At 74.5% G+C, this 56024-nt stretch carries 52 protein-coding genes (1 of these 52 running past the window's edge); 17 read left to right on the top strand and 35 right to left on the bottom strand.

The features are described 5' to 3' along the window. On the top strand, window positions 1-575 hold the 3' portion of the coding sequence (gene hemE, locus IH54_RS0104020) for a uroporphyrinogen decarboxylase (RefSeq protein WP_031512871.1). The gene continues 484 nt to the left of window position 1, outside the view; the window shows 575 of its 1059 coding nt (coding positions 485-1059); its start codon lies off the left edge, out of view; the stop codon is at window positions 573-575. A gap of 19 nt (window positions 576-594) precedes the next feature. On the opposite strand, the gene IH54_RS0104015 is transcribed toward hemE, so the two are convergent. After that, window positions 595-1860, bottom strand: coding sequence for a DUF4349 domain-containing protein (locus IH54_RS0104015; protein ID WP_107060093.1), 1266 nt, complete (start codon window positions 1858-1860; stop codon window positions 595-597). Between the two features lie 135 nt (window positions 1861-1995). On the opposite strand from IH54_RS0104015, the gene hemG reads away from it, so the two are divergent. Both hemG and hemQ read left to right on the top strand, forming a co-directional pair. Then, window positions 1996-3483: a protoporphyrinogen oxidase gene (gene hemG / locus IH54_RS0104010; protein WP_078861922.1), complete on the top strand. Its 1488-nt coding sequence runs from the start codon at window positions 1996-1998 to the stop codon at window positions 3481-3483. A 4-nt stretch (window positions 3484-3487) separates the two neighbouring features. Continuing rightward, complete coding sequence (gene hemQ, locus IH54_RS0104005; protein WP_031512868.1) at window positions 3488-4261, top strand: hydrogen peroxide-dependent heme synthase; 774 nt, start codon at window positions 3488-3490, stop codon at window positions 4259-4261. A gap of 137 nt (window positions 4262-4398) precedes the next feature. On the opposite strand, the gene IH54_RS0104000 is transcribed toward hemQ, so the two are convergent. Beyond that, a complete protein-coding gene (locus IH54_RS0104000; RefSeq protein WP_031512867.1) occupies window positions 4399-5106 on the bottom strand; it encodes a peptidyl-tRNA hydrolase in 708 nt (235 codons plus the stop codon). Window positions 5107-5163: 57 nt separating this feature from the next. On the opposite strand from IH54_RS0104000, the gene IH54_RS47870 reads away from it, so the two are divergent. After that, window positions 5164-6852, top strand: coding sequence for an ABC transporter ATP-binding protein (locus IH54_RS47870; protein WP_063762193.1), 1689 nt, complete (start codon window positions 5164-5166; stop codon window positions 6850-6852). A 505-nt stretch (window positions 6853-7357) separates the two neighbouring features. Beyond that, window positions 7358-8488 (top strand): glycoside hydrolase family 11 protein, encoded by a 1131-nt coding sequence (locus IH54_RS0103990; RefSeq protein WP_420711705.1) that lies wholly within the window; start codon window positions 7358-7360, stop codon window positions 8486-8488. Window positions 8489-8549: 61 nt separating this feature from the next. On the opposite strand, the gene msrB is transcribed toward IH54_RS0103990, so the two are convergent. From msrB to IH54_RS0103970, 4 genes are all read right to left on the bottom strand, one after another. After that, window positions 8550-8957: a peptide-methionine (R)-S-oxide reductase MsrB gene (gene msrB, locus IH54_RS0103985; RefSeq protein WP_031512864.1), complete on the bottom strand. Its 408-nt coding sequence runs from the start codon at window positions 8955-8957 to the stop codon at window positions 8550-8552. 10 nt (window positions 8958-8967) lie between these two features. Further along, on the bottom strand, window positions 8968-10365 hold the full coding sequence (gene murC, locus IH54_RS0103980; RefSeq protein WP_031512863.1) for a UDP-N-acetylmuramate--L-alanine ligase: 1398 nt from the start codon (window positions 10363-10365) through the stop codon (window positions 8968-8970). Between the two features lie 163 nt (window positions 10366-10528). Continuing rightward, window positions 10529-11005, bottom strand: coding sequence for a hypothetical protein (locus tag IH54_RS0103975; protein ID WP_031512862.1), 477 nt, complete (start codon window positions 11003-11005; stop codon window positions 10529-10531). Between the two features lie 259 nt (window positions 11006-11264). Further along, window positions 11265-12077 carry a pyrimidine reductase family protein gene (locus tag IH54_RS0103970; RefSeq protein ID WP_031512861.1) on the bottom strand — a complete coding sequence of 271 codons (813 nt, stop codon included), beginning with the start codon at window positions 12075-12077 and terminating at the stop codon, window positions 11265-11267. A gap of 87 nt (window positions 12078-12164) precedes the next feature. Here IH54_RS0103970 and zapE point away from each other — a divergent pair, with 87 nt between their 5' ends. Continuing rightward, window positions 12165-13247 carry a cell division protein ZapE gene (gene zapE / locus IH54_RS0103965; protein WP_052397048.1) on the top strand — a complete coding sequence of 361 codons (1083 nt, stop codon included), beginning with the start codon at window positions 12165-12167 and terminating at the stop codon, window positions 13245-13247. 72 nt (window positions 13248-13319) lie between these two features. Beyond that, the gene (locus IH54_RS0103960) at window positions 13320-14177 is read left to right on the top strand and encodes a PPK2 family polyphosphate kinase (protein ID WP_031512859.1); all 858 of its coding nucleotides are present in this window, start codon (window positions 13320-13322) and stop codon (window positions 14175-14177) included. Window positions 14178-14191: 14 nt separating this feature from the next. Here the strand turns inward: IH54_RS0103960 and IH54_RS46050 are convergent, their stop codons facing one another. From IH54_RS46050 to IH54_RS0103945, 3 genes are all read right to left on the bottom strand, one after another. Then, window positions 14192-14368, bottom strand: a complete 177-nt coding sequence (locus IH54_RS46050; RefSeq protein WP_199923330.1) for a hypothetical protein — start codon at window positions 14366-14368, stop codon at window positions 14192-14194. Further along, entirely contained in the window at window positions 14365-16104 is a 1740-nt protein-coding gene (gene treZ / locus IH54_RS0103950; protein ID WP_031512858.1) for a malto-oligosyltrehalose trehalohydrolase, read from the bottom strand. Before treZ ends, IH54_RS46050 begins: the two co-directional genes overlap by 4 nt. Before the next feature lie 106 nt (window positions 16105-16210). Further along, the gene (locus IH54_RS0103945) at window positions 16211-17641 is read right to left on the bottom strand and encodes an FAD-dependent oxidoreductase (RefSeq protein ID WP_031512857.1); all 1431 of its coding nucleotides are present in this window, start codon (window positions 17639-17641) and stop codon (window positions 16211-16213) included. An 86-nt stretch (window positions 17642-17727) separates the two neighbouring features. Here IH54_RS0103945 and IH54_RS0103940 point away from each other — a divergent pair, with 86 nt between their 5' ends. Further along, a complete protein-coding gene (locus IH54_RS0103940; protein WP_031512856.1) occupies window positions 17728-18600 on the top strand; it encodes a LysR family transcriptional regulator in 873 nt (290 codons plus the stop codon). Between the two features lie 60 nt (window positions 18601-18660). On the opposite strand, the gene IH54_RS0103935 is transcribed toward IH54_RS0103940, so the two are convergent. Further along, window positions 18661-19500, bottom strand: a complete 840-nt coding sequence (locus IH54_RS0103935; RefSeq protein WP_031512855.1) for a helix-turn-helix transcriptional regulator — start codon at window positions 19498-19500, stop codon at window positions 18661-18663. A 155-nt stretch (window positions 19501-19655) separates the two neighbouring features. Between IH54_RS0103935 and IH54_RS0103930 the strand changes: the two genes are divergently transcribed. Then, window positions 19656-20429, top strand: coding sequence for an SDR family oxidoreductase (locus tag IH54_RS0103930; RefSeq protein WP_031512854.1), 774 nt, complete (start codon window positions 19656-19658; stop codon window positions 20427-20429). Window positions 20430-20444: 15 nt separating this feature from the next. Here IH54_RS0103930 and treY read toward each other — a convergent pair whose 3' ends face one another. Then, on the bottom strand, window positions 20445-22901 hold the full coding sequence (gene treY / locus IH54_RS0103925; RefSeq protein WP_031512853.1) for a malto-oligosyltrehalose synthase: 2457 nt from the start codon (window positions 22899-22901) through the stop codon (window positions 20445-20447). Between the two features lie 91 nt (window positions 22902-22992). Beyond that, window positions 22993-25140, bottom strand: a complete 2148-nt coding sequence (glgX, locus tag IH54_RS0103920; RefSeq protein ID WP_031512852.1) for a glycogen debranching protein GlgX — start codon at window positions 25138-25140, stop codon at window positions 22993-22995. A gap of 329 nt (window positions 25141-25469) precedes the next feature. Between glgX and IH54_RS0103915 the strand changes: the two genes are divergently transcribed. Continuing rightward, window positions 25470-26690 carry an SAV2148 family HEPN domain-containing protein gene (locus IH54_RS0103915; RefSeq protein ID WP_052397047.1) on the top strand — a complete coding sequence of 407 codons (1221 nt, stop codon included), beginning with the start codon at window positions 25470-25472 and terminating at the stop codon, window positions 26688-26690. A 122-nt stretch (window positions 26691-26812) separates the two neighbouring features. Further along, window positions 26813-27517, top strand: coding sequence for an exonuclease domain-containing protein (locus IH54_RS0103910; RefSeq protein ID WP_031512850.1), 705 nt, complete (start codon window positions 26813-26815; stop codon window positions 27515-27517). A gap of 187 nt (window positions 27518-27704) precedes the next feature. On the opposite strand, the gene IH54_RS0103905 is transcribed toward IH54_RS0103910, so the two are convergent. From IH54_RS0103905 to IH54_RS0103830, 17 genes are all read right to left on the bottom strand, one after another. After that, entirely contained in the window at window positions 27705-29204 is a 1500-nt protein-coding gene (locus IH54_RS0103905) for an MFS transporter (protein WP_078861921.1), read from the bottom strand. A gap of 270 nt (window positions 29205-29474) precedes the next feature. Next, the gene (locus IH54_RS0103900; protein WP_031512848.1) at window positions 29475-30338 is read right to left on the bottom strand and encodes an aminoglycoside phosphotransferase family protein; all 864 of its coding nucleotides are present in this window, start codon (window positions 30336-30338) and stop codon (window positions 29475-29477) included. Window positions 30339-30526: 188 nt separating this feature from the next. After that, entirely contained in the window at window positions 30527-31579 is a 1053-nt protein-coding gene (locus tag IH54_RS0103895) for a sigma-70 family RNA polymerase sigma factor (RefSeq protein WP_078861920.1), read from the bottom strand. A 114-nt stretch (window positions 31580-31693) separates the two neighbouring features. Further along, window positions 31694-33949 carry an MMPL family transporter gene (locus tag IH54_RS0103890; protein WP_031512846.1) on the bottom strand — a complete coding sequence of 752 codons (2256 nt, stop codon included), beginning with the start codon at window positions 33947-33949 and terminating at the stop codon, window positions 31694-31696. A gap of 348 nt (window positions 33950-34297) precedes the next feature. Further along, complete coding sequence (locus IH54_RS0103885) at window positions 34298-35077, bottom strand: sirohydrochlorin chelatase (protein ID WP_031512845.1); 780 nt, start codon at window positions 35075-35077, stop codon at window positions 34298-34300. After that, on the bottom strand, window positions 35074-36066 hold the full coding sequence (locus IH54_RS0103880) for an ABC transporter permease (RefSeq protein WP_078861918.1): 993 nt from the start codon (window positions 36064-36066) through the stop codon (window positions 35074-35076). The genes IH54_RS0103885 and IH54_RS0103880 overlap by 4 nt, the downstream gene beginning before the upstream one ends. Beyond that, window positions 36053-36847 (bottom strand): ABC transporter ATP-binding protein, encoded by a 795-nt coding sequence (locus IH54_RS0103875; protein WP_031512843.1) that lies wholly within the window; start codon window positions 36845-36847, stop codon window positions 36053-36055. Before IH54_RS0103875 ends, IH54_RS0103880 begins: the two co-directional genes overlap by 14 nt. Window positions 36848-36896: 49 nt before the next feature. After that, window positions 36897-38048 carry an aliphatic sulfonate ABC transporter substrate-binding protein gene (locus IH54_RS0103870; protein ID WP_031512842.1) on the bottom strand — a complete coding sequence of 384 codons (1152 nt, stop codon included), beginning with the start codon at window positions 38046-38048 and terminating at the stop codon, window positions 36897-36899. A 256-nt stretch (window positions 38049-38304) separates the two neighbouring features. Then, window positions 38305-39651, bottom strand: coding sequence for a sulfate adenylyltransferase subunit 1 (locus tag IH54_RS0103865; RefSeq protein ID WP_031512841.1), 1347 nt, complete (start codon window positions 39649-39651; stop codon window positions 38305-38307). A 2-nt stretch (window positions 39652-39653) separates the two neighbouring features. Beyond that, window positions 39654-40589, bottom strand: coding sequence for a sulfate adenylyltransferase subunit CysD (cysD, locus tag IH54_RS0103860; protein WP_031512840.1), 936 nt, complete (start codon window positions 40587-40589; stop codon window positions 39654-39656). Next, entirely contained in the window at window positions 40586-41125 is a 540-nt protein-coding gene (gene cysC / locus IH54_RS0103855; protein ID WP_234343353.1) for an adenylyl-sulfate kinase, read from the bottom strand. Before cysC ends, cysD begins: the two co-directional genes overlap by 4 nt. A gap of 23 nt (window positions 41126-41148) precedes the next feature. Continuing rightward, window positions 41149-41856, bottom strand: a complete 708-nt coding sequence (locus tag IH54_RS0103850) for a phosphoadenylyl-sulfate reductase (RefSeq protein WP_031512838.1) — start codon at window positions 41854-41856, stop codon at window positions 41149-41151. Continuing rightward, window positions 41853-42035, bottom strand: coding sequence for a hypothetical protein (locus tag IH54_RS0103845; RefSeq protein ID WP_031512837.1), 183 nt, complete (start codon window positions 42033-42035; stop codon window positions 41853-41855). Before IH54_RS0103845 ends, IH54_RS0103850 begins: the two co-directional genes overlap by 4 nt. Continuing rightward, window positions 42032-43756: a nitrite/sulfite reductase gene (locus tag IH54_RS0103840; RefSeq protein WP_031512836.1), complete on the bottom strand. Its 1725-nt coding sequence runs from the start codon at window positions 43754-43756 to the stop codon at window positions 42032-42034. The genes IH54_RS0103845 and IH54_RS0103840 overlap by 4 nt, the downstream gene beginning before the upstream one ends. Window positions 43757-43914: 158 nt before the next feature. Next, on the bottom strand, window positions 43915-43998 hold the full coding sequence (locus IH54_RS47865; protein ID WP_322899662.1) for a putative leader peptide: 84 nt from the start codon (window positions 43996-43998) through the stop codon (window positions 43915-43917). A gap of 173 nt (window positions 43999-44171) precedes the next feature. Further along, on the bottom strand, window positions 44172-45455 hold the full coding sequence (locus IH54_RS0103835) for a GAF domain-containing protein (protein WP_052397046.1): 1284 nt from the start codon (window positions 45453-45455) through the stop codon (window positions 44172-44174). 330 nt (window positions 45456-45785) lie between these two features. Then, window positions 45786-46700, bottom strand: a complete 915-nt coding sequence (locus IH54_RS0103830; protein WP_031512834.1) for an alpha/beta hydrolase — start codon at window positions 46698-46700, stop codon at window positions 45786-45788. A gap of 112 nt (window positions 46701-46812) precedes the next feature. Between IH54_RS0103830 and IH54_RS0103825 the strand changes: the two genes are divergently transcribed. Continuing rightward, window positions 46813-47694 carry a helix-turn-helix transcriptional regulator gene (locus tag IH54_RS0103825; protein ID WP_031512833.1) on the top strand — a complete coding sequence of 294 codons (882 nt, stop codon included), beginning with the start codon at window positions 46813-46815 and terminating at the stop codon, window positions 47692-47694. Window positions 47695-47745: 51 nt separating this feature from the next. On the opposite strand, the gene IH54_RS0103820 is transcribed toward IH54_RS0103825, so the two are convergent. Further along, a complete protein-coding gene (locus tag IH54_RS0103820; RefSeq protein ID WP_031512832.1) occupies window positions 47746-49395 on the bottom strand; it encodes an acyl-CoA dehydrogenase family protein in 1650 nt (549 codons plus the stop codon). 18 nt (window positions 49396-49413) lie between these two features. Here IH54_RS0103820 and IH54_RS0103815 point away from each other — a divergent pair, with 18 nt between their 5' ends. From IH54_RS0103815 to IH54_RS0103805, 3 genes are read left to right on the top strand one after another with little or no spacing between them, the layout of a single operon-like run. Beyond that, complete coding sequence (locus IH54_RS0103815; RefSeq protein WP_078861917.1) at window positions 49414-50703, top strand: YihY/virulence factor BrkB family protein; 1290 nt, start codon at window positions 49414-49416, stop codon at window positions 50701-50703. A gap of 35 nt (window positions 50704-50738) precedes the next feature. Then, entirely contained in the window at window positions 50739-51443 is a 705-nt protein-coding gene (locus tag IH54_RS0103810) for a helix-turn-helix transcriptional regulator (RefSeq protein ID WP_031512830.1), read from the top strand. A 10-nt stretch (window positions 51444-51453) separates the two neighbouring features. Then, window positions 51454-51996 carry a GNAT family N-acetyltransferase gene (locus tag IH54_RS0103805; protein ID WP_031512829.1) on the top strand — a complete coding sequence of 181 codons (543 nt, stop codon included), beginning with the start codon at window positions 51454-51456 and terminating at the stop codon, window positions 51994-51996. A 39-nt stretch (window positions 51997-52035) separates the two neighbouring features. Here the strand turns inward: IH54_RS0103805 and IH54_RS47560 are convergent, their stop codons facing one another. The 4 genes from IH54_RS47560 to IH54_RS0103785 all read right to left on the bottom strand — a co-directional run bounded on the left by IH54_RS47560 (window position 52036) and on the right by IH54_RS0103785 (window position 54334). Beyond that, a complete protein-coding gene (locus tag IH54_RS47560; RefSeq protein WP_267965165.1) occupies window positions 52036-52170 on the bottom strand; it encodes a hypothetical protein in 135 nt (44 codons plus the stop codon). A gap of 45 nt (window positions 52171-52215) precedes the next feature. Beyond that, window positions 52216-52617 (bottom strand): VOC family protein, encoded by a 402-nt coding sequence (locus tag IH54_RS0103795; RefSeq protein ID WP_199923329.1) that lies wholly within the window; start codon window positions 52615-52617, stop codon window positions 52216-52218. Between the two features lie 10 nt (window positions 52618-52627). Then, complete coding sequence (locus IH54_RS0103790) at window positions 52628-52933, bottom strand: hypothetical protein (protein WP_031512827.1); 306 nt, start codon at window positions 52931-52933, stop codon at window positions 52628-52630. Window positions 52934-53191: 258 nt separating this feature from the next. After that, window positions 53192-54334: an alkene reductase gene (locus IH54_RS0103785; protein WP_031512826.1), complete on the bottom strand. Its 1143-nt coding sequence runs from the start codon at window positions 54332-54334 to the stop codon at window positions 53192-53194. 62 nt (window positions 54335-54396) lie between these two features. Here IH54_RS0103785 and IH54_RS0103780 point away from each other — a divergent pair, with 62 nt between their 5' ends. Continuing rightward, on the top strand, window positions 54397-54783 hold the full coding sequence (locus IH54_RS0103780) for a MerR family transcriptional regulator (RefSeq protein ID WP_031512825.1): 387 nt from the start codon (window positions 54397-54399) through the stop codon (window positions 54781-54783). A 9-nt stretch (window positions 54784-54792) separates the two neighbouring features. Here IH54_RS0103780 and IH54_RS0103775 read toward each other — a convergent pair whose 3' ends face one another. Beyond that, on the bottom strand, window positions 54793-55536 hold the full coding sequence (locus IH54_RS0103775) for a maleylpyruvate isomerase family mycothiol-dependent enzyme (protein WP_031512824.1): 744 nt from the start codon (window positions 55534-55536) through the stop codon (window positions 54793-54795). A gap of 181 nt (window positions 55537-55717) precedes the next feature. On the opposite strand from IH54_RS0103775, the gene IH54_RS0103770 reads away from it, so the two are divergent. Further along, window positions 55718-56024, top strand: a 307-nt coding sequence (locus tag IH54_RS0103770) for a GNAT family N-acetyltransferase (RefSeq protein WP_031512823.1), incomplete at its 3' end; no start/stop codon positions are given.

The following is a 56024-nucleotide window of genomic DNA, read 5'->3' as shown; positions in this document are numbered from 1 at the left end:
GCCCGTCGCGCAACCACGAGCGCACCAAGGCGCTCATGTACGGCGACCCCCAGCTGTGGCACGACCTGCTCGACCGGCTCGCCGACATCACCGCGTCCTTCCTGAAGGTGCAGATCGAGGCGGGTGCGAGCGCCGCCCAGCTCTTCGACTCCTGGGCCGGCGCGGTGTCCCCGGCCGACTACCGGCGCCATGTGCTGCCCGCGTCCGCGAAGGTCCTGGGGGCCGTCGAGGGCTACGGGGTGCCGCGCATCCACTTCGGCGTCGGCACCGGCGAGCTGCTGGGCCTGCTGGGCGAGGCGGGTGCCGACGTCGTCGGCGTCGACTGGCGGGTGCCGCTGGACGAGGCCGCCCGCCGCGTCGGTCCCGGCAAGGCCCTGCAGGGCAACCTGGACCCGGCGGTGCTCTTCGCGCCGACCGCGGTCGTCGAGGAGAAGGCCCGCGAGGTGCTGGACGCCGCCGCGGCCGCGGGCACCGGCCACATCTTCAACCTCGGCCACGGCGTCATCCCCAGCACCGACCCGGACGCCCTCGGCCGCCTGGTGGAGTTCGTGCACCGCACCACGCAGACGGCCTGAGGACACCCGGCCCCGCCGGTCACCCGGCGGGCGGCTCCTCCTTCCCCGGCCCGTTCCCCGGACCCTGCGGCGGCACCGGCGGCGCTGCCGGAGCGGGCGGTACGGGAGGAGCCGCGGACGGGGTGCCGACGCGCGCCACCGGCGCCCCGGGCGCCCGCCACGGGTCGGCGGCGTCCGCACCCTGCTGCTCCCGCGGGTAGCGCGGCAGCCCGCCGGGTCCGCGCAGCGTCGGGGCGTCCGGGTCCGGCTCGCGCCTCGGCCACCACCGGCGGCGCACCTCGCGGTAGGCCAGCCACAGCGCCGCCAGGGCGAGCAGGAAGGGCAGGGCCACCGCCAGTACGACCAGGACGACCCGAAGGGCCACGTAGAAGGCGTTCCAGCCGTCGCGCAGCGCGTGGCCGACCGAGGTCCAGAAGCCGTCGTGGTGGGCCTTGGGCGCCTTCTTGTGCACGGGCTCGGCGGGCGGCTCGCTCAGGCTGAGCGTGATGGTGGCCAGGTTGGTCTGGTCCTGCAGCGACGCCTGCTGGGCCTCCAGCGACTCCAGCGCCGCCTCGCGGGTGCTCAGCTCGCTCTCCAGCGCGACGACCTCGGTCAGGTCCGTCGCCTTGTCCATGAGCCCGCGCACCCGCGCCACGCTGGCCTGCTGCGACTTCACCCGGCTCTGCACGTCCACCACCTGGCCGGTGACGTCCTGGACGCTGACCTTCCGGGAGAGCAGGCTGCCGAGCCCGGAGAGCCGTTCGAGCAGGGCGTCGTAGCCGGCGGGCGGGACACGCAGCTGGACGCTGGAGGTGACGCGGCCGTCCGTGCCCGTCGTGGTGTCCTCGTCGCCGGAGTAGCCGCCGGCGTCGGCCGCGAAGGACTTGGCCTGCCGGAGCGCGTCGCTGACGTGCGGGGTGCGGACGCTCAGGTTCGCCGTACGGATCAGGTACGACGCGGACGGGTGCGGTGTCCTGCCCGCGTCGGAGCCGGACGAGCCGGCGGACGGCGTGGCCTTTCCGGCGGGGCCCTCGTCCTGGACGGCACCGGTGCTGTCCTTCGCGCTCCCGGAGCCCGGTGCGGCCACCGCCGGGCCCTCCGCGCTGTCGCGCTTGCCGGAGCTGCTGGAACCGCTGGAACTGTCGGAGTGGTCGGACGACGCGCTGCACCCGGCGACGGCGAGCGCCCCCGCCAGCAGCAGCGCGGCGACCGCGGCCGCCCGGCGGCGGCCCCGTCGTGCCCGGCGGGAGCCGGGCGGATAGGCGCCCGGCACGCCGGGCGCGGCCTGTCTCACACTGACTCTCATCGTGAAATCCCCCCAGAGACACGGTTGTCGAGCGGAAGTGCAGGTTTGACGGGAGTGTCGCGCAGCTCGTTCCGCGACTGCGGTACCGGCGCCATCACGGTCCGAACTCGATCCGGCGTCTGAGACAGTGGACGTATGAGCGACACGCACTCCGGCCCGGCCGCGGCGGCATCCCGCGGACACGCAAGCGATCCCGTGGAAGGGAAGCCTCCGGCCCGTGTGGTGGTCGTCGGCGGCGGCATCTCCGGGCTCGCCGCGGCCCACCGGCTGGCCGGCGCGGGGGCGCGGGTCACGGTGCTGGAGGCCTCCGCACGGCTCGGCGGCAAGCTGCACGCCGACGAGATCGCCGGGGTCCCGGTCGACCTGGGAGCCGAGTCGATACTCGCCCGCCGCCCGGAGGCGGTGGCCCTGGCCCGCGAGGTCGGGCTCGGCGGCGACCTGGAGTCGCCGGCCGTGCTGGGCGCCACGGTGTGGACCCGCGGGCGGCTGCGGCCGATGCCGAAGGGCCATGTGATGGGCGTGCCGGGCGACCTCGGACCGCTCGCCGCCTCCGGCGTGATCTCGGCCGCGGGCCTGGCCCGCATCCCGTTCGACCACGTCCTCCCGCGCACCCCGGTCGACGGGGACGTGGCCGTGGGCGCGTACGTCGCCGCCCGGCTCGGCCGGGAGGTCGTCGACCGGCTCGTCGATCCGCTGCTCGGCGGCGTCTACGCGGGCAACGCGTACGAGACCTCGCTGCGCGCCGCGGTGCCGCAGCTCTGGGCCGCCGCCACTGCGGGGCGCTCCCTCATCGAGGAGGCCCGCGCGCTCCAGCGCAGGGCCGCCGCCTCCACCACGGCCGGCCCGGTCTTCAACGGGCTGCGCGGCGGTCTCGGGCGGCTGCCGCTCGCGGTCGCCGACGCCTGCCGGGCGCTGGGGGTCGCCGTCGAGACCGGGGCGCGGGTGCGCGAGCTGCAGCGCACGGGCCCGCACGGCTGGCGGGTCCGGCTCGCCGACCGCGCGATCGACGCCGACGCCGTGCTGCTCGCGGTGCCCGCGCCCGCCGCCGCCCGGCTGCTGGAGGGCGAGTCGCCGGCCGCCGCGGCGGAGCTGTCCGGCGTGGACTACGCGAGCATGGCGCTGGTGACGATGGCCTTCCGGCGCGCCGACCTGGCAGTGCTGCCGCAGTCCAGCGGTTTCCTGGTGCCGCCGGTGGACGGCCGGACGATCAAGGCCTCGACCTTCTCCAGCCGCAAGTGGGGTTGGCTGGACGAGGCGGGCGGCGACACCGTGGTTCTGCGCACCTCCGTCGGGCGCTTCGGCGACGAGGGCGACCTCGCGTGGGACGACACCGACCTGGTGCGGCTGTCCCGCGAGGACCTGGAGCAGGCGGTCGGGCTGCGGGCCGCGCCGGTCGCCGCCCGGGTCACCCGGTGGGACGGCGGCCTGCCGCAGTATCCGGTGGGCCACCTGGACCGGGTCGCCCGGATCCGCGAGCACGTCGGCAAGCTGCCCGGGCTCGAGGTCTGCGGCGCGCTCTACGACGGCGTCGGCATCCCGGCCTGCATCGGCAGCGGGCAGCGGGCCGCGGACGGCCTGCTGGCCACCCTGCTGCCCGCCGGGACGGGCGGCGCGGGAGAATAGCCGCATGACCGACTCCACTCCTGCCGACGCCCCCGTCCCCGCCGACGCCGCCGCCGGCGATTCCACTGCCGCGCACGCCAAGGCCCCCCACGCGGGCAAGAAGGCCAAGGACCTCAACGAGGTCATCCGCTACACCCTGTGGTCGGTCTTCCGGCTCCGCGCCCCGCTCCCGGAAGACCGCTCCGGCTACGCGGAGGAGGTCGACGAGCTGTTCGCGCAGCTCGCCGGCAAGGACGTCACGGTCCGCGGCACGTACGACCTGTCCGGGCTGCGGGCGGACGCCGACCTGATGATCTGGTGGCACTCCGAGACGTCCGAGGCGCTCCAGGAGGCCTACAACCTCTTCCGCCGCACGCGGCTGGGCCGCGCGCTGGAGCCGGTGTGGTCGAACATGGCGCTGCACCGCCCCGCGGAGTTCAACAAGTCGCACATCCCGGCCTTCCTCGCCGACGAGCACGCGCGCGACTACGTGAGCGTCTACCCGTTCGTCCGCTCGTACGACTGGTACCTGCTGCCCGACGAGGACCGCCGCCGTATGCTCGCCGACCACGGCAAGATGGCCCGCGGCTTCCCGGACGTGCGCGCCAACACCGTCGCGTCCTTCTCGCTCGGCGACTACGAGTGGATCCTCGCCTTCGAGGCCGACGAGCTGCACCGGATCGTCGACCTCATGCGGCACCTGCGTGCCTCCGAGGCGCGCCGGCACGTCCGCGAGGAGGTGCCCTTCTACACCGGGCGCCGCCGCGACGTCGCCGACCTGGTCGCCGGCCTCGCCTGAGCCCCGTCCGCAGGGCCCGGTCCCTCGCGGGGCCGGGCCCTGCGGACGTCATCCGTGCGCGTCCCCCTGCTCCCTGGGGCGGTGCGTTCCCTTGCGGGAGGCCGCGCGGGTCACCGCGAGGGCAGGCCGGGGCGCGGTCAGGCGTGGGAGCTGCGCAGGGCGGGGTGGTCGGCGACGACGGTCGCCGAGCCGGGGGCGATCTCCGTGAAGCCCGCGTCCCTTACCAGGGGGAGGGCGGAGGACGCCAGGGCGGGCCAGTCGACGGGGGGCGCCGTGCGTACGGCCAGGGGGAAGCCCGCCGCCCGCCAGGCCGCGCGCGCGGCGGCGTCGAGATCCCACCAGGCGAGCTGCGCCCCGTGCCCGGCCTGCGCCATGGCCTTGCCCGCGGACATCGTGACCTCGGGGTTGAGCCACAGCACCGGCTCGGCGGCGGCGGGCGGCGGCGGGGGCGCGGGGTCGTCGAGTTCGGTGCCCGAGACCTGGAGCTTGGCGAGGTCCTTGGGCCAGCCGTCGAGCGGGACCGGCGGGTAGACCCGCACCTCGGCCGCGCGGCCGGTCACCGTGATGCCGGGCAGCGCCTCGGCCCGCCGCCACTCCGCACCCCGCGCGCGCCGGACGACCTTGCGGATCCGGGCGTCCTGCCAGTCGTGGACGGGCTGCGCCCACTCCCCGTCTTCGGCCGTGGCGCGCTCGTCGGACAGCAGGGTGAGGACGGCGCGCGCGGCGGTCTCCAGCGCGTCGGTGCGCTCCGGCGGGGCTTCCCGCTCGATCCGTACGACGAGCGGCAGGACGAACTGCGGCGCCGCGTCCCGCTCGGCGGCGCTGTGCTGGAAGGGGCTGGTCACGGGCCAAGTCTGCCACCGCCGCTTGGCGCACCGCGGCGGGTGGTCCAAGATGGGCCCGTGCACGCGACCGTACTGCGACTCGACGGTGTCGGGCGGCGCTACGGGCTGCGCGGGCCGTGGGTGCTGCGGGACGTCGCGCTGGAGCTGCTGGCCGGCGCGCTGGTGCGGGTCGAGGGCGTGAACGGCAGCGGCAAGTCGACGCTGCTGCGGCTCCTCGCCGGGGTCGACCGCCCCACCGCAGGACGCGTCACCGGGCGCCCCGCCGCCTCCACCGCGTACGTCCCCGAGCGCTTCCCGGCCGCGCTGCCCTTCCCCGCGCTGCGCTACCTGACGCACCTCGGCGCCGTCCGCGGCCTGCCCGCCGCGACCGCACGGGCGCGGGCCGCGTACTGGCTGGAAAGCTTCGGTGTCGCCGGATACGCCCGCACCCCGCTCGACGAGCTGTCCAAGGGCACCTGCCAGAAGGTCGCGATCGCCCAGGCGCTGCTCGCCGACCCCGGACTGCTGGTGCTCGACGAGGCGTGGACGGGCCTGGACACCGCTGCCCGCGCCACGCTGGACGCCGCGGTGCGGGCCAGGACCGCGGCGGGCGGCACGGTCGTCTTCGTCGACCACGACCCGCGCCGGCTGGCCGGTGAGCAGGACGTCACGGTGACCGTCGACGCCGCGGCGGGCCGGGTCGGGACGCGCCCGCGCACACCGGCGGGCGCCGCGCCGCCGCCGGGGCGCGTGCTGATCGAGGCCGAGGGCACCGGCGAACTCCCCGCGGGCGTACGCCCGTACGCGCTCCCCGGCGCGCCCCCGGCCCGCCTCGTCCTGCCCGCGGCGGCCTCCGACGCGGCCCTGCGCACCCTGCTGACCGCGGACCCGCCCTGGCACATCACCACGGTCCGACCCGCGTCCCGGACCGAGCCTGCGCCCGAGCCTGCGCCCGAGCCCGTGCCCGTGCCCGTGCCGGATGCCGCGGTTGCCGGGCCCGCGGAGCCGTCGCTCCCGGCGCCGGACGCCGCCGCGGCCGCGGCTCCTCCGGCTCCCCTTCCCGCCGGGCAACCGGGCGGCGGATGGCGGCGGGGCGGGGCGCTGGTGCGGTATCAAGCCGCGCTGCTGGCCCGCTCGCACCGGTGGCTGGCGCCGTTGCTGGGGTACGGCGCGGTCATGGCCGTCGGGGTCGGGGGCGGGGAGCCGGTGCTCGGCTCGATGGGGTACGCCGCCGCGCTGCTTCTGCCCGTGACCGCGTGGCTGGTGCGGGTGTGCGTGCGGAACGAGCCTGCCGCCGCGCGTGCCTGCACCGCCTCCGCGGTCGGACCGGGGCGGGCGCACGCCGGGGCGCTGGCCGTCGGGGTGGGCGCCGCCGCGCTGCTGGGCGCGGCCGGGACCGCGCTGGTCGCCGCCGTCAGCGGGGCGCATTCCGACGATCTGGGTACCGCCGTCGCGGTGGGGCCGGCGGCGCTCGCCGGGTTGCTGGCCGCGGTGGTGGCGGTGCTGCTCGGTGGAGCGGTGGGGGCGCTGACCAACCCGCCGCTGGTGCGCGGCACGGGCTGGTCGCTGCTGGTGACGGCGCTGGGCGCGGGCGCGGTACTGCTGGTGTCCGGGTCGCCCGCGCAGGCCGCGGTCACCGGTCTGGTCACCGGCTCGCGCACGGGCGCGGTGCACTACCCGCTGCTGCCGCTCGCCCTCGCGGCGGCCGCCGCGGCCGCCGCGGGCCTGCTCTCCTGCGCGGCCGTCTCCCGCCTCGGCGCGGAGTAGCCGGCGCGGCCCGTAGCGCCCGCGCACCGGACGCCGCGTCCGTACGCGCCCGCGGCAGCCCCGTACCGAACGATTCCGGCCACGGTCGAAGAGCCGGTTCTTCTCGGTGGCAACAGTCATCGAAACTTTCGAAGCAGTGCGCGCCGTTCCGGCCGTCACGTGCCCTGCCCATCGCGGGAGTTGGCCGTTCAGGGTCGTCCCGGCGCCACAAGTGGCCGATGATCAGCGGAGATCACCTGTCCATTGCATCCCCGTGGACAGAAAGATTTCGAAATTTCTACCGAAAGTGTTGACACCCGGAGGGCGCGGTCCAGACTGTTCCGCGTCACCGGTGACGAGTTGCCGGCGATCCGGGCCGCATCCCTTCGGGCCCGGGACTCCGGCCGCGGCACGCTCGGCGGTCGGAGTGCGTGCCATGCCCCTGCCGCGTCAGGCCCTCCCCGGCCCGGCGCGGCCGGGACGACGGCACGCAACCGCCCCCCACATCCGTGCAAGGAGGAACCCAGTGAGTTTGCTGAACCGCGTCATGCACCCCAGACGCCCCGTCATGGCGGCCGTCCGGGGTCTTGCCGCCGTGGCGCTGTCGGTCATGGTCGCTTTCGCGCTCCCCGGCGCGGCCCACGCCGACACGACGGTCAACACGAACAGCACCGGCACCAACAACGGGTACTTCTACTCGTTCTGGAGCCAGAACAGCGGCCAGGCCTCGATGACGATGGGCTCCGGCGGCCAGTACAGCACCACGTGGAACAACGTGACCAACTTCGTGGCCGGCAAGGGCTGGAACCCGGGCACGACCGGGGCCGTGACCTACTCGGGCTCGTGGAATTGCAACGGCAACTGCTACCTGTCGCTGTACGGCTGGACGACGAACCCGCTGATCGAGTACTACATCGTCGACAACTACGGGAACTACAACCCGAGTTCCGGTGCCACCAAGCTGGGGTCGGTCAACAGTGACGGCAGCACGTACGACCTGTACCGGACGCAGCGCGTCAACCAGCCGTCCATCGAGGGCACCGCGACGTTCTACCAGTACTGGGCCATCCGCCAGGCGAAGCGCACCGGCGGCACCATCACGGTGTCGAACTTCTTCAACGCGTGGGCGCAGGCGGGTCTGAACCTCGGCACCCCGAACTACGAGATCCTGGCCACCGAGGGCTACGGGTCCTCCGGCAGCTCCAACATCACCGTCAGCAGCGGCGGCGGCAGCACCACCGGCGGCAGCACCACCGGCGGCACGACGGGCGGCACGACCGGCGGGACCACCGGGGGCACGACCGGCGGGACGACGGGCGGCACCACCGGCGGGACGACCGGGGGCACGGGCGGCAGCGGCTGCTCGGCGGCCTTCACCAACTCCTCCGACTGGGGTGCCGGCTTCACCGGTGCGGTGAGCGTCAAGAACAACGGCTCCTCGGCCATCAACGGCTGGACCGTCAAGCTGACCTTCCCGGGCAACCAGACCGTCACCAACCTGTGGAGCGGCAGCTACACGCAGTCCGGCAACACGGTGACCGTGACGAACGCCAGCTACAACGGGAACCTGGGCGGCGGCGCGAGCACGTCCTTCGGCTTCAACGCCAACTACTCGGGCAGCAACGGCGCCCCGACCGTCTCCTGCACCACGAGCTGACCACCGGCAGACGGACAAGGGGGCGGGTACCGGAATCCCCCGGTGCCCGCCCCCCCGCGCGTCACTCCCCGGCGGGGGCCAGCCGCAGCGAGATCGAGTTGATGCAGTAGCGCTGGTCCGTCGGCGTGGGGTAGCCCTCGCCCGCGAAGACGTGGCCCAGGTGCGATCCGCAGCGCGCGCAGCGCACCTCGGTGCGGACCATGCCCATGGCGCGGTCCTCGATCAGCTCGACCGCGTCGCTGTCGGCCGGGTCGTAGAACGACGGCCACCCGCAGTGCGACTCGAACTTCGTGCCGGAGCGGAAGAGCTCGGCGCCGCACGCGCGGCACTCGTACACGCCCTCGGTCTTGGTGTCGGTGTACTCACCGGTGAAGGGGCGCTCGGTGCCGGCCTGCCGCAGAACCGCGTACTCCTGCGGGGACAGCTCCTCGCGCCACTGCTCGTCGGACTTGTTCACTTCGTACGGCATGGAGGTCCTCTCAGCTGCCGAGGCGGGCCAGAATCCGCGGTCCGAGGTCGGTCACGTCGCCCGCCCCCATGGTGAGAACGAGATCGCCGGGCTTCGCCATTCCTGCCACCAGCTCCGCGACCGCCTCGCGGTCCGGCTCCGGGGTCACGTCGGCGCCCGCCGCACGCGCCGCCTCGACGATGATCGCGCTGGTCACCCCGGGGATGGGGTCCTCGCGCGCCGGGTAGATCTCCAGTACCACGGAGGCGTCGGCGAGCGCGAGCGCGCCGCCCATCTCCTTGCCCAGCTCGCGGGTGCGGCTGAAGAGGTGCGGCTGGAAGACCACGAGCACCCGGCCGCCGTCCGCGGCGGCGCGGATCGCCTCCAGGTCGGCGGTCATCTCGGTCGGGTGGTGCGCGTAGGAGTCGATGACCTGCACGCCCGCGGCCTCGCCCTTGAGCTGGAGGCGGCGCTTGACGCCGGTGTACGACGCGAGCGCGGGCGCCAGCTCCTCGGCGGGCACCCCGAGGGCGATGCCGGCGGCGAGCGCGGCGGCCGCGTTGAGCGCGTAGTGCCGGCCGGGCACCGAGACGGTGAAGGCCAGCTCCCGGCCGTCCGCGAGAACGGCGGTGACCTCGCTGGTGAGGCCGCGCGGGGTGACGGACGTGACCCGCAGTCCGGCGGTGGGCGCCTCGCCGACCGTGAGGACGTGCAGGCCCTCGGCGCCGGCCACCCGCCGGGTCAGCTCCACGGCGCCCGCCTGGTCGGCGGAGACGACGAGCGTGCCGCCGGGGCGGATCTTGCCGACGAAGGTCACGAAGGAGTCGTAGATCTCCTCCATCGACGCGTAGTTCGCGTGGTGGTCCAGCTCCACGTTGAGCACCACCGCGACCTCGGGGTCGTAGGCGTGGAAGCTGCGGTCGCTCTCGTCGGCCTCGGCCACGAAGAGGTCGCCGGCGCCGTGGTGGGCGTTGGAGCCGGGGGCGTCGAGGTCGCCGCCGATCGCGTAGGACGGGGCCAGGCCCAGCGTGCCGAGGGCGACGGCCAGCATCGACGTGGTCGTCGTCTTCCCGTGCGTGCCGGCCACCGCGACCGGGCGGGTGCCGGCCATCAGCGCGGCCAGCGCGTCGCTGCGGTGCACGACCGGCAGGCCGCGCTCGCGGGCCGCCGCGAGCTCCGGGTTCTCCGCGCGGATCGCGCTGGAGACGACCACCGCAGTGGCGTCCGGCGCGAGATTCCCCGCGGCGTGGCCGATGTGCACGGTCGCGCCGAGCGCCCGCAGCGCGGCCGCCGTCTCCGACTCGCGCGCGTCGCTGCCCGCCACCGCCGCGCCGCGCTGCGCGAGGATCTTCGCGATGCCCGACATCCCTGCGCCGCCGATCCCGATGAAGTGCGGTCGGTCCAGGGTGGGCGGAACGGTCGGGCTCATACGCGCATCTCCAAGGGGTGGCCGGGTCGTCCACGGACGGGTCAGCCGATTCTCGCACTGCCGGGCGTGCCGCTTCGCGCACCCGCGGGGCTCCGGTGCGACGCGGCCGGGCGCGCCCGCCGCCCGAGGGCTCAGCGGCGGCGGGCGCGGACCGGGCGCCCGCTCACTCGTCGTCGTCCTGCTGGGCGAAGAGCTTCAGCACCGGCACGCCCACCTTGTGGCGGGCCCTGGAGGTCCAGTCGCGGTGGAAGAACTCCTCGACGAAGTGCGGCGCCGTCAGCACGATCACCTCGTCCGCGTGCGTGCGCTCGACCACCGACTTGAGGACGTCCAGCGGGTGCTTCTGGATGATCTCGCCGACCGCCTCGGCCCCGGCGGTGCGCAGCTGGTCGACGGAGGCGGCGAGCGCCAGCTCGGCGGGCTTGTAGGCCTGCTCGCCCTCCGGTACGTCGTTCTCCCGCGCGGCCTCCTCCAGGTGGCCCAGCGCCACGTCGTCCACCGCCCGCAGCAGCCGGTCCTGGTCGCCGCGGGGCTGCATCAGCACCACGAACGAGACCGGATCCTCACCGTGCAGGGTGGTGACGAGCTCCACGTCGGCGGGGGCGAGCGCCTTCTCGATCATGAGTACGGTCGTGAACACGGACGCGTCCTTCTTTCTCAGGGGCCACTCGGCCGCCCTGCAAACCATCCTGCCCCGATCTTCACAGGGCACCGCTATGAGTCTTCCCGAGCGACACCAAGCGGAACGTGGGAATCCGCTTTTTACGGCTCACCCTTGCCCCGGGGGGCGTACGGCGCGGCGCCGGGTTTACGCGAGCCGCATGCCGGCCCGCCCGGTGTGCGGCGCCGGGGGCCGCGGGTTGACGGGTGCAGGCGGGTGGGGACGGGGCGGTTGCGTGCTACGCGCGGACGTACCGCGTGAAGAGGAAGCCGTCCTCCTCCAGGACCGACCGCGGGGCGTAGCGGGCCGGGCCCGGGACGGCGGGGCCGTTCATGATCCGCGGCGCCCCGCCGCCCAGGAGCAGCGGCGCCACCGTCAGGCACAGCTCGTCGACGGCGCCGGCCGCCGCGAACTGCGCCAGCAGCCGCGGTCCGCCCTCGTGCAGCAGCCGCGGGTAGCCGCGCGCGGCCAGCTCGGCGACGGCGCGGAGCGGGTCGACCCCGGTGCCGTCACCGTCCGCCTCCGCCGCGACGACCACCTCGGCGCCCGCCGCCCGTGCCGCGACCAGCCGCTCGCGCGGCGCCGCCGCCCCCGTCAGGACCAGCGTCGGGACGAGCGGCTCGCGGAAGAGCGGGCTGCCGAAGTCCAGGTCGAGGCTTCGGGTGACCACCGCGACCGCCGGGGCCGGCGCCTGGCCCGCGGCCGCCCGCCGGCCGGCGAACTCCTTGCGCGCCCTGCCCGGCCGGTAGCCCTCGCGGCGCGCGGTCTCGGCGCCCACCACGACCACGTCGGCCAGCGCCCGCAGCACCCCGAAGATCCGCATGTCGGCGGGGGAGGACAGCGGCGCGGACTTGCCGTCGGCGACCGCGGCCCCGTCCAGCGAGCCGACCATGTTCGCCCGCAGCCAGGGGCGGCCCTCCGCCACCGAGGCCGGATACGCGTAGAAGTCCGCGAGACCGACCGGGGTGTCCAGGTCCGGTTCCGCGGGCCCGCCGGGCACGCCGGAGGGCTCCGCGTCCGCCGCCCCGGCGGGTGGGTACAGACGCCGCATACCCGCGATCCTCCCACGTCCCGAAGTGGCGCGCCCCACGGTGCCCCGGCACGTGGGCGTCCGCCGGAGGGACTACCCTGGACAGTCGTGACAGCACTGCCGTCGTACGAATCCGTCCTGCTCAGCCCGGTCGCGCTGAGCGGCCGCACGCCGCATGTCGACACGGGGCGGCTCGTCGCCGAGATGGTGCCCCCGCCGCGCTTCGACGGGGTCCGCTTCGAGACGTACGTCGCGGACCCCGCGCAGCCGAGCCAGGCGGCGGCCGTCGCGAGGCTGCGTGAATTCGCCCGGCAGGACGCCCCGCAGGCCCGCCGCCGCTGGTTCCGCAGCGCGCCGCCCGCACACCCCGCCGGCGGGGTGTATCTCGACGGCGGCTACGGCGTCGGCAAGACCCACCTGCTGGCCTCGCTCTGGCACGCCACCCCGGCGCCCCGCGAGCGCAAGGCCTTCGGCACCTTCGTCGAGCTGACGAACCTGGTCGGCGCGCTCGGCTTCCAGCCCGCCGTGGCGGCCCTCAAGGACCACCGGCTGCTGTGCATCGACGAGTTCGAGCTCGACGACCCCGGCGACACCGTGCTGGTCTCCACTCTCCTCGGCAAGCTCGCGGACGCGGGCGTACGGCTCGCGGCGACGTCCAACACGCTGCCGGGCAGGCTCGGCGAGGGGCGCTTCGCCGCCGCCGACTTCATGCGCGAGATACAGGGCCTGTCCGCGCGCTTCACCAGCATCAGGATCGACGGCGAGGACTACCGGCACCGCGGCCTGCCGCAGGCGCCCGAGCCCTACGCCGACGAGCAGGTGACGCGCGCCGCCCTCGGCACCCCCGGCGCGGCCCTCGACGACTTCGCGGAGCTGTCCGCGCACCTCGCGACCGTCCACCCGAGCCGCTACGGGGCGCTGTGCGACGGCGTGGAAGCGCTCTTCCTGCGCGGGGTCACCGAGGTCACCGACCAGGCGACCGCGCTGCGCGTGGTGGTGCTCGCCGACCGGCTCTACGACCGCGAGGTCCCCGTGATGGCCTCCGGCGTGCCCTTCGACCGGCTCTTCTCGGCGGAGCTGCTGTCCGGCGGCTACCGCAAGAAGTACTTCCGGGCCGTCTCGCGGCTCACCGCGCTGGCCCGCGACGCCGCCGCCCGCGGCGGACGCGCGGACGCCGGCTCGGCCGGCTGACCGGCGCTGCCCCGGGCCGCCCCGCGCTGCCCCGGGCTGGCGGAACGGTGCGGTCCGGCGCACGATCGGTGCATGGCGACCCACACGGCAGCCCCCGACCTGCGGTCGCTGCTGCGGCTGCCGCCCGGCCCGGTCGACCTGGCCGGTTACGGTACCCGGCGGACCCCCGGCGCCCCGGCGGGCGGAAAGGCGGGCGCGCGGGCCGAGACCGAGCGCGTACGGGCGCTGCTCGCCCGGTGGCAGGAGCGGCTCTTCGCGCAGAGCACCGCGGGCGATCCGCGCTGCCTGCTGCTCGTCCTCCAGGGCATGGACACCTCCGGCAAGGGCGGCACCGTCAAGCACGTCGCCTCCGGCCTGAACCCGGCGGGCGTCCGCGTCACCGCCTTCAAGGCGCCGACCCCCGAGGAGCGGCGGCACTCCTTCCTGTGGCGCATCCGGCGGGCGGTGCCGGGGCCCGGCGAGATCGGCGTCTTCGACCGCTCGCACTACGAGGACGTGCTGGCCGCCCGGGTCCGCGGCCTCGTCCCGCGCGCCACCTGGGCCCGCCGCTACGGCGTCATCAACCGCTTCGAGCAGTCGCTCGCCGACGACGGCGTCACCGTGGTGAAGGTCTTCCTGCACATCGGCCCCGGCGAGCAGCGCAGCCGGCTGCTCGCCCGGCTCGACAACCCGGCCAAGCACTGGAAGTTCACCGCGGGCGACATCGCCGACCGCGCGCTGTGGCCCGCCTACCAGGAGGCGTACGAGGCGGCGCTGGAGCGCTGCGGCACCGCGACGGCGCCCTGGTACCTGGTGCCCGCGGACCGCAAGTGGTACCGCAACTGGGCGGTCGCCCAGCTCCTCCTGGAGCACCTGGAGCTGATGGACCCGCACTTCCCGCCCGCGGACTTCGACGTCGAGGCGGCCCGCACGGCGCTCCTGGCGACCTGACGGAGCGCCACCGGTCAGCCCGAGCAGGCCGTGCGCTGGGCCTCCTGCCACTCGCACACCGGGCAGTACGTCGCGCCCCGGGTGCTCGCGGGGTGCTCGGTCGGCTCGCCGCACAGCACGCAGTCCGCGCGCGGCTCGGCAGCCTCGTCGTCCTGAGGCGCTTCCACCGGCTGCTCCTGGGGTCGGGTCACCCGTCCACGGTATCGCCCGTCGTCCGCAGCACCGCGGCGCCCCGGGCGGGCAGCTGCACGGCGGGGCCCGGCAGCAGCTTGCACGCCGGGCGGGCGAGCACGACCTCGCAGGGGGTGTTGAGCGGCACCCGCGCGGGCGCGTCGGAGAAGTTGACGAGGACACGGAAGGGGCCGCGTGCGACCCGCAGCGTACGGCCGCCCGCCGTCGCCGCGACGGCGTCCAGCTGCGGGTCGGTCAGGGCGGGCTCGGCGCGGCGCAGCGCGATCAGCGCGCGGTACCACTCCAGCAGCTCGCGGTGCCCGTCCTTCCCCGGCTCCGCCCAGTCCAGGCACGAGCGGTCGCGGGTGGCCGGGTCCTGCGGGTCGGGCACGTCGAGCTCGGCCCAGCCGTGCGCGGCGAACTCGCGGCGCCTGCCCGCGGTGATGGCCGCGCCCAGCTCCGCGTCGTGGTGGTCGGTGAAGAACTGCCACGGGGTGCTCGCGCCCCACTCCTCGCCCATGAAGAGCATCGGGGTGAAGGGCGAGGTCAGCACGAGCGCCGCGGCGACACCGAGCGCCTGCGGCGCCAGCCGGTCGCCGGTGGCGCGGTTGCCGACCTGGTCGTGCGTCTGGGCGTAGCCGATCAGCCGGTGCCCGGGGAGGGTCGTCGGGTCGATCGGGCGGCCGTGGCGGCGGCCGCGGAAGGAGGAGTAGGTGCCGTCGTGGAAGAAGCCGCGGGTCAGCGTCCTGGCGACGGCGGCCGGGCCCGCGGCGGCGAAGTCTGCGTAGTAGCCCTGCGCCTCGCCCGTCACGGCGGCGTGCAGGGCGTGGTGGAAGTCGTCGTTCCACTGCGCGTGCAGGCCCTGGCCGCCCGCCTCGCGCGGGGCGGTGGTGCGCGGGTCGTTCAGGTCGGACTCGGCGATCAGGAACAGCGGGCGGCCGACCGCCGCCGACAGCCCGTCCACCGCGGTCGACAGCTCCTCCAGGAAATGCAGCGCGCGGGTGTCGACGAGCGCGTGCACCGCGTCCAGCCGCAGCCCGTCGAGGCGGTAGTCGCGCAGCCAGGCCAGGGCGCTGCCGACGAGGAAGGCGCGCACCTCGTCCGAGCCGGGCGCGTCCAGGTTCACCGCGTCGCCCCACGGTGTGTGGTGGCGGTCGGTGAAGTACGGGCCGAAGGCGGGCAGGTGGTTGCCGGACGGGCCGAGGTGGTTGTGGACGACGTCCAGCACGACACCGAGGCCGTGCCGGTGCGCCGCGTCGACAAAGCGCTTCATCGCCTCGGGCCCGCCGTACGGCTCGTGCACCGACCACAGCGACACCCCCTCGTAGCCCCAGCCGTTGGTGCCGGGGAAGGAGCACACCGGCATCAGCTGGACGTGCGTGATGCCGAGCCGGGCCAGGTGCGGCAGCCGCTCGACCGCGGCGTCGAAGGTGCCCTCGGGTGTGAAGGTGCCGACGTGCAGCTCGTAGAGCACCGCGCCGGGCAACCCGCGCCCGGGCCAGGGTGCCGACCAGCTGAAGGCGTCGTGGTCCACGACCGCGCTCGGCCCGTCGGGCCCGTCCGGCTGCCGTCGCGACCGCGGGTCGGGCAGCGGCGGACCGCCGTCCAGGACGTACGCGTAGCGGGTGCCCGCCGGTGCCGACAGCTCGGCCCGCCACCACCCGTCCCGCGCCGGGTCGGGGCCCAGCCGGTGCGTGCGTCCGCCGGCCACCACCTCCACCCGCTGGGCCTGGGGCGCCCACACTTCGAACAGCACGCACATCTCCCGTCCGCCGGCGACACTCGCGTCCCGCGCAGGATGCATGCCCGCGGGCCGGCCCGGATAGACGCGATTCACCCCCCTCCCGGGGCGGCGCCGCGGCTCAGGCGGTCTGGTGCAGGGCCCGTCCGCCGAGGGTCAGGAAGACCTCGCCGACCGCCTCCGAGAGGGTCGGGTGCGGGTGGACGTGGGCGGCGACGTCCGCCGGATCGGCCTCCCAGCCGACGATCAGTTGGCTCTCGGCGATCATCTCCGAGACGTGCGGTCCCACCAGGTGGACGCCGAGGACGGGGCCGCCCGCCGCCGCGACCACCTTCACGCTGCCGCCCCGGCCGTGCACCATGCCCTTGGCCACCGCGGTCAGCGGCATCGTGTTCACCACCACGTCGTGGCCGGCGTCCCGGGCCTGTCGCTCGGTCAGCCCCACCGCGGCCGTCTGCGGGCTGGAGTACGTCACGCGCGGCACCGCCGCGTAGTCCACCGGCCGCGGGCTCCGCCCGGCCAGCACCTCCGCCACCAGCAGGCCCTCCGCGAAGGACGCGTGCGCCAGGCCCGGTGAGGGCGGCGGCAGCAGGTCGCCCACCACATGGATGCCGGGTACCGCGGTCTCCAGCCGCGCCCAGTCGGCGGGCGGGACGAAGCCGCGCGCGTCCGCGGCCAGGCCCGCCGCGGCCAGGCCGAGCCCGTCCGTGACCGGCTCGCGGCCCACCGCCACCAGCAGCCTGTCCACGTCGTGGACGCGCGACTCGCCGCGCGCGGACAGCACCGTGACCCGCACCCCGCCGGCGTACGGCTCCGCGCCCGTCATCCGCGCGCCGGTGAGGATCTCCACGCCGCGCCTGCGCAGTCCCCGGCCGAGCTGCCGCGACACCTCGTCGTCCTCCAGCGGCAGCAACCGGTCGGCCGCCTCGACCAGCAGCACCCGGGCGCCCATCGAGCGGTGCAGCGACGCGTACTCCACGCCGATCGCACCGCCGCCCAGCACCAGCACGGACTTCGGCAGGCCCGGCGCGAACAGCGCGTCGTCGCTCGTCACGACCCGCCGCCCGTCCGGCGCGAGACCCGGCAGCAGCCGCGGGCGCGAGCCCGTCGCCAGGACGACGCCGCGCCGCGCGGTGTACGTCCGCCCGCCGGCGGCCACCGTGCGCGGCCCGGTCAGCCGCGCCTCGGCCCGCACCACGCGCACCCCGGCGTGCGCGAGGTGCCCCTCCACGCCGCGGTGGTTGCGGGCCACGATGTCGTCGCGGGTCGCGGTCAGCGCGGGCCAGTCCACCGAATCCAGCGTCGCCTTGACGCCCCACCGCTCGCGCGCCTCGGCGATGCCGTCGACCAGCTCGGCCGCGTGCAGCATCGCCTTGCTGGGGATGCAGCCGCGGTGCAGGCATGTGCCGCCGACCAGGTCCCGCTCGGCCAGCACCACGTCCAGGCCGAGGCCCGCGGCGCGCAGGGCCGTGCTGTAGCCGCCCGTGCCGCCGCCGATCACGATGACGTCCGCCGTGGTGGGCGCGGCGTCCGGAGTGTTCTCGCTCGTCATGCCGTCAGTCTCCGGCGGCCCCACGCCATGAGTCCAAGACATAATCTGCTGGCAGGTCATGCAGGACGTTCATGAGGAGGTCCCCGGTGAGCCTGCGGCAGATGGAGTATTTCGTCACCGTCGTCGAAGCCGACTCCTTCACCCGCGCGGCGGAGCAGCTGCACGTCACGCAGCCCGCCCTGTCGCACCAGATCAAGGCGCTCGAACGGCACGTCGGGGGGCCGCTGCTGGAGCGGCTGCCGCGCGGGGTGCGGCTCACGGCGATGGGCCGGGCCTTCCTGCCGCACGCCGAGTTCGCCGTGCGCAGCGCCGCGCAGGCGGAGCGGGCCGCGCGCGCCGCGGCGGGGGCCGAGGGCGGCGAGATCCATGTCGCCGCGGTCCACTCCGTCGCGGCCGGGCTGCTCCCGCCCGCCTTCGCCCGCTGGCGGCGCGACCACCCGGGCGTCCAGCTCGTGCTGCACGAGTACGCGCGGGACGCGGACCTGGACGACGCGATGGAGCGGGGCGTCGCGGACCTCGCCGTCGGGCACGGCGGGGACGGCGCCGCGGCGCGGGCGGTGATCGGCGAGGAGGAGGTCGTCGTCGTGCTCCCGCCGGGCGATCCGCTCGCCGGCGGCGGACCCGTGCCGCTCGCTGCGCTGGCCGGGCGGGACTGGGTGCGGTGCGCGATGGAGCCCGTGGTGGGCGGGCGGCCCTTCATCGATCTGGCCTGCGAACGCGCGGGGTTCGCACCCCGGGGCGCGGTGCGGACCGAGCACACGACGACGGCGGTCGCCATGGCCGCGGCCGGGGCGGGCGTCGTGGCGGTCCCCTCCTACGCGGTCCCGCCCGGCACCCCCGCGGTGTCCCTCACCCCGCCCTGGCGCCGCCCCCTTCACGCCTGGGGCCGCACCGCTTTCCCGGCGCCGGTCACCGAACTTGTTCTCCACCTCACCCATCCGGCGGGCTCGGCTCCGTGACGCTCCGGGCTGCCCCGCCCACCGCAAGAGGCCGGCCCGGAGCGCAAGGGCCCGCGGAGCTCAGGAGCGGATACCCCGCGGCGGAGCCGCCCAGCTCGCGAGGAGGGCGAGGCGGTCGGCGGTGGGGGAGCCGGGTGGGGCGGTGTACGCCACGAGGGTCTGGTCGGGCTCTCCCGGCAGCGCGAGGGTCTCGTACGAGAGGCGGAGCTCCCCGGCCACGGGGTGGTTGATGCGCTTGACCCCGTACGTCTTCTCGCGCACGAGGTGGTCGGCCCACAGCCGGCGGAAGGCCTCGCTCTTGAGCGAGAGTTCGCCGACCAGCGCGGTGAGCGCCGCGTCCTCGGGGTGGCGGCCGGCACCGAGCCGGAGGTAGGAGACGGTCTCCGCGGCGACCGCGGGCCACTCCGGGTAGAGCTCCGGAGCCTGCGGGTCCAGGAAGACGAGCCGCGGCATGTTGCGCCGCAGCGGCTCCGCGGCGAAGCCGTGCAGCGCGTCGCCGAGGGCGTTCCACGCCAGGACGTCCATACGGTGGCCGAGCACCATGGCGGGGCAGTCCGCCATCCGGTCGAGCAGCAGCTGCACCCCGGGCCGTACCCCGCCGGAGTGCACCGCCGCAGGGGCCGGGCCCCGTCCCGGACGGGCCAGCGCCAGCAGATGCGCGTGCTCCGTCGCGTCGAGCCGCAGCACGCGGGCGACCGCGTCCAGGACCGCGTCCGACACGTTCTTGCCGCGCCCCTGTTCGAGCCGTATGTAGTAGTCGACGCTCACCCCCGCGAGCTGTGCGACCTCCTCCCGGCGCAGCCCCGGCACGCGCCGCCGCCCGTACGGCGGCAGGCCGACGTCCTCCGGCTGGATCGCGGCCCGCCTGGACTGCAGGAACTCCCCGAGCGTGTTGTCCATGCCCCGGAGCCTAGTTGCATCCCCCGCGCCCGATCCTGGTACTGCCGGACCCAGGTACAGCGCAGCCCTGGGTGGACCCCGCGGCTCCCCGCACAGTGGATCCGTCAGCAGGACGAGCACCCGGCACACGGGTCACCTTCGGGGAGTCACCTCATATGAGCATCTACGGTTACGAGAGCCTCACCGGTCGCACCGCCGTCGTCACCGGCGCCGCCAGCGGGATGGGGGAGGCCACCGCGCGGCGGCTCGCCGCGCACGGAGTGCGGGTCGCGCTGCTCGCCCGGCGCGCCGAGCGGCTCGACGCGCTCGCCGGGAAGATCGCCGCGGACGGCGGCCAGGCGCTGGCCGTCACCGCCGACGTCACCGACGCGGCGTCGGTGCGGGCCGCGGCCGAGCGGGTACGGGACGCGTACGGGCCGGCCGACCTGGTGGTGAACTCCGCCGGGGTCATGCTGCCCAACCCGGTCGACGCCGGCCGCACCGACGAGTGGGCGCGGATGATCGACACCAACCTGGGCGGCGCGCTGCACGTCATCGACGCCTTCCGCGCCGACCTGCTCGCCGCCGCGGCCGAGGGCCGCCCCGCCGACCTGGTCAACGTCTCCTCGATCGGCGCCCACGTGGTCTTCCCGAACTACGCCGTCTACGGCGCCACGAAGGCCGCGCTGACCCAGCTGTCGGCGTCGCTGCGTACGGAGTTCGGGCCGCGCGGGGTGCGGGTCAGCAACGTCGAGCCGGGCCTGACCGACACCGAGCTGGGCAGCCACATCGACAACGCGGAGCTGTCGCAGGCGCTCGACGGCATGTTCCAGGCATTCGGGCAGGCGCTGACGGCCGACGACATCGCGGACCTGATCGCGTACACCACCAGCCGCCCGCGTCACGTCAACCTGCGGCAGCTCGTCGTCCTCCCGACCGTCCAGGCGTGACGGGGTGACGCCCGCTCACTCGCGGGTCAGCAGCTCCACGGGTGACTCCGCGAGCAGCTTCGCGAGCGGCACCCGGCCTTCGAAGGCCGCCCCGCTCAGCCGGCTGCGCCAGCGGCCCGGCGGCAGCGGAAGCACGGTCCCGCGCCAGCCGTGCGCCTCCTCCAGGCGGCGCGACAGCCGGGTCACCGCGGTGAGCGCGCCGCCGCCGCGGACGAAGGCCACGCAGTGCGCGGCGGCGGGGCCGTCGGCGGCGAGCGGGTCGTACGCGGCCTGCGGGCCGTACCACTGCGGGTTGTCGCGGCGCAGCCGCAGCGCCACCGCCGTCAGGCGCAGCTTGGCCTCGTCGCTGTGCCGCGGCGGGCGGCCGTCCAGCAGCTCGGCGAGGGTGCCGCGGGTGCCGAAGCGCTGCACACCGCCGGACAGCCCCGTCATCGGGGCCCGGTTGTCGGGGTCGACCAGGGTGTGCACCGGGAATTCGGTGCCCTGGTAGACGTCGGGCACCCCGGGCATCGTCAGGTGCAGCAGCGCCGCGCCCAGCGTGTTGGCCTCGGCGTACGGGTGCAGGCGCCCGGCGAACTCGCCGATGTCGTAGACCTGCGGCCCGCACGGGCCGTGCGCGACGAAGTCGGTGACCGCCCGCTCGTACCGCGCGTCCTGCTCGGTCCACGTGGTGTGCAGCCCCGCCTCACGGACGGCCTTCAGCAGCGCGGGTCCGAGCCGGTCGGGGTGGCAGAAGCCGAGGCCCAGGCCGGTCTGGTAGGCGGTGTACTGCACCTGCCGGTCGGGGGCGGGCGGGCAGGACAGCTGCGCCTCGCGGGCGTCGCGCTCCGCCATCCACGAGGCCCACGCCTCCGGCATCTCCGAGAGGACCGCGAGCCGCAGCCGCAGGTCCGCGCTGCGCTTGGTGTCGTGCGTGGACAGCGCGGTGCCGGTCGCGGGCCGCTCGCGCAGCAGGCTCGCGCAGAAGGCGTGGAATTCGGCGGGCGAGGTCGCCGGGGCGGCGGGGTCGCGGCCGACCTCGCACAGCGGCAGCAGCGGGGTGTAGCGGTAGAAGGCGGTGTCCTCCACGGACTTGGCGTGCAGCGCGGAGGCGACCTGCGCGAAGCGCACCGCGAAGTCCGCGGCGTCCGCGCCCTCGCCGCCCGGCGCGGGGCGGGCCAGCGCGAGGTCGCGGACGAACTCCACCGCGCCGCGAAGGCCCGGCGCGGCCTCGGCGGCCCCGCGCGCCGCCCGCTCCAGCATCGCCTCGTCCCGCGCGGAGGCGGGCCCGCCGGGCGGCACGTACGGGCGGTAGACCGGCACCCGCACGAGCAGCTCGCGGATCGCGTCGTCCAGCACCTCGCGCCGGTAGGGCTGCGCGCCGGGGACGGCCGCACGGGCGCGTTCCGCGGCGCGGCGCAGCCGGGCGACCTCGGCGGCCAGGTCGTGGGTGACGACCCGGTAGGCGGCCCGCCGAGCGGTCGGTGCCCAGCGGCCGCCGCGGTCGTCGTCGGCGCCGGTGTAGGAGCGGTGGAACTCCGCGAGCCGCTCGACACCCGCCGGGTCGGTGAACAGGCCGTCGATCCGGTCGAGCGCGTCGTAGCCGGTGGTCCCGGCGCAGGCCCAGTCCGCGGGCAGCGGCTCGTCCCGCTGCAGGATCTTCTCCACGACCGTCCACCGCCCGCCGCTCGCCTCCGCGAGCCTGCGCAGATAGCCCGCCGGGTCGGCCAGGCCGTCCGGGTGGTCGACGCGCAGCCCGTCCACGACGCCGTCGCGCAGCAGCCGCAGCACCGTGGCGTGCGTGGCCGCGAAGACCTCGGGGCGCTCGACCCGCACCGCGATCAGGTCGGAGATGGTGAAGAAGCGGCGGTAGTTCAGCTGGGTGCGGGCGGTGCGCCAGTAGGCCAGCCGATACCACTGGGCGTCCAGCAGCTCCGGCAGCGGCAGCTCCTGCGTGCCGGGGCGCAGGGGGAAGCGGTGGTCGTAGTAGGCCAGGACGGTGCCGCCCGCGGCCTTGTCGCGGACCACCGCCAGCTTGTCCGCCGCGTCGGGCAGCGGCTCGCCCAGCACCGGCAGCAGCAGCCGGCCGCCGAGCGCGGCCCAGTCGATGTCGAACCAGTCCGCGTACGGCGACTGAGGGCCGTCGCGCAGCACCGCCCACAGCGGGCTGTTCAGATGCTCGGGGACCGGGACGGCCATGTGGTTCGGGACGATGTCCAGGACCAGGCCGAGGCCGTGCTCGCGGGCCGTGCGGGACAGCTCCCGCAGGCCCTGCTCCCCGCCCAGTTCGGCGCGCACCCGGGTGTGGTCGACGACGTCGTAGCCGTGCCCGGACCCCGGCACCGCCTCCAGCACCGGCGAGAGGTGCAGATGGCTGACGCCGAGGTCCTTCAGGTACGGGACGGCCTGCGCGGCCTGCGCGAACGTGAAACCGGGCTGTACCTGGAGCCGGTACGTGGCGCTCGGCGGCGGCGCCGCAGCCGTATGGGTCATGCTCACCCTTCTACCCGGGATCCGCCCGTCCTGCCCCTTGAGCCGCCACCCCGGACCTCCCACGACGAGAGGGAAGGTCCCGGCCGGCTGGTCAGTCCGCCGGGCGCTGGAGGACGACGAGGCTGCGGTCCGCCAGCAGGATGCGGTCGCCCGCGGCGACCCGCTCGCCCGTGCCCGGCGGGACGCCGTCCGGGCGTTCCGTGTCGACGATGAGCTGCCATTCCTTGCCGTGGTGGGCGGGGACCTGGAATTCCTGGGCGCTGGGGGCCGCGTTGAACATCAGGAGGAAGGAGTCGTCGGTCACCCGTTCGCCGCGCGGGCCCGGCTCGGAGATCGCGTTGCCGTTGAGGAAGACGACCAGCGAGCGGGCGTGCGCGGCCTGCCATTCGCGCTGGGTCATCTGGGTGCCTTCCGCGGTGAACCACGCGATGTCGGAGAGCTCGTCGTGGGTGCCCTCCACGGGGCGCCCGTGGAAGAAGCGGCGGCGGCGGAAGACGGCGTGGTCGCGGCGCAGCCACACCATCCGCCGCACGAACTCGTGCATCCGGTGCGCCTCGTCCGTCTCCTTGTTCTCGGCGGCACTGCCCGCCTTGCCGGGCCAGGCGATCCAGGCCAGCTCGTTGTCCTGGCAGTACGCGTTGTTGTTGCCGCGCTGCGTGCGGCCGAACTCGTCGCCGTGCGAGAGCATCGGCACGCCCTGCGAGAGCATGAGCGTCGCGACGAAGTTGCGCATCTGCCGCTGCCGCAGCGCGTTGACGCGGCGGTCGTCGGTGGGCCCCTCGGCGCCGCAGTTCCAGGAACGGTTGAAGCTCTCGCCGTCGCTGTTGTTCTCGCCGTTGGCCTCGTTGTGCTTCTCGTCGTACGAGACCAGGTCGCGCAGCGTGAAGCCGTCGTGGCAGGTGACGAAGTTGATGGAGGCCAGCGGGCGGCGCCCGTCGTCCTGGTAGAGGTCGGAGGAGCCGGTGAGCCGGGAGCCGAACTCGGCGAGCGTCGCGCTCTCGCCGCGCCACAGGTCGCGTACGGTGTCGCGGAATTTGCCGTTCCACTCCGTCCACAGCGGCGGGAAGTTGCCGACCTGGTAGCCGCCCTCGCCGACGTCCCACGGCTCGGCGATCAGCTTGACCTGGGAGACCACCGGGTCCTGCTGGACCAGGTCGAAGAACGACGACAGCCGGTCGACCTCGTGGAACTGCCGGGCCAGCGTCGCGGCGAGGTCGAAGCGGAAGCCGTCGACGTGCATCTCGGTGACCCAGTAGCGCAGCGAGTCCATGATCAGCTGGAGCACGTGCGGGCTGCGCATCAGCAGCGAATTCCCGGTGCCGGTGGTGTCCATGTAGTAGCGCCGGTTGTCGGCGAGCCGGTAGTAGGAGGCGTTGTCCAGGCCGCGCAGCGACAGCGTGGGCCCGAGGTGGCTGCCCTCCGCGGTGTGGTTGTAGACCACGTCGAGGATGACCTCGATGCCCGCCCGGTGCAGCGCGCGCACCGCGGTCTTGAACTCCAGCACCTGCTGCCCGCGGTCACCCAGCGAGCAGTACGCGTGGTGCGGCGCGAAGAACCCGATCGTGTTGTAACCCCAGTAGTTCGCCAGCCCCGCGTCGACCAGTCGGTGGTCCTGGATGAACTGGTGCACCGGCATCAGCTCCAGGGTCGTCACGCCGAGTTCCACCAGATGGCCGATCACGGCCGGGTGCGCGAGGGCCGCGTACGTGCCGCGGATCTCCTCCGGCAGGCCCGGATGGGTCATCGTCAGGCCCTTGACGTGGGCCTCGTAGATGACGGTGCGGTGGTAGTCGATGCGCGGCGGCCGGTCGTCGGCCCAGTCGAAGTACGGGTTCACCACGACCGAGGACATGGTGTGCGGGGCCGAGTCGAGGTCGTTGCGCGAGTCGGGCTGGCCGAAGCGGTAGCCGTACACCGCCTCGTCCCAGTCGATCTCGCCGCTCATCGCCTTGGCGTACGGGTCGAGCAGCAGCTTCGCGGAGTTGCAGCGGTCGCCGCGGGCCGGCTCGTACGGGCCGTGCACCCGGAAGCCGTACCGCTGGCCCGGCATCACCCCGGGGAGGTACGCGTGCCGGACGAAGGCGTCCGCCTCGCGCAGCTCCACGGCGGTCTCCGAGCCGTCGTCGTGCAGCAGGCACAGCTCGATGCGCGAGGCCACCTCGGAGAAGACGGCGAAGTTGGTGCCCGCCCCGTCGAAGGTCGCTCCGAGGGGGTAGGACTGACCCGGCCAGACTTGCATGTCGAGACTCTTCCGTTCTGTCCGTTTTCCCGGCCGGGCAGGCGCGCCCGGCCACCTGGTCCTCGTACCCCGCGGTCCTTCCCGGCTGCGGTGGCGGTGGCGATGCGGTTGACTGTGTGCGGTGCGGTGCGGTGACGAAGCGTCATCTTCGCATCCCGTCCCACCTGAGGGTGACACAGCCACAACCGGCTGCGACCGTACGAGTGATGGGGTTGTCCGGTAGTAGTCAAGTAGGGTCGATACTGCTGCGACGGCCCCCGCACCGCAGTACCCTTCCTTGATCGTGGACGGGGGTGGGAGGCGGTGAAGTGGTGACGTCCGGAGGTCTGATGCTCCCGGGAGGCGGTGAGCAGGGTGACCGGCAGGACACCACTGTGGAGGACGGGCCGGCCGCGGTCACCCTCGCCCAGCCCATGGAGATCGGAGCGGAACTCGACTGGGGTGCCGACGCCTGGGCGGAGGTCCGCACCCGCGCCCGGCGCGCCGGCCGCGCCTACGTGTGGCTGAACCTGGTCGAGCAGCGGCTGCGGGCCGTCGTCAACGCGGTGCTGCGGCCGATCTACGAGCCCGTGCACGGCGAGGAGTGGGTCGTCGCCGCCGCGGGCCCGGCCGGGCACGAATGGGTGCAGCGGGCCGTGGCCGTCCACGAGGTCAGCCGCCGCAAGGGCTACCTGCTCGACCCGGCCGACGACAACGTCCTGAGCTTTCTGACCCTGCCGCAGTTGCGCGAGCTGGTCGTCCAGCACTGGCCGTGCTTCGAGCCCTACTTCGACGACCGCCGCGACCTCGAACTCGCCCTCGACGAGCTGGAGGTGGCCCGGCACGTCGTCTCCCGCAACCGGGCCCTGTCGCGCACCGTCCTGGACCAGGCCGAGCGGGCGTGCGCCCGGCTGCTGGAGCTGCTCGGCGCCGGCACGGGGCGCGCCGCCGCGCAGCGGCTGCCGGTGGACGCCGTGGAGGAGCTGGTCGCCGACCGCTTCTCGGACGTCGTCGGGGTCTACGCCGACCGGGTGCGTCTGCAGCGGCAGCTGCCCGTCGAGGACCTCTTCGCCGGGGCGCGGCGGCTGGACGCGGTGGGCATCGGCCTCAACCTGCTGGTGCAGAACTACTCCGGACGGCGGCTCATCCGGCTCGCCGAGGACGGCTGCCGGGTGCGGCTGCTCTTCCTCAACCCCGCGAGCAGCGCGGTGCGCCGCCGGGAGCGGGAACTCGGCCTCGGGCGCGGCGAGATGGCCCGCTCGGTCGAGATGAACATCATGCACATGCGCCGGGTGCGCTCCCGGCTGCGCGACCCCGGCGCCTTCGAGATCCAGGTCTTCGACGAGACCCCGCGCTTCACCGCCTACCTCGTCGACGGGGACAGCGGCGACGGCCTCGCCGTCGTCCAGTCCTACCTGCGGCGGGCCCGCGGCATGGAGGTGCCGGTGATGGTGCTGCGCGGCCGGTCGCGCCGGGTCGTCGCCGACGACCGGTCCTTCGAGGCCGGGCTCTTCGACGTCTACCGCGAGGAGTTCGAGGGCATCTGGGCCGACGCCCGGCCCGTCTCCTGAGCCCCGCCCGTACCACGCCCGGACGGCGCCGTCCGGTGCGGGCGGGCGGGGGAGTGTCAGTGGGGCACGCGATGATGGCAGGGCACACCGGGGGACAACGGGGCGGGAAGGGGACTTTCGCCATGGCTTGGCATGAGGATCTGCTGGTCGGCTTCGACCTGGAGACCACGGGGACGGATCCGCGGCAGGCGCGTATCGTCACCGCGGCGCTCACCGAGGTGAAGGACGGCCAGCCGGTGCGGCACCGCGCCTGGCTCGCGGACCCCGGGGTGCCGATACCGCCGGAGACCACGGCCATCCACGGGGTAAGCACGGCCCGCGCCGTCGCCGAGGGCCGCCCCGCGCCGGAGGTGGCCGCCGAGGTCGCCGACGCGATCCGGGGCTTCTGGGCCGCGCAGGTCCCGGTGGTCGTCTACAACGCGCCCTTCGACCTCTCCCTGCTGGACGCCGAGTTGCGGCGGTACGCGCTGCCGCCGCTGGTCGCGCCGGGCGGGCGGCCGGGCCCGGTGGTGGATCCGCTCGTCATCGACCGCGCCCTGGACCGCTACCGCCGCGGCAAGCGCACCCTGGAGGCCGCCTGCGCGGTCTACGGGGTGACGCTGGACGACGCGCACGACGCGGGCGCCGACGCCCTCGCCGCCGTCCGTGTCGCCCGCGCCCTCGCCGTCCGCTTCCCGGAGGCCGCCGACGCCGACCTGTGGGAGCTCCAGCACGCGCAGAGCGGCTGGTACGCGGCATGGGCCGAGGACTTCACGGCGTGGCTGCGCCGCCGGGACGCCGCGGCCGCCGCGATCCCCGGGGAGTGGCCGCTGCACATGGCAGCCTGAGCGGCGCGTTCCGCAGGGGGCGTCCTGCGCCGCGGCGGCCACCGGCGGCCGGCTGCCCCGGGGAAGCGCTCCGGGCCCTGCGACGGGTTCCGCGGCGGGCGTGGTGCGGTGCGCGGGGGCCGTCCGCCGGTCCCCGGCGGGCGCGGCGTGGTGCGCAGGGGCCGTCCGCCGGTCCCCGGCGGGGCGGTCAGCCGGCGGTGGGCGCCGCGTCGTCGGCCGGGCCGGTGGTGGCGGGGCGCGGTCCGGGATTCCCCGCCGGTACGTCCCCGGTGCCGCCCTCCGCCGCCGCGTCCGGTTCCGGGAGCGGGCCGACGGCCAGCAGCGCCACCACCACGCCGAGCGCGGCCAGGCCCGCGGCCCCCAGGAAGGCGCTGTGGAAGCCCGCGTTGAGCGCGTCCGCGGGGCTGCCGCCGCGGTGGTGGGACGCCCGCGAGTTGGCGACCGCGGCCAGCACCGCCACGCCCAGGCCCGCGCCGAGCCGCTGCGCGGTGTTGACCACACCGGAGACGACACCCGTCTCGGCGGGGCCCGCCGCGCGCATGGCGGGCAGCGTGGAGCCCACGAAGCACGCGGGCAGCGCGACGGCGAAGACCAGCGCGGCGGGCAGGAAGTCCGTCACGTAGTCGGCGTGCGCCGGGATCCGGGAGAGCAGCAGCAGTGCCACCGTCAGCAGCGCCGTCCCGCCGGCCAGCACCACCCGCGGCCCCGCGGCCTTCAGGACCCGCGGCAGCACCAGCCGGGCCACCGGGATGGCCGCGAGCGCCAGCGGCAGCACCGCGAGACCCGAGGCGGCGGCCGAGTAGCCGTGCACCTCCTGGAAGTACAGCGACAGGAAGACGAAGACCGGCACATGCGCGGCGCCGACCAGGAAGTTGGCCAGCACCGAGCCGGTGATGTTGCGCACCCGGAAGATCCGGAAGGGCAGCACCGGCGTCCTCGCCCGCCGCTCCACGACCACGAAGGCCACCCCGAGCAGCACCGCGAGCCCGGCCAGCATCCGGTGCGGGGCGTCCAGCGAGCCCTCGGCGCCCTTGGTCGCCACGTACACCAGCAGCAGCAGGCTCGCGGTGCCGGTCACCATGCCCGGCAGGTCGAGTTCGCGGCGCCGCACCGCCCGCAGGTCGATGCCGTCGGGCGGCAGCAGCGGGCCGCTCGCCAGCAGGCCCAGCACCCCGATCGGCACGTTGACCAGGAAGACCCAGCGCCAGCCGAGCCCCGAGACGATCACCCCGCCGACCGCGACCCCGGTCGCCGCGCCGACCGCGCCCATCGCGCTCCACACCCCGAACGCCCGCCGGTACGCCTCCGGCTCGGTGAACACCGCGGTGAGCAGGGCGAGTTCGGCGGGGATCAGGATCGCGGCGCCGATCCCCTGCACCGCGCGTGCGGCGATCAGCTCGGTGCCGTTGCCGGCGAGGCCGGCGAGCAGCGAGGCCGCGGTGAAGACCGCGAGCCCGGTGCGGAACATCAGCCGCCGGCCGAGCCGGTCGGTGCTGCGGCCGGCGCCCAGCTGGAAGCCGCCGAAGGTCACCTGGTAGGCGCTGCTGACCCAGACGAGGGTGGCCACACTCAGGGTGAGTGCGGTGGCGATGTCGGGCATCGCCAGGTTGGTGACGGACGAGTCCAGAAAGACGATCAGCTCGACGCCGGTCAGGAGCAGCAACTGTGCTGCGGGTTTTTTGGGCATGACGGATCCCCTCTCCCGTGCCCCCGGTCGGCCCGGGGGCGGGCCCGGCCTTAATCTTTACACCCCTGATAAGATTAGGTCCATGAGGATGCACGTGCGGGGCCGGGTGACCACAAGGGGGCGCGGGCCGTCACCGGCCCGAAGGGGCAGTTCGGTCCTCCCCCGGGGCTTCGCCCGGGAGGTCTCCCCACGCGCCCCTGGAGTACCGGCGGCGCAGCGCAGCCTGAGAGGGCCCCGCGGCGCAGCCGCAGCGCCTCGCAGGGGGGAAGGTCAGAAGGAGAACCAGCGGACGGTCGGGTCGCCGGCGCGGAGGGAGGCGACGCGGCGGCGGAATTCGATGCCCGCGGCGGCGTTCGCGGTGGCGTGCTGCGCGACCCACGCGCACCCCGCGGTCTCGCGCGCCCCGCGGAGCGCTTCGCTGCCGTCCCACTCGGCGACGTCCCAGCCGTACGCGGCGGTGAAGGCGGCATAGGCGGCGGGGGAGACGCCGTAGCGGTCGCGGTCGAGGGTGTGCACGACGAGGTCGTGCTCGCGCAGGTCGGAGGAGAAGGTCTCGAGGTCGACCAGGACCGGGCCGTCCGGTCCGATGTGGACGTTGCGCGGCAGCGCGTCGCCGTGGATCGGGCCGCGCGGCAGCGTCGGCACCAGGTCGGCGACCTCGGCGGCGTAGCGGTCGCGGCGGGCGCGCAGGAAGGCCGCGTCGGCGGGGTCGATCGCGTCGCCCGCGAGCCGCAGCCAGCGTTCGACGCCGCCCAGCAGGTCGCGTGGCGGCAGGCCGAAGTCCGGCTCGGGCAGGGCGTGGACGCGGCGCAGCAGCGGCGCGACGTCCGCGGGCTCGGCGGGGCGCAGCGACTCCGGCAGCCGCTGCCAGTAGGTGATGGGGTGGCCCTCGACGAGCCGTACCTCGGACTCCGCCGAGCGCACCGCGGGCACGTCGTGCTTGGCCAGCCAGTCGGCGGTGCGCACCTCGCGGCGGGCGCGGTCCAGCAGGTCGGCGCCGCGGCCGACCTTGATGACCAGCCGCCCGGCGGCGAAGACGGCGTTCTCGCCGAAGGAGATCAAGTCGGCGTTCGGATGCCCCGCGGCGTCCAGCACCGCCCGTGCCCGATCCTGCGAGAACACCGCGTCCGCCATGCCCCGACCCTCCGCGCTCCGCCCCGCGGGCAGCCACCGCCGGCCGCCCGCCGCATATGCCACCGGCATCACCGGTGTTGCGACCCAGGGCAAGTCTTGCACTCCGGCGCCCGCACTTCGCGCCCCTTTGCCGCCGAACTGCTGAGAATACGTACCCGGCGGCGACCGGAAACCACCCCTGGCGGCTCTCAGCCGCGCGAATCGCCCGGCAGCTCCAGCGGGAGGCCGAAGAGCGGGAAGAGGCGGTCGGCGTCGTGGTACGACGTCATCGTGGTGATCCGGTCGCCCGACATCTCGATGACCTGGAGTGCGAACGCCCGGTAACCGCCCTCCGGCGTGGGGCGGTACTGCGCGAAGCCGGGCAGGCCGCTGGCCGCGACCGGCACCATGCGCGAGCCCGCGCACCCCGCGCCGACCGTGCCCATGAACTCCCGTATGTCGTCGTGGCCCTGCACCCACATCGGGAAGGGCGGCATGTTCAGGACCGCGTCCTCGTGCAGCAGCGTGGTCAGGGCCTGGAGGTCGTAGCGCTCGAAGGCGTCGACGTAGCGCTCCAGCAGGGCCTCGCGCTGCTCGTCGAGCCCGGCCGCGCGGGTGTCCGCCTTCGTGGAGGCGCCGGCCTCGGCGAGGGTGGCGCGGGCGCGCTGCAGCGCGCTGTTGACCGACGGCACGCTCGTGCCGAGCAGCTCGGCGGTCTCGCTGGCCTTCCACGCCAGCACCTCGCGCAGGATCAGCACTGCGCGCTGCCGCGGCGGCAGCAGCTGGAGCGCGGCGACGAACGCCAGCCGCACGCTCTCCCGGCTGACGACCACGTCCGCCGGGTCACCGCCCTCGGGCACCACCCGGCCGTCGGGCGCGGGCTCGACCCACATCCCGTCGGACGTCGGGTCGGGCAGCACCGCGTCGGCGTGCGAGGCGGGCGACAGGTCCATCGGGCGGGCCCGGCGCTTGCCCGCGTCGAGGCTGTCCAGGCACACGTTGGTCGCGATGCGGTACAGCCAGGACCGCAGCGAGGACCGGCCCTCGAAGCGGTCGGCGCCCCGCCAGGCCCGCACCAGGGTCTCCTGCACCGCGTCCTCGGCCTCGAAGGCCGACCCCAGCATCCGGTAGCAGTACCCGGTCAGCTCCACGCGGTGCTGCTCGAGACCGCGCTCGACCTCCGCGGCGCCGGGCGCCGCTGCCGCCGGCGCGGTCGCCGAGGCGATTGTCGTTCCGCTTGCGCTGCTCTCCCGTACGGTCATGTCTCCCACCGTAACCGCGACCACTGACAGCGCCCCCGTACCGGCTCGGTACGGGGGCGCGTCGGCGCTTCCGGCGGGGGCTCCCGCACCGCGACCGCGGTGCGGGAGCGCAGGTCAGCGGGGGCCGTCGGTGCCGGCCAGCTGCGGCACCCGGTGCGGCTCGGCGGCGGGCGGCTGCGGCAGCGCGGACTCGTCGTGGGTCATGTCCGGCAGCCGGTTCATCCAGCGGGGCAGGTACCAGTTGCGGTCGCCCAGCAGCGTCATGACGGCCGGCAGCAGCACCCCGCGGATCACGGTGGCGTCGATCAGCACCGCGAAGGCCAGGCCGACGCCCATCTGCTTCATGCTCTGCATCGACAGCGTCCCGAAGATCGCGAAGACCGCGACCATGATGACGGCGGCGCTGGTGACGACACCCGCGGTGGTGGTGATGCCGTGCTCGATCGCGGCCTTGGTGGACAGGCCGCGGGTACGGGCCTCGCGGATCCGGGAGACCACGAAGACGTGGTAGTCCATGCTCAGCCCGAAGAGGATCACGAAGAGGAAGAGCGGCAGCCAGGCCACGACCGCGCCGGTGCCGTGCGCGCCGACCAGCGAGGCGCCCCAGCCGTGCTGGAAGACCGCGGTGAGGATGCCGTACGCGGCGCCCACCGACAGCAGGTTGAGCACGATCGCGGTGATCGCGATGGTCAGCGACCGGAAGGACAGCAGCATCAGCAGGAAGGCGAAGACGGTCACGAAGGCGAAGACCGGCGGCACGCTGCTGGTGATCTTGTGGGTGAAGTCCATCGAGCCGGCCGTCTCACCGGTGATCGGCGCCTGGACCCCGGGGATCTTGCCGAGGGTGTCGGGCCGCACGTGGTCGCGCAGCGTCCGCACGTTCGCCTCGGCCTTGGCGCGGTCGCTCCCGCCGGCCAGCGGCACGTCGATCCGGGCGACGTTCTGCGGGCCGTGCACGGTGACGGTCACCGGGCCCTTGCTGGCGCCGGAGGACACGGCCTCGGCCTGGAAGGCGGCGATGGCCTTCTTGACGGCGGGCGCGTCGATGTCGGCGGCCTTGACCACGACCTGGGCGGGTGCCGGGCCGCCGGGGAAGGCGGCGTCGATGTGCTCGTAGGTCTGGATGATCGGCAGGCCGTCGCCCAACTCCTGCTGCATCGACAGGTTCGCGGTCTTCATGCCGAACGCGGGCAGCGCGACGACCAGCAGCGCGCCGGCGGCGATGACGGTGGCCGCCTTGGGGTGCCGCAGCACCGGGCGCAGCACGGTCCGCCACGCGCGGCTGGTGCGGGGGGCGGCCGGGCGGCCGGCGGCCTGCTTGCGGCCCCGGTTCAGGAAGGGGATGCGGCCCTTCTCGACCCGGTGGCCGAGCAGCGACATCAGCGCGGGCAGCACGGTGACCGAGCCGACCATCGCGAGGGCGACCACGATCATGGTGGCGACGCCCATTGCCTCGAAGTCGCCGATGCCGGTGAAGAGCATGCCCGCCATGGCCACGATCACGGTGATGCCGGAGATCAGCACCGCCCGGCCGGACGTGGCCGCGGCGATCTTCAGCGCGGTCTCGGCGTCGCGCCCCGCTGCCCGCTCCTCGCGCTCCCGGCGCAGGTAGAACAGGCAGTAGTCGACGCCCACCGCGAGGCCCACCAGCAGCATCACCGAGTTGGCGGTGTCGCTCATCGGCACCCAGTGGCTGACCAGCGCCACCACCCCGCCGGCCGCGACGAAGGCCGTCATGGCCAGCAGTACCGGCAGCAGCGCGGCGACGAGCGCGCCGAAGGCGATCAGCAGGATGCCCAGCGCGAGCGGCACGGCCGAATACTCGGCCGTCTTGAAGTCCGTGCCGAAGGCGTCGTCCAGCACCTTGTTCGCGCTGGCGTCGCCGAACTCCTCGATGCGCAGGCCGGAGTGCTGCGCCTGCACCTTCCGCACCGCGTCCATGACGGGCTGGACCCGGTCGCCCGCGGTCTTCTCGTCGCCGAGCATGTCGAACCGCACGAGCGCCGAACGCCCGTCCGCGGAGATCGACTTCGTTTCGTACGGCGTGGTGACCGCGGTGACCTGGCCGGTGCCCTTGACCGCGGTGACGACATCGCCGACCGCGGCCCGGAAGGCCGGGTCGGTGGCCTTGACCGTGCCGCCCTCGGCCTGGACGAGCACCATCTCGCCGGCCGGCGACTTCAGGCCCGCGTCGTCGTTGATGGTGGCGGCCTGGTTGACCTCGCCGGCCATCGAGCGGTCCTCGTCCACGTCGACCCGGCCCGCCGCCTGGCCCGCGAAGACCGCGAGGACGACCAGGAGCAGCCAGGCGCCCACCGCCGCCCAGCGGTGCCGGGCGCTCCAGGCGCCCATGGCCGCCGCTATTCCCATCCTGCTGCCGTGTGCGCGTCCGCGACTCACGGTGTCCCCCTTGTCAGGTGTCGGGTTCGTAGGTCCGTGTCGGGTGGCGGCGGGTGCCGCTCCGTCCACCGATGACGCTACGGGCCTGCAAGGACCCCACCCATCCGGCTGACCGGTGACTTCGGGGAGGGCGGTCTCCCCCTTGAGGGTGGGGCTAACCCCACCACCGCGACATGTGTGCCCCTTACACCGAACGCCGGAAGACGCAGGCCGGGAGGCGGCGTCGAAGGCTCGGGAGGGGCGGGGGAGGGGCGGGGCGCGCTCGGGAGGGCTCGGGAAAGCGCGCGAGGGGCGTGGGGCTCGGGAAGGCGGGGGCCCTCAGGCCGACAGCAGCTGCCCGGCGGCGGCCGGCCGCCGCGCCCGGTCGTAGCGGCGCAGCAGCAGCGCGGCCAGCTCGGGGGCGTCGCCCAGCACCGGCGCCAGCAGGTCGGCGCCCGCCTCCCGCGCCCCCCGCGCGATGCGGTCCGGCAGGAAGCCCGGCGCGATGACGTACGGCGCGACCGCGACCTGCCGCACTCCCGGGACGGCCCGCAGCGCCCGCACCGCGTCTTCGGTTCGGGGCAGGGCGGCGGAGGCGAACGCGGGTCGCACGGCGCACCATCCGGTGTGCCGCCACTCCCGCGCGACGGCTGCGATCACCGCGCCCGCCTCCGGATCGGTGGAGCCCGCCGACGCCAGCACCAGGCCGGTCGACGGGCGGTCGGCGGGCTCCAGGCCCGCCTCGGACAGCCGCCGCTCCAGCGCGGCGGTCAGCAGCGGCGACGGCCCCAGCACGTCAGCGGTGCGCAGCCGCAGGCCCGGCAGCGCGGCCGTGGAGTCGCGCAGCACCGCGGGGATGTCGGTCTTGGCGTGGAAGGCCCGGGTCAGCAGCAGCGGCAGTGCCACCGCGTCCCGCACGCCGTCGGCCGCGAGCCGGCTGACGGCCTGCGGGACGGACGGGGCGTTGAAGTCGAGGAAGGCGGTGTCCACCCGCAGCCCGGGCCTGGCCGCCGCCACCCGTCGCGTCAGGGCGTGCACGGTCGCGGCGTGCCGCGGGTCGCGCGAGCCGTGGGCGATGACGAGCAGCGGCGGCCGGCTCGGGCCGGGGAGGACGGTCACTGGTTCTGTGCGGTCAGGCCGCGCGAGCGCAGCACCCAGCGCTCCAGCGGGCTGAAGATGAGCAGGTCGATCGCGATGCCGACGACCAGGATCATCAGGATGCCGAGGAAGACGCCCGCCATGTCGGAGGCCTCCCGCATGTTCTCCAGGTAGCGGCCGAGTCCGACCCCGAGGTCCGGGGAGGACGCGATCAGCTCGGCGGCCATCAGCGACCGCCAGGAGAAGGCCCAGCCCTGCTTGAGCCCGGCCACGTAGCCCGGCAGCGCGGCGGGCAGCAGGATGTACCACGCCCCGCGCAGCCCGGTCGCGCCGATGGTGCGGCCCGCCCGCAGGTAGAGCGGCGGCACCTGGTCGATGCCGGCCACCAGGCCGTTGGCGATGGACGGCACCGCGCCGAGCAGGATCACCGCGTACATCGTGGAGTTGTTCAGGCCCAGCCAGATCACCGCGGCCGGCACCCACGCCACCGACGGCAGCGACTGCAGCCCGGACAGGATCGGCCCGATCGCCGCCCGCACGAACGGCACCCGCGCCACCACCAGGCCCAGCGGGGTGCCGATGACCAGCGCGGCGGCGAAGCCGAGCAGGCCGTGCGACACGCTGGTCCAGATGATCTGGAAGAGGTCGCCCGCCTGCCACCGCGCCTTCAGCTCGTCGGCCACCGCGGAGGGGCTCGGCAGCTTCGTCTGATCGGCGAGGTGTCCCCACACCGCCAGCTGCCACACCACGAGGACGAGCACCACCGCCAGGACCGGCGGCAGCACCTTCTTGACCAGCACCTGGCGTACGGTCGTCCGCTCGACCACGACCGCGTCCAGCGCGTCCAGGCCCGCTTCCAGGCCCGACAGGTCGTTCTCGCCGGACCGCCGGGGCTTGTTCGGCGTCCTGTCCTGCAGCGTGCCCTGTGCCGGGTCCGCGGTCTTGTCCAGCGGGCCCGCGGTGTCCTGCGCGCCCGGCCCGGGCGTCGGCTCTGTCTCAGTGCTGGCCATGGCGACGGATCTCCCCACGCAGTTCCTCGGTGATCTCGACGGACAGGTCCGCCACGGCCGCGTCCTCGATCCGCCGCGGTTGCGGTATGCCGATCCGCCACTCGCGGTTGATCCGGCCCGGCCGGGAGGACAGCAGCACGACCCGCTCGGCCAGCCGCACCGCCTCGCGCACGTTGTGCGTCACGAACAGCACCGACAGGCCGGTCTCGGACCAGATCCGGGTCAGCTCGTCGTGCAGCACGTCCCGCGTGATGGCGTCCAGCGCCGCGAACGGCTCGTCCATCAGCAGCAGCCGGCTGTCCTGGGCGAGCGCCCGGGCCAGCGCGACGCGCTGCCGCATGCCGCCGGACAGCTCGTGCACCCGCTTGCCGTACGCGCCGCCGAGCCGCACCAGCGACAGCAGCCGTTCGGCCTCCGGGCGCCGCTCCTCGCGCGGCAGGCCGCGCAACCGCAGCGCCAGCTCGATGTTCTTGCCCGCCGTCAGCCACGGGAAGAGCGCGTGCTCCTGGAACATCAGGGCCGGCCGGCCGCCGGGAGTCGCGATGCTCCCGGCGGACGGCTTGTCGAGTCCGGCGACCAGGTTCAGCAGCGTCGACTTGCCGCAGCCCGAGGCGCCCAGGAGGCAGACGAACTCGCCGGGCGCGACATCGAGCGTGATGTCGTCCAGGACGAGCTGCCGGCCGCCGGGCCCGCCGAAGGCCTTGGACACATGGTCGAGCCGGGCCGCGTGCGCGGCGCTCTCCACAGCCTGCTCCTCGGCACCGGTGAGAGTGTCGGCCATGTCACCTCCTGGGATTCTCGGTTCGGTTGTCACGCGGACCCGTGGCCCGTCACTCGCTGCCGAGACCGGCGGCGCTCACGGCGGGCTGCCCCGCGGCCTTCAGCACCTTGTTGAGCAGCGTCAGGTCGTAGATGCCGTCCAGCTTCGGCTTGTCCAGCAGGCCCGCGGCCACCGCGTGGTCGGCCTCGGACTTGGCGGTCGAGGCCAGCGGGTCGTCGGTCACCTGCAGCGAGGCCCACGCCGGGTCGAGGACGTTCGCCGGCAGCGCCTTCTGCGTCAGCTTCTCCAGCTCGGCGTTGGCGTCGGCCTTGGCCTTGTCGGAGTTGGCCTTGATCCACGCGTTGGTCTTCACCGAGCCGCGCAGCACCGCCTCCACCACGTCCGGGTGCGCGGTCAGGAACTTCTGCGACACGATCACGTTGGTGATCACGAACAGCTTGTCCGGCCACAGCGTGCTCTCGTCGAGCAGCACCTTGGCGCCCTCGCTGACCAGCTTCGACGCCGTGGGTTCCGGCACCCACGCACCGTCGATGGAGCCGTTCTTGTACGCGTCCGGGGTGATCTTGTTGTCGGTGCGCACCACCGACACGTCGCCCTTGCCGGACTGCGCGTCGACCTTCCAGCCCTGGGTGGATATCCAGTTCAGCAGCGCCACGTCCTGGGTGTTGCCGAGCTGCGGGGTGGCGATCTTCTTGCCCTTGACGTCCGCGAGCGTCTTGATCTTCTTGGGGTTGACCACCAGCTTGACGCCACCGGACGCCGACCCGGAGATGATCTTCAGGTTCTTGCCGTCGGACTTGGTGTAGCCGTTGATCGACGGGGAGGGGCCGATCCAGCCGATGTCGATCGCCCCGGCGTTCAGCGCCTCGATCTCGGCGGGACCCGCGTTGAAGGTGGCTTCCTTGATGTCGGTGCCGCCCAGCTCCTGCTTGAAGAAGCCTTCCTTCAGCCCGACCAGCGCGGTGGCGTGCGTCAGGTTCGGGAAGTAGCCGATCTTCACCTCGTCGGCGGAGAGCTTGGCGGCGGTGGTGCTGCCGGACGCCGCGGCGGCCGGCGAGGAGTTGTCGTCGTCCGACTTCTTGTCGGAGCCGTAGCCGCAGGCGGCCAGCGAGCCGAGGAACAGCGGGAGGGCGGCGGCCACGGCGATGAGTCTGTGGCGGCGGGCGGTGGGGCGGGACGCGGGTCGGAGGTGCGCAGACACGGGTGTGTCCTCTCGTCGGGCCCGGCGTGTCGCGCGTCAGGGCGCGGCCGGAAGCTCGTCAGGTCTTCGGATGCGGTGCATCGGGGCGCGCGGAGCGCGCATGGGGCGTGCGCCGGCGGCCACGGACAAGCCGTGGACCGCCGTCGTGCGGGTCAGCCCGCACATCGGGCGACCCCGCCCGTACCCGAGCCGAGCGAGCCGCTGCCGACGCGCCCGCCCTCCTTCGCGAATCCCGAAAAGGCTTCCTGAGCCATGGTCAGAAGTCCCAGCCCTCGTCGTCGGCCGCCGCGGCCGCCGGGGGCTCCGCGAACGCCTCGCCCGCCATGCCGGCGGTCAGCGTCGTCCCGTCCGCGGGGTCGATCAGCAGGAAGGCGCCGGTGAGCCGGGCCTCCGCGTAGGCGTCGATCGGCAGCGGTTCGGCGGTGCGCAGCTGCACCGCGCCGATGTCGTTGACCTCCAGCGCCGCCGGGCCGTTGTCGTGGGCGAGCCCGTGCGACAGGTCGATCCGGTAGGGGATGGCCTTGACGATCGCCTTGACCGTGCGCGTCCCGTGCTTGAGCAGCACCCGCTCGCCGATCCGCAGCGGGCGCTCGTGCAGATGGCACACCGTCGCCCGGACGTCCTGCGTGACGGCGGGAGCGGACGCGGTCGGCGCGATCATGTCGCCGCGCGAGACGTCGATGTCGTCGGCGAGCCGCACGGTCACCGACTGCGGCGCCCACGCGGTGTCCACGCTCACGCCCAGCGCGTCGATGCCGGAGACCGTCGTCGTACGCCCCGAGGGCAGCACCGTCACCGGCTCGCCGACCCGCAGCATGCCGGACGCGATCTGGCCCGCGTAGCCGCGGTAGTCCGGGTGCTCGGCGGACTGCGGCCGGATCACGTACTGCACCGGGAAGCGCGCCGGGCAGTCCGTCAGGTCGTGGCTCACGGGCACGGTCTCCAGGTGCTCCAGCACCGTCGGGCCGCCGTACCAGTCCATGTTCGCGGACGGCTCCACGACGTTGTCGCCGGCCAGCGCCGAGATCGGGATCGCGGTGATCTCCGGCACCCCGAGCGAGGCCGCGTACGCCGTGAACTCCTCGGCGATGGCGGCGAAGACCGGCTCCGCGAAGTCCACCAGGTCCATCTTGTTGACCGCGAGCACCACGTGCGGCACCCGCAGCAGCGCGGCCACGGCGGCGTGCCTGCGGGTCTGCTCCACCACGCCGTTGCGCGCGTCGACGAGCACCACCGCCAGCTCCGCGGTCGAGGCGCCGGTGACCATGTTGCGGGTGTACTGCACATGGCCCGGCGTGTCGGCCAGGATGAACCGGCGGCGCGCGGTGGCGAAGTAGCGGTAGGCCACGTCGATGGTGATGCCCTGCTCGCGCTCGGCCCGCAGGCCGTCGGTGAGCAGCGCCAGGTCGGGGGCCTCCTGGCCGCGGATCTGCGAGGCCCGCTCGACGGCTTCGAGCTGGTCGCTGAGCACCGACTTGGAGTCGTGCAGCAGCCGCCCGACCAGGGTGGACTTGCCGTCGTCGACGGATCCGGCGGTGGCGAACCGCAGCAGCGTGGTCGCCGACAGCTCCTCGGCGGTCAGCGGGCTTGTGGAGACGCTCATGTCTAGAAGTACCCCTCGCGCTTGCGGTCCTCCATGGCCGCCTCCGACATCTTGTCGTCGGCGCGGGTGGCACCCCGTTCGGTCAGCCGGGAGGCGGCGATCTCGGTGATCACCGCGTCCAGCGTGGTCGCGGCCGAGTCGACCGCGCCGGTGCAGGACATGTCGCCGACCGTGCGGTAGCGCACCGTCCTGGTCTCGACCGGCTCGGCGGCCTTCGGGCCGCCCCACTCGCCGGCGGTCAGCCACATGCCGTTGCGCCGGAAGACCTCGCGCTCGTGCGCGAAGTAGATCGAGGGCAGCTCGATCTTCTCCCGCGCGATGTACTGCCACACGTCCAGCTCGGTCCAGTTGGACAGCGGGAAGACGCGTACGTGCTCGCCCGGCGCGTGCCGGCCGTTGTACAGCTGCCACAGCTCGGGGCGCTGGCGGCGCGGGTCCCACTGGGAGAACTCGTCACGCAGCGAGAACACCCGCTCCTTGGCGCGGGCCTTCTCCTCGTCGCGCCGCCCGCCGCCGAAGACGGCGTCGAAGCGGTTGCCGGCGATGGCCTCGGTCAGCGGCACGGTCTGCAGCGGGTTGCGCAGCCCGTCCGGGCGCTCGCGCAGCCGCCCGTCGTCGATGTAGTCCTGCACCTTGGCCACGTACAGCCGAAGGCCGTGCTCGGCGACCGTGCGGTCGCGCAGGTCCAGCACCTCGGGGAAGTTGTGCCCGGTGTCGACGTGCAGCAGCGAGAACGGCACCGGCGCGGGCGTGAACGCCTTGAGCGCCAGGTGCAGCATGACGATCGAGTCCTTGCCGCCGGAGAAGAGGATCACCGGCCGCTCGAACTCGCCCGCGACCTCGCGGATGATGTGGACGGCCTCGGACTCCAGCGCGTCCAGGTGGGTCAGCGCGTACGGGCTGTCCCGCTGCTCGGTGTGCGTCGCGGTCGTGCTCATATCGTCAGACCCCTCTCGGCGAGCAGCGCGTGCACCGCTGCGGCGGACTCTTCGACGGTGCTGCCGTGCGTCTCGATCCGCAGGTCGGGGGTCTCCGGCACCTCGTAGGGGTCGTCCACCCCGGTCAGCCCGGTCAGCTCGCCCGCGGCCTGCCGGGCGTAGAGGCCCTTCACGTCGCGTACCGAGCACACGTCGACCGGAGTGGCCACGTGCACCTCCACGAAGCCGGTGCCCTGCGCCTTGTGGCGCCCCCGCACCGCCTCGCGGCTGTCGGCGTACGGCGCGATGACCGGCACCAGCACCAGCACCCCGTGCGAGGCGAGCAGTTCGGCGACGAAGCCGATCCGCTGCACGTTGGTGTGCCGGTCCTCGCGGCTGAAGCCCAGCCCCGCGGACAGGAACTCGCGGATCTCGTCGCCGTCCAGCACCTCGACGCGGCGGCCGTCCGCCTCCAGCCGCGCCGCGAGCGCGCGGGCGATGGTGGTCTTGCCGGCGCTCGGCAGGCCGGTGAGCCAGACGGTGGCGCCCGCTGTCATCAAAGCCTCCTGCTGGGTGGCCGTCACTGGTGGATCCCGCACTCGGTCTTGCCGAACGCCGACCAGCGCCCGGCCCGTTCGTCCTCGCCCTCCAGCACCCGCCGGGTGCAGGGCGCGCAGCCGACGGAGGCGTAGCCGTCCGTCAGCAGAGGGTTGGTGAGCACGCCGTGCTCGGCCACGTAGGCCTCGACGTCTCCTTGCGTCCAGCGGGCGATCGGGGCGATCTTGACCTTCTGCCGCTTGGCGTCCCAGCCGACGACCGGGGTGTTCGCCCGGGTCGGCGACTCGTCCCGGCGCAGACCGGTCGCCCACGCGTCGTAGCCGGCCAGCGACCGCTCCAGCGGGGCGACCTTGCGCAGCGCGCAGCACAGGTCGGGGTTGCGGTCGTGCAGCTTCGGGCCGTACTGCGCGTCCTGCTCGGCGACGGTCTGCTCGGGCATGACGGTGATGACGTTGACGTCCATGACCGCCGCGACGGCGTCGCGCGTCCCGATGGTCTCCTCGAAGTGGTAGCCGGTGTCGAGGAAGACCACGTCGATGCCGGGCAGCGCGCGCGAGGCGAGGTGCGCCACGACGGCGTCCTCCATCGACGACGTCACGCACAGCCGCGGACCGAACGTCTCGGCGGCCCAGCGCAGCACGTCGAGCGCGGAGGCGTCCTCCAGGTCGCGTCCGGCCTGTTCGGCGAGCTGCTGCAACTGCTCGGCCGTGTACGAAGATGCGGTGGTCACGATGCGCCTCCCTGCGGGGAATCGGCGGCCGGCCTCCTGGCCAGCAGCCCGAGGAACGACAGCTTGAATGCGCGGGCGCACGCCCGGCATTCCCAGGCGCCGTGCCCGCCCTCCTCGGAAGGGCGCAGATCCTCGTCGCCGCAGTAGGGGCAGTAGAAGGGGGCGGCACGCTCGCTCACGACAGCGCCTCCTCGGACGCGCGCGCCGCCCACTGGGCGAACCGCTCGTCGTCGGCGCGCTCGGCCTGGAAGCGCGTGAGCACCCGCTCGACGTAGTCCGGCAGTTCGGCCGCGGTGACCTTGAGGCCGCGCACCTTGCGGCCGAAGCCCGCGGTCAGGCCGAGGCTGCCGCCCAGGTGGACCTGGAAGCCCTCGGTCTGCTCGCCGTCGGGGCCGGTGACCAGCTGGCCCTTCAGACCGATGTCGGCGGTCTGGATGCGGGCGCAGGAGTTGGGGCAGCCGTTGATGTTGATGTTGACCGGTTCGTCGAAGTCCGGCAGGCGGCGCTCCAGTTCGTCGATGAGCGAGGCGCCGCGCGCCTTGGTCTCGACGATGGCCAGCTTGCAGAACTCGATGCCGGTGCACGCCAGGGTGCCGCGCCGGAAGGGCGAGGGGCGCACCTGGAGGTCCAGCGACTCCAGGCCCGCGACGAGCGAGTCGACCTGGTCCTCGGCGACGTCCAGGACGATCATCTTCTGGTCGGTCGTGGTGCGCACCCGGTCCGAGCCGTGGCCCTGGGCCAGCTCGGCGATCTTGGTGAGGGTGGCGCCGTCGACCCGGCCGACGCGCGGGGCGAAGCCCACGTAGAAGCGGCCGTCCTTCTGCCGGTGCACCCCGATGTGGTCGCGCCACACCTGCTGCGGCAGCTCCGGCGCCGGGCCGTCGACCAGCGGCCGCTCGAGGTACTCGTCCTCCAGTACCTGGCGGAACTTCTCCGGGCCCCAGTCGGCCAGCAGGAACTTCAGCCGGGCGCGGGAGCGCAGCCGGCGGTAGCCGTAGTCGCGGAAGATGCCGACCACCCCGGCCCACACCTCGGGCACCTCGTCCAGCGGCACCCACGCGCCGAGCCGCTCGCCCAGCCGCGGGTTGGTGGACAGCGCGCCGCCGACCCACAGGTCGAAGCCGGGGCCGTGCTCGGGGTGCTCGACGCCGACGAAGGAGATGTCGTTGATCTCGTGCACCACGTCGAGCTGCGGCGAGCCGGAGATCGCGGTCTTGAACTTCCGCGGCAGGTTGGAGAATTCCTTGCTGCCGATGTAGCGGTCCTTGATCGCGTCGATCGCCGGGGTGCCGTCGATGATCTCGTCCTCGGCGATCCCCGCCACCGGGGAGCCCAGGATGGTGCGCGGGGTGTCGCCGCACGCCTCGGTCGTGGACAGACCCACCGCTTCCAGCCGGCGCCAGATCTCCGGGACGTCCTCGATGCGGATCCAGTGGTACTGCACGTTCTGCCGGTCGGTGATGTCGGCGGTGCCGCGCGCGAACTCCTGCGAGATCTCGCCGACGACCCGCAGCTGGGCCACCGTCAGCCGGCCGCCGTCGATGCGGACCCGCATCATGAAGTAGCGGTCGTCCAGCTCCTCGGGCTCCAGGATCGCGGTGCGCCCGCCGTCGATGCCGGGACGGCGCTGCGTGTAGAGGCCGTACCAGCGCATGCGTCCGCGCAGGTCCGCGCCGTCGATCGCGTCGAAGCCCGCCTTGGCGTAGATCGTCTCAATGCGCGTCCGCACGTTGAGACCGTCATCGTCCTTCTTCGTCTGCTCGTTGGCGTTGAGCGGAGTGAAGTGGCCCTTTGCCCACTGGCCTTCGCCACGGTGCCGCGTCGTCCTACGGCGGGCCGCGGCGGGTGTCCTGGGCGTCCCGGCGGGCGGCTGCGGGGTGTCGGCGGGGCTGGATGCCATGGCGATGCGTCCTTCTGGCAGGCTCGAATACGGTCGTTGACGGCGCGGAAGTACCCTGTGGCCTGGGGAAACGCAGAGCGGTGGTACGACGGCCGCGGACACAGGGAACTCCCGTGCATCCACGACGGCGGGGATGGCGGAGCGGTGCAGCTGTGCGGTCAGCCCGCCGGACAGATGGCGCTGGAAACGCGGCAGAAGTCGACGTGCGGCCGACCCACCAAGGCGATTCCAGTGCGAGACATGACGGAAGCGTGGCACGCACGTCTCGGAGGAGTCCACCGTTATCCATCATGTGGACGTCATCATCTCAGTATGTGGCAAACTATGGCGCACGTCACGTCCCCGCGCGCACCCGGGCAGCCCGGACGACGCGCAGGTGGGAAGCACTGAGGACGCTACCGGGTGTGACCGGCGCTCAGCCGCGCGGGGCGCGGTCCGCAAGCACCGCGGGCGCCACCGACTGCGGCAGCAGGTCGGCGGCCCGGCGCGGGCGCACCAGCTCGACCTCCACCTCCTCCGCGAAGCGGTACGGGCGGTGCGCCAGCACCCCCGCGAGGCTGCGCCGCAGCCGCGACATCTCGGCCCGCACCGTCACCGTACGGGTCGGGTCGCCGAACAGGTCGCCCGCCAGCTCCGCCGCCGTCCGCCCCGCCCGGTGCACCGCCAGGACGTACAGCAGCTCCGCATGCCGGGGACTGAGCGGCAGCGCCCAGCGGCCCGCCGGTCCGGCCACCGTCACCGTCCAGGACACCGGGCCGCTCACGTCCACCACCACCCGGCCGCCTGCGGGAGCCGGACCGCCCTCGCCGACCCGCAGCAGCCAGCCGCCCGGCAGCGGCTCGATCCCGCACAGCCCCAGCGCCGGCAGCCACACCTGCCCCGCGGTGACCGCCGCCGGCAGCGCGATCCGCTCGGCCGGCGCGATCCCGGTCGCCGCCGCCGTCCAGCCGTTGCGGTCCACCACCACCGCCCGACCGCCGATGCCGGCGAGCAGTGGCGCCGCGACCGAGCGCAGCCGCTCCACCGCCGCCCAGTGCCGCGTCCGCAGCTCGCCCTCGGCGACCCGGGCGACCGCCGAGACCAGCGACAGCATCGCCGGGTGCACGGTAGAGGCGGGGCCGCTCACGTCCACCACGCCCAGCAGCCGCCCGTCGCGCGGGTCGTGCAGCGGCGCGGCCGCGCACGTCCAGCCGTGGTGGGTGCGCACGAAGTGCTCGGCGGAATGCACCTGGAGCGGCTTGCGGGTGACGAGCGCGGTGCCGATCGCGTTGGTGCCGACGACGTCCTCCGACCAGGACGCGCCCTCGGCGAAGCCCAGCCGGTCGGCGCTGCGGCGCACCGCGAGGCTGCCGTCGCGCCACAGCACGCGGCCGTCCGCGTCGGTGACGACCATGATGTGCCAGGCCGCGTCCGCGACCGGGACCAGGCCGTCGGCCAGGACCGGCAGCACCTCGCCCAGCGGGCTGCCGTGCCGGCGGTGCTCGAGCTCCTCGGCGGCCAGCAGCCCGTTGTGCCGCCCCACGTCCGGATCCACCCCGTGGCCCAGCGTCCTCGCCCAGGACGCCCCGATCACCGCGCGAGGCGCCTCCGGCGGGGTGTCCCCTGCGAGCGTGGCCGCACGCACCGAGGCGAGCAGGTGCGGCGACCTCGTCAGGTCCGTCCCGTCGAGCCGCCCGTAGCCGATCGGCCGGTCTGCCACGCCGCCTCCGTCCCCGCCGGGGTGCCTCCGCTGCTCCCGCTGCCCATGGTGCCCGGGTACGGGTCCGGGCCGCCGGGGTTTGGTGCAACGGTGTGCAACGCTTGCGCCGAGAGCGCTTACCGACGGACATTGACGCCGCGTCACCTTCGGGGGTGGTGCCGAGTCGGCGCGGCGCCACCCCCGGCCGGGGGCGGCTCCTTCCGGTACGCCGGGGCCCCGCGCGGCCCTCCGCGCGGGCGGTGCGCGGCCCTTCGCGGGTACGCCGTTCGTCCGGCCTGTCGTATACGGCTTCCGTACCCGCCGCCCGCCGCCGCCCGCCGCCGTCCCCCGTCAGGCCGCCGCGGCGAGGGCCGGGGACAGGGCGCGGCGCAGGAAGGTGCCCGCCGAGTCCAGCGCCGCGTCGGCCTCGTCGAGCAGCCCGGAGCCGGCGAACCGCTGGAAGACGTGCGTCGCCCCCGCGGTGACCTCCAGCTCGACCGGCACGTCGTCGGCCGCGGCGCGGGAGGCCAGGGCCACCGCGTCGTCCAGCACGATCTCGTGCGAGCCGGCCTGCACCAGCAGCGGCGGCAGCCCCCGCAGGTCGTCGAGCGCCGGCGCGCCGGCCGCCGCGCCCAGGTAGTCGGCGGCGTAGCGGCGCAGCATGTGCGGGGTCAGGATCGGGTCGTCGCCGGCCCGGGAGGTGATCGAGGCCCCGGACAGCGTCAGGTCGTACCAGGGGGAGAAGGCCACCGTCGCCGCGGGCAGCGGCAGCCCGGCGTCCCGGGCGGCGACCAGCGCCTGGAGCGCGAGCCCGCCGCCCGCCGAGTCGCCCGCGAAGGCCACCCGGGAGGGCGCCGTGCCCTCGTCCAGCAGGGCGCGGTAGACGGCGAGGGTGTCCTCCACCGCGGCGGGGAAGGGGTGCTCGGGCGCCAGCCGGTAGCCCACCGAGACCCCGCGGCCGCGCGCCCGGGACGCCAGGCCCGCGGTGAGCGAGGTGCCCGAGCGGGCCGAACCGACGACGAACCCGCCGCCGTGCAGGTACAGCACGACCGGTGCGTCCGGGCCGCTCTCCGTCTCCGGGTGGGTGGTGTGCACGACCGGCACACCGCCGAGCCGGCCCTCGGCGGTCGCGGTGCCCGCCGGGAGCACCGCGGTCGACGTGATCTGCTCGAAGAAGGCCCGCTGCTCGGCGAGGGTCAGGTCCGGGTCCAGGGCGGGGCGGTCGCGCAGCACGGCCTGGAGGTTCTTGATCTGTGTCTGTGTCATGCCCCCACCGTGCCGCCGCCGCACGGCGGTGAAAATCGGAGCGCTTCGCCTAGGACGGGCCGTCCTAGGCACCGCCGGCCGCACCCGCCCCCCGCCACTGCATGATGGGGACATGCAGATGGATCGCGAGCAGCTCGCCGACTTCCTGCGCCGGTCACGGCACCGGCTGCGGCCCGAGGAGGCCGACCTGCCGGTCGGGAGGCACCGCCGCACCCCCGGGCTGCGCCGTGAGGAGGTCGCCCATCTCGCGGGCATGTCCGCGGACTACGTGATGCGGCTCGAACAGGCCCGCGGCCCGCAGCCCTCGACGCAGATCCTCGCCTCGCTGGCCCGCGCGCTGCGCCTGACCACCGACGAGCGCGACCACCTGTACCTGCTCGCGGGCCACCCGCCGCCGCTGCGGCAGTCCGCGGGGCTGCACGTACGCCCGAGCCTGCGCTACCTGCTGGACCACATGACGCAGACGCCGGCGCAGCTCGTCGGCGACCTCGGGGACCTGCTGGCGATGAACGCGCTGGCCGAGGCGCTGTTCGGCTGCGTGTGCACGGTCGCCGAAGGGGAGCGCAACATCCCCTTGCGCTGGTTCACCGACCCCGCCGTGCGCGCGGGCTACCCGCCGGAGGAGCACGCCCCGCACAGCCGGGAGATGGTCGCCGACCTGCGCGCGGCCGTCGCCCGCCGCGGGAACGACGCCACGGCGGCAGCCCTGGTCGCCCGGCTGCGGGAGGCCAGCGGGGAATTCCGCGAGCTCTGGGACGCGCACGAGGTCGCGGTCAAGCAGCGCAGCCGGATGCGGGTGCTGCACCCCGAGGTCGGGGCGATCGCCTTCGACTACGAGGTGCTGCTCACACCGTCGCAGGACCAGCGGCTGCTGGTCTTCACACCGCCGCCCGGCTCGCCCGGCGTGGACGCCCTCGCCCTGCTCGGCGTCCTCGGCCCGGCCACGGCGCACCGCAGCCACCGCGGCGGCCCCGCGGCGGTACCGGCACCGTAGTGCTGTGACCGCCGGAGCCCCCCGGCGCCGTCGCCTCCCGTACGGGGCCCCTCACCCCGCCACCGGCGCCGCCCGCTCCAGCAGCGGCCCGAGGTCCAGGCCCGACGGGAGGGTGCCGAAGGTCGAGCCCCACTCGCCGCCCAGCCGGGAGGCGCAGAAGGCGTCGGCCACCGCGGCCGGGGCGTACCGGACCAGCAGCGAGCCCTGGAGGACCAGCGCCATCCGCTCCACGACCCGGCGGGCGCGCGCCTCCACGCCCTCCAGGTCGCCCAGCTCCGCCAGCAGGTCCTTCACCGCCGCGTCCAGCCGGTGGTCCGCGCCCCGTGCGCGCCCCACCTCGGTCAGGAACGCCTCCACGGCGAGCGGCTCGCGCCCCAGCACCCGCAGCACGTCCAGCGCCTGGACGTTGCCCGAGCCCTCCCACACCGAGTTCAGCGGCGACTCCCGGAAGATCCGCGGCATTCCGGACTCCTCCACGTAGCCGTTGCCGCCCAGGCACTCCAGCGCCTCGGCCGCGACCACCGGGCAGCGCTTGGTCACCCAGAACTTGGTCACGGCCACCCCGAGCCGCCGCAGGGCCCGCTCCTGCTCGGTGTCCGCGTCGTACGCCGCCGCGAGCCGCATGACCGCCGCCGTCGCGGCCTCCGACTCCAGCGCCATGTCGGCCAGCACGTTGCGCATCAGCGGCTTGCCGATCAGCGGGCCGCCGAAGGCCTCCCGGTGGGTCGCGTGGTGCACCGCCTGCGCGACGGCCTGCCGCATCAGCGCCGCCGAGCCGAGCGCGCAGTCCAGCCGGGTCGCGGCCACCATCCCGATGATCGTGGCGACCCCGCGGCCCTCCTCGCCGACCCGGCGCGCCCAGGAGTCGCGGAACTCGACCTCGGCGGAGGCGTTGGAGCGGTTGCCCAGCTTGTCCTTGAGCCGCTGGATCGCGAAGACGTTCCGCGTCCCGTCCGGCAGCACGCGCGGCAGCAGGAAGCAGGTCAGGCCGCCCTTCCCGGCGGAGTCGGCCTGGGCCAGCACCAGGAAGCCGTCCGACATCGGGGCCGAGCAGAACCACTTGTGCCCGGTCAGCGCGTACGTCCCGGGCTCGGCGAGCGGCACCGCCCGGGTGGTGTTGGCGCGCACGTCCGAGCCGCCCTGCTTCTCGGTCATGCCCATCCCGAACAGCACCCCCGGCTTCTCGCCGGGCGCCACCAGCCGCGGGTCGTAGGAGTGCGAGCCGAGCCGCGGCTCCCACTCGGCCGCCAGCGCCGGGTCGGCCCGCAGCGCGGGCACCGCGGCGTGCGTCATCGACACCGGGCAGCCGTGCCCGGCCTCGACCTGCGACCACACCAGGAAGCCGGCCGCCCGCCGCAGGTGCCCGGCGGGCCGCGACCAGGCGTCGGTCAGGCCAGCGGTGATCGCGTGCCCGAGCAGCCGGTGCCAGGAGGGGTGGAAGTCGACCTCGTCGATGCGGTTGCCGTAGCGGTCGTGGGTGCGCAGCACGGGGGAGTACGTGTTGGCCTCCTCACCCCACCGCTGCGCCTGGGCGGAACCGGCGGCCTCGCCGAGCCGGACGAGTTCCTCGGTGACCTCCGCGAGCAGGGCCGGTTCCGCATGGCGGGCGACGGCCTCGGTCAGCGCGGTGTCGGTGCTGTATACGTCATGGCCGACCAGGGGCGGAGCCTGGTTCGCGACCGTGTGGGTGACGGCAGTCATGCCAGCTAACGTAAGGGGGTGCAAGCAGCAGAAGAAAGAAGCCACCGGCGTCCGAGCCGCTGGCGGCGGGCCCGGGTGCTCTACCGCAACGTCTCCAAGCGGAAGGTCGGCTGGCTGCTGCTCAAGGACACGGTCGACTCGTGCCTGGAGTACCGCGTCACCGGCCTCGCCGCCGAGGCCGCCTTCTTCGTGCTGCTGTCACTGCCGCCGCTGCTGCTCGGCCTGGTCGGCGCGCTCGGCTACGTCGACACCGTCGTCGGGCTCGACACCATCGACCACATACGTCACAACATCCTCAGCGCGTCCGCGACCGTGCTGTCCGACAAGGGCGTCAACGACCTGGTCAAACCGCTCGTGGACGACGTCTTCCACGGCCGCCGCCCGGACCTGATCTCGATCGGCTTCGTCATCGCCCTGTGGTCCGGCTCCCGCGCGGTCAACGTCTTCGTCGACACCATCACCATCATGTACGGGCTGGAGGGCCGCCGCGGCATCGTCCGCACCCGGCTGATGTCCCTGGTCCTCTACATCGTCGCGCTCGTGCTCGGGGCGGCCGTGCTGCCGCTGGTCGTCGTCGGCCCCGGCGCCGTCGACGACCTGATCCCCGGTGTCACCGGCACCGTCCACGTCCTGTACTGGCCCGCCGTGCTGCTCGCCTCGGTGGCCTTCCTCACCACGCTCTACCACGTGTCCGTCCCCGTCCGGGCGCCGTGGTACGAGGACGTGCCCGGCGCGCTCGTCGCCCTGCTCATGTGGATGCTGGGCAGCTTCGTCCTGCGGATCTACCTCGGGCACGCCGTCGAGGGCCACACGATCTACGGTTCGCTCGCCGCGCCCATCGCCGTCCTGCTGTGGATCGGCGTGAGCGCCTTCGCCGTCCTCGTCGGCGCCGCCGTCAACGCCGCCGTCGACCGGGTGTGGCCCTCGCTGGCCACCGCCGCGGCCCGCGAGGAGAACAACCGCCGCAAGGAGGCGGCCGCCGCCGAGGTCGTCGCCCGCGCCGCGGCCCGCCGCGCCCGGCAGGCCGCCGCGGCAGGGAACGCCGAGGACGCCGAGGACGCGGACGACGACGATCCGCCCGCCGAATACCCCGAGCGCTGGGTGGACGTCCTGCCGCACGCCGACATCCGCTCCCGGCTGCGCGCCCGCCGCCCCCGGCCGGAGCGCCCCGAGCCGCTCGACCCGCCGCGCCGGCCCCGCCCCCTCGTCCCGCCCCGCCCCACCTCCCCGCCGCGGCTGCCGCCCGCGCCCCCGTCGCCGCCCTACCCGCCCCAGCCCCAGCAGTGGGACGAGCACCGGCACCACTGAGCCGCGGTGCCGGTGAGCCGCGGCATCATGGGGACGTGGGCGGATATCGCGAGCGGCCGGGCGCGGTTCCCGGCGTCACCGTGTGGAGCCGCACGGACGGCGGCGGCCCCTACCGCATCCTGCCCGACGGCTGCATGGACCTGATCTGGCACGACGGCACGCTGCTCGTCGCCGGGCCCGACACCGCCGGGTACGTCGCCACCGCCCGCCCCGGCAGCGTTTTCGCCGGCCTGCGGTTCGCGCCCGGGACCGCGCCCGCCCTCCTCGGCACCCCCGCCGCCGAGATGCGCGACCGCCGGGTGCCGCTCGCCGACCTCTGGCCCGCCGCCCGCGCCCGGCGGCTCGCCGAGCGCGCCGACGCCGGCCCCGCCGCCGCCCTCGAAGCGTGGGCCGTCGCCCGGACGACCGAGGCCGCGCCCGCCGACCCGCTGCCCGCCGCGGTCACCGCCGCCCTCACCGCGGGCCGGTCCGTCGCGGACGTCGCTGCCGCGTGCGGCCTCGGGGAGCGCCAGCTGCGCCGCCGCTGCGAGGCCGCCTTCGGCTACGGGCCGCGCACCCTCGGCCGCGTCCTGCGCCTCCAGCGCGCCCTGGCCCTCGCCCGCGCCGGCGTCCCCTTCGCCCGGGTCGCCGCCGACACCGGCTACGCCGACCAGCCCCACCTGGCCCGCGAGGTCCGGGCGCTCGCGGGCGTCCCGCTCGGCGAGCTAATCCGGTTGCCGCCCGCCGCCCCCACCGGGTAGGAAGGCAGGCATGCTACGAGGCCGTACGGTCGGGCTGCGGGCCCGGCACGAGGAGGACATCCCGATCCTGCGGGCCGAGCTCCACGACGACGTGGTCACCGCCTCGCGCGCGGAGGGCGCCGCCTGGCGCCCGCTCGCCCCCGGCACGAAGGATCCGCGGAATCTCACCGACGAGCAGGACCCGCGGAACGTCCCCTTCTCCGTCGTGGACCTGTCCGGCGGCACGCTCATCGGCTACGCCAACCTGTGGGGCATCGACAACCACAGCCGCTACGCCCACCTCGGCCTGAGCATGCTGCCGTCCGCCCGCGGCAAGGGCTACGGCACCGACACGGTCGCCGTGCTCTGCCACTACGGCTTCGTCGTCCGCGGCCTCTACCGGCTGCAGGTCGAGACCCTCGCCGACAACCCGGCGATGCTGCGGGCCGCCGAGAGCAACGGCTTCGTGCGCGAGGGCGTGCTCCGCTCGGCGGCCTGGGTGATGGGCGAGTTCGTGGACGAGGTGGTCCTCGGCCTCCTCGCCCACGAGTGGCAGCCCCCGGCGGGATCCTGACCGGCGCCGAGCCGTGACCGGCCCTTCGGCGGCGGCCGGTCACGAGCGGGAGAAGACGGCCACGTCGTAGCGTTCGAGGACCGCGCCCGTCCCGCCGGCGCGGACCGCGGCCTCCAGCGACGCCAGTCCCGCGCGGAACTGCTCCGGCCGCTCGTCGTCGTAAGGACTGCTCACGCGGACCGATCCTGGCCGCGCCGGGCGCACCCGCACAAGCGGGTGTCAGGCCGCCGCGAAGAGGTCCACCGGGTTGCCGTCCGGGTCGTGGACGACGGCGTAGCGCTGGCCCCAGAAGGCGTCCCACGGCTTGAGGTGCCCCTCGAAGCCGGCGCCCGTCAGCTCGTCCCACAGCGCGTCCACCCCCGCCGGGGTGCCGCAGTCGAAGGCGAGCGCGATCCGGTTGCCGCGGGCCGGCTGCCACTGCGGGTCGAAGGACCTGACCGTCGCGACGGTGTCCCAGGCCAGCCGCAGCCCGCCCGCGAGAGTGACCTCGACATGCGCCTCGCCGTCCGCCGCGGCGGGCAGGTCGATGCCCAGCAGGCGGTAGAAGCTCAGCGAGGCCGCCATGTCGGAGACGACGATCCCGATCATGTCCAGGCGGGGTGTCACGTGATGTGCGTTCATGTCCCCGACGCTAGCCCGCGGCCCGCGGGGCGTCTTGAACGAAACGGACCCTCCCAGGGGAAGGCGCCGCCCCCCATTCGCACACCGAGACGCCGTCCTTGTCGGTGTCGAGGGTGACGGTGGACACCTCGTAGCTCTTCAACTGCGCCTTGGTGAGCAGGCCGCACGCCTTCACGCCGTCGAGTTCGACGGTCGGCTCGTCGCTCCCCGACGAACACGCGGTGAGCGTCGCCGCCGCCCCCAGGACGAGGGCAAGGCATGCCGGTGCGACTGCCCGCGCCGCGAGCGGTTTCGATCCTGCGCCGCGGGACGGCACGGCTCCTCCAGAGGTGTGGTTCTCCGACGAACCTCCCGGCTCTTCCGGGCGAAGTGCGCTGCGAGTCGTTCACGGCGTCGGCCGGGCCAGGCGACTGCGCTCGTTCTGGCGTGGCCGGAGTGGCGCAAGCGGCCCTGGAGGCACCGCACTTGGCCTCCACGGTAGTGCGCGAGAGTGCGGGCACGCAGTCGTTCCGGGATGCCGGGGAGTCCGGCGGATCGGGGAGAGGCGGTGTCGGGGCCGCCGCCCTGACGGCGGTCACGGCGTGGTCGGTTCGGGCACCCGGCGATGTGCGGGGGCAGCTGTGGCGAGCGTCGGATAGTCGGTGTAGCCGGCTGTTCCGCCGGTGTACATCAGGCCGTGGTCCTTCACCTGGTTGATCGCTGCTCCGGTGCGGAGCCGTTCGACCAGGTCGGGGTTGGCGAGGAAGGGGCGGCCGAGGGCGATGAGGTCGGCGCCGGCGGCGAGCAGCCGCTCGGCCGCCGCCCTGCCTCCGTCCGGGGGGAGCGGACTGCCCCATCCCAGGACGGGGTTGGCGATCAGGGTGCCGGTCCACCGCCTGCGGATGTCCTGGAAGAGCGGCTGGTCGGGGTCGGCGAAGACGACGTGCAGGTAGGCCGGACCCACTTTTCCGAGGGCGTCGAGGAGGACGGGGTAGATCTGCTCCGTGTCGCCTTCCTCGATGCCGTTGACCGTCAGCCCCGGAGCGATGCGCACGCCGACGTGAGCGGGGCCGATCGCGTCGGCGACGGCCCGGACGACCTCGACGACGAACCTGGTGCGGTGGGCGACCTCGCCCCCGTACCCGTCGGTGCGGTGGTTGGTGTTGCGGGCCAGGAACTGGTGCAGGAGGTAGCCGTTGGCGGCGTGCACCTCGACGCCGGCGAAGCCGGCGTCCATGGCGTTGCGGGCGGCGGCGGCGAAGTCGGCGATCGTGGTGCGGATCTGCGCGGTTGTCATGGCGACCGGCACGACTGCGGGCTGGGGCCCGGTCGGCGTGTGGATCGTGTCGGGCAGCGGGACGCGTGAGGGTGCGAGGGGCGTCAGGCCGCTGGTGCCGGGATGCCCGACCCGGCCGCCGTGCTGCAGCTGCAGGAACATCCGGCCGCCCGAGGCCGCCACTGCCTCGGTGACGCGCCGCCATCCGACGACGTGCTTGCCGCTGTGGATGGCGGTGATGTTCGGATAGGTCTGCCCGACGGCGTTCGGCGTGGACGCCTCGGCGATGATCAGCCCGGCGGTGGCGCGTTGGGCGTAATAGGTCGCCATGATCGGTTCGGGGGTGCCGTCGGCAGCGGCGCGGTTGCGCGTCATCGGGGCCATCACCAGGCGGTTGGGCAGGTGCAGGTCGCCGAGGCGGGCGGGCTGGAAGAGGCTCGGGGAAACGGGTGCGTTCGTCATGTCCCGGACGGTAGAACATGACACTGGTGTCAAGTTCAAGTCGTCATCGGGCGAGGTGGAGAATGCGGATCGGTGAACTGGCCAGGCGCACCGGGGTGAGCGAGCGCTCCCTGCGCTACTACGAGACCCAGGGACTCCTGCGACCGGAGCGCACGCCCGGCGGGCAGCGCGACTACGGGGGCTGGGCGGTCGACCGCGTCATCCGCGTCCAGACCCTCTACGCGGCCGGGCTGTCCAGCAAGAAGATCGCCCAGCTGCTGCCCTGCATGCGCGACGACGCAGGTCCGAGCGAGATCGCCACCCCCGAACTCGTCGACGAACTCGCGAAGGAGCGCGATCGCATCGACCGGACGATCGCCGACTTCGTCCGCTCCCGCGAGGTCCTCGACGAAGTGATCCACATGGCGGAGGAGACATGGAACCGCGCCGCGACGCCGACATCCCCCTGAGCGCCGGCGTCAGGTGATGGCGGAGGTCTCCCGCCACAGCGCGGCGAGGGCGGTGTCGCCGGTGAGGGTTGCCGCGGTGAGGGGCAGGCGGTTCCAGAGGACGAGGTAGAGGTCCTGCGCCGGGCCGGACAGCTCGCAGTCGGCCGGACCGTCCGCGGAGCGCTCGGTGCGCGGGGGCGCGTCGGCCGTGAGCCGTACGGTCCACGCCGCTTCGGCGTCGGACGGCCGCACCCGCAGGACGCGCGGCTGCCCGGTGCGCACCCGGCTGCGGGCGCGGGCGTGGAACCCGGTCAGCAGCTCGTCGATGCCGTCCGCGGCGAACGCCGGGTCCATGGCGGAGAGTTCCCTGCCGCGCGCCGACTCGGCGTCCACCCGGTGCACCGCCGTCTCGTGCGCCTGCCGCCGGGCCCAGAACGCCAACGGGGAGGGCGCGGGCAGAAACGTCCAGCACTCCGTCCCCTCACCGGCCGCCCGCAGCGTACGGACCAGGTTGCCGTGCCCCTCCCGGAACCAGGGCAGCAGCGCCGGGCCCGTCGGCTCCGCGGGCATCGGATCCTCCGGCACGGGCCCGGCCGGCCCCTCGTCCACGATGCGCGCCGCCCAGCGGTGGAAGGTGCTGGTGTGCCGGACCAGGTCCCCGGTCGTCCAGCCGGGACAGGTCGGCACGGGCGCGTCCTCGCCCGCCGCCGCGGCGGCGTCCGCGAGCAGTTCGCCCTCCCGCTGCAGGTGGGCGATGTAGTCGATCGTGCGCATGCTGCGGATTCTGCCCTGACGGCGGGCCCGGCGTCATCCTCGGCATCGGCGAGCAACCCGAATCCGTCGTGGTCCGCCCCGGTCGCGCCGCCGTTCCCGGACCGCTTCCGGGCGTCCGGTGGATGCCGCCGCCCGCAGCCGTGGCATCGGCGCCCACCGCGCGGTGCCTATATTGCTGCGCATGCCCGAGATCCAGCTGCTCCACCGCCGCCACGCCTCCGCGCTGCTCGCCTTCGAGGAGGAGAACCGGGCGTACTTCGCCGCCTCCGTGCCCGACAGGGGGGAGGAGTTCTTCGCCCGCTTCGGCGAGATGCTGCGGGCGCGGCTGGCGGAGCAGGAGGTCGGGGAGTGCTACTTCCATGTCGTCGTCGGGGACGGCGGGGAGGTGCTGGGGCGGGTCAACCTCGTGGACGTCGCGGACGGCGAGGCCGAGTTGGGGTACCGGATCGCCGAGCGGGCCGCGGGGCGGGGGCTGGCCACGTGGGGGG

The organism is Streptomyces sp. NRRL F-5123 (assembly GCF_000721495.1).
In the GTDB taxonomy this organism is placed as follows: domain Bacteria; phylum Actinomycetota; class Actinomycetes; order Streptomycetales; family Streptomycetaceae; genus Actinacidiphila.
This window is presented reverse-complemented; position numbering and strand designations above follow the sequence as displayed.

Excerpts from the sequence above, each read along its gene's own strand:
- hemQ (WP_031512868.1), top strand. The coding sequence starts at position 3,488 with ATGACCGACTCCACTCCTGCCGACGCCCCCGTCCCCGCCGACGCCGCC.
- IH54_RS0103785 (WP_031512826.1), bottom strand. The coding sequence starts at position 54,334 with ATGACGAACGCACCCGTTTCCCCGAGCCTCTTCCAGCCCGCCCGCCTC.
- IH54_RS0103910 (WP_031512850.1), top strand. The coding sequence starts at position 26,813 with ATGGCTTGGCATGAGGATCTGCTGGTCGGCTTCGACCTGGAGACCACG.
- hemG (WP_078861922.1), top strand. The coding sequence starts at position 1,996 with ATGAGCGACACGCACTCCGGCCCGGCCGCGGCGGCATCCCGCGGACAC.
- treY (WP_031512853.1), bottom strand. The coding sequence starts at position 22,901 with ATGACCCATACGGCTGCGGCGCCGCCGCCGAGCGCCACGTACCGGCTC.
- IH54_RS0103900 (WP_031512848.1), bottom strand. The coding sequence starts at position 30,338 with ATGGCGGACGCGGTGTTCTCGCAGGATCGGGCACGGGCGGTGCTGGAC.
- glgX (WP_031512852.1), bottom strand. The coding sequence starts at position 25,140 with ATGCAAGTCTGGCCGGGTCAGTCCTACCCCCTCGGAGCGACCTTCGAC.
- IH54_RS0103875 (WP_031512843.1), bottom strand. The coding sequence starts at position 36,847 with ATGGCCGACACTCTCACCGGTGCCGAGGAGCAGGCTGTGGAGAGCGCC.
- cysD (WP_031512840.1), bottom strand. The coding sequence starts at position 40,589 with ATGAGCACGACCGCGACGCACACCGAGCAGCGGGACAGCCCGTACGCG.
- cysC (WP_234343353.1), bottom strand. The coding sequence starts at position 41,125 with ATGACAGCGGGCGCCACCGTCTGGCTCACCGGCCTGCCGAGCGCCGGC.
- IH54_RS0103890 (WP_031512846.1), bottom strand. The coding sequence starts at position 33,949 with ATGGGAATAGCGGCGGCCATGGGCGCCTGGAGCGCCCGGCACCGCTGG.
- IH54_RS0103865 (WP_031512841.1), bottom strand. The coding sequence starts at position 39,651 with ATGAGCGTCTCCACAAGCCCGCTGACCGCCGAGGAGCTGTCGGCGACC.
- msrB (WP_031512864.1), bottom strand. The coding sequence starts at position 8,957 with ATGCCGTACGAAGTGAACAAGTCCGACGAGCAGTGGCGCGAGGAGCTG.
- murC (WP_031512863.1), bottom strand. The coding sequence starts at position 10,365 with ATGAGCCCGACCGTTCCGCCCACCCTGGACCGACCGCACTTCATCGGG.
- IH54_RS0103780 (WP_031512825.1), top strand. The coding sequence starts at position 54,397 with ATGCGGATCGGTGAACTGGCCAGGCGCACCGGGGTGAGCGAGCGCTCC.
- IH54_RS0103830 (WP_031512834.1), bottom strand. The coding sequence starts at position 46,700 with ATGACACAGACACAGATCAAGAACCTCCAGGCCGTGCTGCGCGACCGC.
- IH54_RS0103960 (WP_031512859.1), top strand. The coding sequence starts at position 13,320 with ATGGCGACCCACACGGCAGCCCCCGACCTGCGGTCGCTGCTGCGGCTG.
- IH54_RS0103905 (WP_078861921.1), bottom strand. The coding sequence starts at position 29,204 with ATGCCCAAAAAACCCGCAGCACAGTTGCTGCTCCTGACCGGCGTCGAG.
- IH54_RS0103840 (WP_031512836.1), bottom strand. The coding sequence starts at position 43,756 with ATGGCATCCAGCCCCGCCGACACCCCGCAGCCGCCCGCCGGGACGCCC.
- IH54_RS0103820 (WP_031512832.1), bottom strand. The coding sequence starts at position 49,395 with ATGACTGCCGTCACCCACACGGTCGCGAACCAGGCTCCGCCCCTGGTC.
- IH54_RS0104015 (WP_107060093.1), bottom strand. The coding sequence starts at position 1,860 with ATGAGAGTCAGTGTGAGACAGGCCGCGCCCGGCGTGCCGGGCGCCTAT.
- IH54_RS0103775 (WP_031512824.1), bottom strand. The coding sequence starts at position 55,536 with ATGCGCACGATCGACTACATCGCCCACCTGCAGCGGGAGGGCGAACTG.
- IH54_RS0103970 (WP_031512861.1), bottom strand. The coding sequence starts at position 12,077 with ATGCGGCGTCTGTACCCACCCGCCGGGGCGGCGGACGCGGAGCCCTCC.
- IH54_RS0103930 (WP_031512854.1), top strand. The coding sequence starts at position 19,656 with ATGAGCATCTACGGTTACGAGAGCCTCACCGGTCGCACCGCCGTCGTC.
- IH54_RS0103945 (WP_031512857.1), bottom strand. The coding sequence starts at position 17,641 with ATGACGAGCGAGAACACTCCGGACGCCGCGCCCACCACGGCGGACGTC.
- IH54_RS0103915 (WP_052397047.1), top strand. The coding sequence starts at position 25,470 with ATGCTCCCGGGAGGCGGTGAGCAGGGTGACCGGCAGGACACCACTGTG.
- IH54_RS0103795 (WP_199923329.1), bottom strand. The coding sequence starts at position 52,617 with ATGAACGCACATCACGTGACACCCCGCCTGGACATGATCGGGATCGTC.
- IH54_RS0103805 (WP_031512829.1), top strand. The coding sequence starts at position 51,454 with ATGCTACGAGGCCGTACGGTCGGGCTGCGGGCCCGGCACGAGGAGGAC.
- IH54_RS47865 (WP_322899662.1), bottom strand. The coding sequence starts at position 43,998 with ATGTCTCGCACTGGAATCGCCTTGGTGGGTCGGCCGCACGTCGACTTC.
- IH54_RS0103825 (WP_031512833.1), top strand. The coding sequence starts at position 46,813 with ATGCAGATGGATCGCGAGCAGCTCGCCGACTTCCTGCGCCGGTCACGG.
- IH54_RS0103935 (WP_031512855.1), bottom strand. The coding sequence starts at position 19,500 with ATGGACAACACGCTCGGGGAGTTCCTGCAGTCCAGGCGGGCCGCGATC.
- IH54_RS0103880 (WP_078861918.1), bottom strand. The coding sequence starts at position 36,066 with ATGGCCAGCACTGAGACAGAGCCGACGCCCGGGCCGGGCGCGCAGGAC.
- IH54_RS0103895 (WP_078861920.1), bottom strand. The coding sequence starts at position 31,579 with ATGACCGTACGGGAGAGCAGCGCAAGCGGAACGACAATCGCCTCGGCG.